Raw genomic sequence first — 57,671 nt, forward strand, 5'->3', positions numbered from 1 at the left:
GTAACAAGACTGTCAGTTCACGAGCTCCATGTGCTCCCATTACCAACGCCTGTTCAATATCTGCAGTTTTTGAAGGACCTGAAATGAAAACGCCGTAACCATACTCTCCTGTATCTATTTTCTGATAGGCCTCGTGCATGTTGTTTACCAGATTTTTCCGGTCAAGCAGAAGAATTAAAGCTTCAGAAATAAAATACACCGCACGCTGTTCCACATCCTGCTGCACCCATACAGCCCCATTCTCACACACTCCGATACGTCCGTCTACTACAGCCAGGTCTGTACCATCCAAATCGGCAGAAGCAGCCACATCATCAGGATGAAAAGTGGCACAAGTAATATTCTTCAGATTGGAAGCGATGCGTTTGGCATCCGGATACAATTTACGAACCAACTCGTTGACATCTTCTCCCTCATTGACCGTCACCACACGTCCGCCGACCTCTGCCACAACCTTACAGAATTGTGCTACCGGATCAGCGTACGTAATTGCCCCTTGTTCCAATGCAGACAGATCCGGCTTTTCATAACGTACTCGCGTATTACGACGTATGTTCTGCAATATATCTTCTCTACGACTCATAGCTTCCCTATTTTACTTTACCCTTTTTCCACATTTCATTAAAACTTTCCTTGGCAAACTGTGGCATTTCATGTTCTTTTCCCCAGTCATTCAATCCATTGTACACCAATGAACGAGGGAAAGAATTCACCCACGATGCCCGTGCCAGAGCCAAATTAAATAAAGACGGATGTTCCATCAGCACTTTCATTCCACCCGACATCAAACGCTTGGACGAGCTGGCTACTCCCAAGCCATCCAGTTTCTGTCTCCAACGATAAATCTGGTCTGCCAAATCTACTTTCGCCGGACACACATTCTGACAAGAGTAACACAAAGAGCACGCCGACACATTATCATAATAGTGCAAAGGCGCTTTCAGCATTCCCAGGTTAATGCCAATCGGACCTGGAATAAAATAGGTATAAGAATATCCGCCAGAACGACGATACACCGGACACGTATTCATACAAGCTCCACAACGCAGACAGTTCAGCGTCTTCACATGCTCCTGATCAGCCAGAATATTACTACGTCCGTTATCTACAATAATGATATGCAGTTCACCTCCTTTGCGGGGTTTGCGATAATGTGAAGTATAGGTAGTGATGGGTTGTCCGGTACCAGAACGTGCCAGCAAGCGGGTAAATACACCCAGTGCTTCACGGTCGGGCACAATCTTTTCCAACCCGAAAGCAGCAATCTGCAATTTAGGTTGCGAGGTACCCATATCTGCATTACCTTCATTGGTACACACCACAAACTCACCCGTAGAAGCCACGGCAAAATTAGCACCTGTCATGGCTGCTTCTGCTTCAATAAACTTATGACGCAGATTCTTACGCGCCGCATGGGTCAAATAAGTCTGGTCATTGTTGCCCGGCTCCGTACCCATCTCTTTCACAAACAGTTCACCGATTTCTTCCTTCTTGATATGGATGGCTGGCACCACGATGTGACTAGGTTTCTTATGCATCAGCTGAAGAATTCTTTCTCCCAAATCACTTTCCACCACGTCAATTCCTTTCTGAATCAGATATTCATTCAGTCCGCATTCTTCGGCCAGCATCGATTTACTCTTGATAAAGCGATGCACATTGTGTCCGTGCAGAATATTATAGATTATAGAACAATACTCATCGGCATCTTTCGCCCAATACACATGGGCTCCGTTTGCCTGTGCGTTCTTTTCGAACTCCTGCAAAAGCAAATCCAGGTGACTGTTGCTGTACATCTTGATGGCAGAAGCCATGTCGCGCAACTGTTCCCATTCCGGTACCTCCCGGCTAATCTTATCCCGTTTGGCACGCATCATCCACAAGGTCTGGTCATGCCATCCCGCCAGTTTCTTATTTTCCTGAAACTTCTCGGCGGCTTTTGAATGTTTCGTACTCATAGTCCTGTAGCTAAAACTTCTACAATATGAATGGTTTTGATAGGCAACTTCTCTCTGGCAATTATCCCGTTCTGATGCATCAGACAGGAGCCATCGGCACCTACGATATATTCTGCACCCGTATCCATGTGACGTTTCACCTTATCACGTCCCATCTGTCCGGATACGGCGTGTTCTTCTACTGCAAACATACCTCCAAATCCACAACACTCATCCGGTCTTTCCGGCTCTACCACTTCGATGTCTTTCACTAAGGAAAGCAAATCACGAAGCTTATTATAATATGGGATATTCAATTCGCTCGGTGAAGAAAGGTGCATCAGGCGCACTCCATGACAACTGTTCTGGATACTGACCTTGTGAGGGAAAGAAGCCTGCAAGGAAGTGGGTTTCACCACGTCATGAATAAATTCGCAGATATCATAAATTTTGCCTTCGCTGGCACAACGATGAGGTTCCTTGGCTAATAGCTGTCCATAATGATCACGCACAAATACCACACAGCTGGCCGACGGGCCTACAATGTAATCATACTGTTCAAAAAGACGGTCAAAACGTTTGGCCAATTCTACTGACTCTTCTTCAAATCCTGCATTCGCCATCGGTTGTCCGCAGCAAGTCTGGTCCAGCGGATAATCTACATCCACCCCCAGGCTTTTCAGCAACTTAAAAGAAGCCACTCCCACCTGCGGATAAACGGCATTGATATAACAGGGAATAAATAATCCTACTTTCATATATTTAAAATCTGTTATTCGTCTTCTTTCGAGCAAAAGTAAAAGGTTTTCTCCGGAAATGAAAACTTTATTTCAGATTTTGAAAACAATTTAAACCACCATAACAAAATGTAAAAAATGCGTGCGCCCCGCGAATCACTTCGCAGGGCGCACCCAACTAATAACTAACTTCTTTTACTTTTGTGGTTTACGTAATTTCTATATGACTAACACTGCAAAGATAGGTGTTAAAGGCTGTACCCGCAATACCTAAATGTAGGTATTTTAGAATTAATCCAAATAACAACCTTTCTAAAGATTCATTTTCACTTCACTCAACTCTACCAACTTATTTACGATGGCATAAATGGTCAGTCCGGCAGCCGAGTGAATCTGTAATTTTCGCGTAATGTTCCGGCGATGCGTAATGACCGTATGCACGGAAATATAGAGTTTTTCGGCAATTTCCTTATTGGTCATTCCTCTCACCACACAACCTACGATTTCTTTTTCCCGCTGGCTCAATGAGTCCTGATCGCTTTCTTCCTCATCCGCTACGTTCATCAGCAACGAAATTTTATGCGACAAAGAATCCACGTCGTCAAATAAATTGACCGAGTCATCGTAGCCTTTGAGCTGGTTGGCATCCACCATCGTATAAATCAGCGATACGAATTTCATGGCAGCTTCCGGATATTCCTGCTTGAAAGCAGCCACATCGAACCATCCTCCAAACTGAGGGTTGATAATCAAAATTTGTGGAGTATGTGCCTCCATACAATGCTTCAGGCCCTCTTCTGAAGAAACCTCTATTACCTGTACCGGCAAATCAGGCAGACGCCTCAACACAGACACGAGTCCGCTGCGAATAATCATCGACGTATCTGCCACAGCAATGTATATTGTTTCCTGCGGTTTCATTTTATCTCCTTTTCCAACTCCATGATTGCGGGCACGAAAATAAAATCTTCCACCCGGTTGTGCGAAGCCAAATCCTCCTCACAACTAAATATATCGAACAAGGTAGCATTCAACAGCTGGTTATCCCCGCCCGACGGATAATATTTGATAATGATATTTTTCAGTTCGGTCAACTTGGCATTGATCTGGTCATGGTGACGGGCGAAAACTCCGATACTGTAATCTTTCAGCCGTTCTCCCTTCAGCAAATGTTCCACATAAGTAAATACCTTTTCATTCTCATATTCCATGTGCTTGCGTACCTCGTGCACGTACGCATCGAAGAACTTCACAATCAGAAAAGCCACTTCATTCTCCGATGAACAGTCGATTGCCTCTATCAGCTTCCGGCGGATAGAAGGCAACTGGAAATCCAGGAAATAGGAATGAGCCTTTTTAAGGTATTCCATCAATGCAGGAATGGAAAGCCCCTGCAAATGGTCGTGAATATGATTGCTCTCCTCGCCCAGGAAATTGACCACTATCAGGAATGTATTGCAATCCACCTGATTCATGTCGCACACTTCCTGCACGGACTTGTCACCAAACCCTAATGAGATACCAAAACGGCTCATCACCTGCAGAAGAGCATAATTCTCACAAATCAAGTCGCCCATCTTATCGGTGGGTTTATACATTCGCGTAGTATTGTTACACATAAATATCGTATTCATAAATTCACATTGCAAAATAAGAGAATCCTTTCAACACCCGCAATCACCATTTGTAGGTATATTGTCTGAAACATATCTGTCAGGCAAAGATAAGGCAGGCACCGCATTTCTACCAGCCGAAAATACACAAAAATCCCTAAAGAAAAGAGAGAAAACGAGCCATCATATCCAGAAAAAAAATACCTTTGTTACATAAACTTTAAAATTATCATATTATGTATACCATACAGACCAACGCTTCCGGCACACGCAGCATGGAAATTTCTGAAAAGCATCTGGAAACTATCGAAAAATATTCGCTCTTCCAACAGCTTATTGACAGCAACGGAATTGTGGACGAAACCGTACTTGACAAACTGAAACTGAACATTCGTTCGCTCATTGCGTCCATGGAAGAAAACAGCAAGGACTTGCTCGATTTGTGCATTGACGTGATTTATCACAACAACATGAAAGCGTTCGGCTTACACCAGCTCATCCTTCTTTATATCAAATGGGAAAGAGAAAAAGAAGAGAAAGAGGAACAAGAAGAAACTGAAGAAAACCACAATTAAAGAAACGCCTTGAAAGAATACAAGCTGACCGACTGGTTGCCTACTACGAAGAAAGAGGCTGAACTGAGGGGATGGAACGAACTTGACGTCATCATCTTCAGTGGAGATGCGTACGTGGACCATCCATCTTTCGGTGCTGCCGTCATCGGACGAATGCTCGAAGCCAAAGGACTGAAAGTAGCCATCATCCCCCAGCCCAACTGGCGCGATGACCTGCGCGACTTCAAGAAACTGGGAAGACCAAGATTGTTCTTCGGCGTATCTGCCGGATGTATGGACAGCATGGTCAACAAATACACTGCCAACCGACGGCTGAGAAGCGAAGATGCCTATACACCCGATGGACGCCATGACATGCGCCCTGAGTATCCCAGCATTGTCTATACGCAGATTCTGAAAAAACTGTACCCTGACGTACCAGTGATTTTAGGCGGTATCGAAGCCTCTCTTCGACGCCTGACGCACTATGACTATTGGGAAGAGAAATTACGTCCTTCCATCTTAGTAGAATCAGGAGCCGACCTGCTTATTTACGGAATGGGAGAAAAACCCATTACGGAACTGAGCGAGCGCTTGCTTGAAGTAGAAGGAGAAGTTCATGCTGGAGACTTGCCACACGACATTCCACAAACAGCCTACCTGATTTCACAGAAAGAGGTAGCTGCTCTGCCGGAAAACCCGAACGGCCAAGGCAACCTGACACTCTATTCGCATGAAGAATGCCTGAAGGATAAGAAAAAGCAGGCACAGAACTTCCGACACATCGAGGAAGAATCCAACCGCTATGCGGCAGCTCGCATCCTTCAGCAGGTAGGAAAGCAGACGGTGGTTACCAACCCGCCTTATCCTCCCATGACGCAAGGAGAGCTGGACATGTCGTTCGACCTTCCTTACACCCGTCTTCCGCATCCTAAATACAAAAACAAGCGGATTCCGGCCTATGAAATGATCAAGTTCTCTGTCAACATCCACCGGGGATGCTTTGGCGGATGTGCTTTCTGTACCATCTCGGCCCATCAGGGAAAGTTCATTGTCAGCCGAAGCAAGGAAAGTATTCTCAAGGAAGTAAAAGCCATCGCTGAAATGCCCGACTTCAAAGGGTATCTAAGCGATTTGGGAGGTCCCTCGGCCAACATGTACCAAATGGGTGGAAAAGATACGGCTCTTTGCCGTCGCTGCAAACGTCCGTCGTGCATCCATCCTAAAGTCTGCCCGAATCTGAACACTGACCACCAGCCGTTATTAGAGATATACCATGCAGTAGACAGTTTGCCAGGCATCAAGAAAAGCTTTATCGGTAGTGGAGTGCGTTACGACCTGCTTCTGCATCAGAGTAAAGATGCAAAGACCAACCAGAGTACCAAGGAATATACTCGTGAACTGATTACACGTCACGTAAGCGGACGACTGAAAGTAGCTCCGGAACATACCAGTGACAAAGTGCTATACCTGATGCGCAAGCCACCGTTCGAGCAGTTCTACGAGTTCAAGCGTATCTTTGACAAAATCAACAAAGAAGCGGGATTAAGGCAACAGATCATCCCCTACTTCATCAGCAGTCACCCTGGCTGTACGGAAGAGGACATGGCCGAACTGGCGGTCATCACCAAGAAACTGGACTTCCACCTGGAGCAGGTACAGGACTTTACGCCTACCCCCATGACCGTCTCTACGGAAGCATGGTACACAGGCGTACATCCCTACACACTGGAACCTGTATTCTCGGCCAAGACCCCTCGTGAAAAACTGGCTCAACGTATGTTCTTCTTCTGGTATAAACCAGAGGAACGGAAGGCCATTATCAACGAATTACGGAAAATCGGTCGAAACGACCTTATCAACAAGCTATACGGGAAATCATGATTTTTCACAGCAAAATTCGTCCGTGTCAAGCATGACGCGGACGAATTTTACGTACTACAGCCGACAGACTTTTCTGAATTGTCCGAGTCAACACAATCAAGGTAACAGCCACCAAGATGAGGAATATTCCCCAGCCTTCCTGCATGGTAAACTCTTCCCCAAAAATCAAGGCACCGATACATACAGCCGTCACCGGTTCCATGGCTCCTAATACCGAAGTCATTGTTCCACCAATATTCTGTACGGCCAATACCAAGGTAATATTGGAAATAACAGTAGGCACCACCGCCAGCAAGAACAGATTACCGATTGAAACTGCATCCGGTACCGACTGTATTCCTTGATTGGTCAATGCCTTTATGGCAAACAGCACCGTACTTACGATAAATACGTAAAAAGCTAATTTCCGCCCGCTCATATCACGCAATCTTGATTTATTGACTGCCACAATGTATCCGGCATAACATACAGCCGAAAGCAGAACAATAACCACTCCCGTCGCATCGGCCGACAGCTCATCTCCTTTCAACGAAAGTTCAGATACACCATATATTGCCAGCAGAATAGCTACCCACGTTACCCAGGAAGCTTTCTCACGGAACAAGACCAACATCAGCAAAGTCACAAACACGGGATAGGTAAAATGAAGCGTCGTGGCTACCCCGGCTCCCATAAACCCATATCCCCAGAACAGGAACATAGCTGAGCCTGTGTACAGCAGTCCCAGCAAAAGAAACATCGGAATATCACGGCTCTCTATACGGAATGATTCTTTCTTTATTTTCATCATGGCCCCCAATGCAAAGGTGGCAAAGAGAAAACGATAAAAAAGAATCGAATCAAACATCATCCCTTTCTGCATCAAAGGCAGCGTGAACAAGGGTATCAAACCAAATGTTACCGAAGTGGCAATCCCATAGAAAAAACCTTTCAAACTATTCATATTTTCTGATTTTACGATAAAAACGCCGCAAAGGTACACAATTTGGCCGACATTCCTAAAAAGAAAAGAAGCGGCAGATACCTCATTATCGGGTTTCTGTCGCTTCCTCCATATAAAATCACTTGAACTTTTATCGTTCTCCTATCGGCTTATAGTCCACTTCCTCCAGCACATTCTTATATGCCGGACGGATAATGCGACGACCTTCGAAGTTCAGTTCCTCAATACGGTGTGCCGTCCATCCCACAATACGGGCCATGGCAAACAGCGGCGTATAGATTTCATGCGGCAAACCCATCAGTTCGTAGATAAAGCCTGAATAGAAATCCACATTCGAGCAAACCTGCTTCTTGGTTCCTTTCACTTTCTTGAAGCATTCAATGGCACGCTGTTCCAGGAGTTCAAGGAAAGCAAATTCTTTCTCACATCCCTTTTCTGCCACCAGTTCACCAGCCAGTTCCTTCAGCAATACGGCACGCGGATCGGAAATCGTGTACACCGCATGACCGATACCGTAAATCAATCCACTGCCATCGTAGGCTTCCTTGTTCAGCATGCGGGTCAGATAAGTATCGATTTCGTCTACATTCGTCCAGTCAGAAATCACCTCTTTCAAGTGATGGAACATCTTGACCACCTGAATGTTGGCACCTCCGTGCAGAGGACCTTTCAACGAACCGATTCCGGCTGCAATGCTGGAATACGTATCCGTGCGAGTAGAGCTGGTGACACGTACGGTAAATGTTGAGTTATTACCACCTCCATGCTCTGCCTGAAGCACCAGCAGCAAGTCGAGCATACGCGCTTCCAGTGGAGTGTATTCTTTCTTAATCATGTAAAGGAAGTTTTCGGCCAGCGACAGATTCTCGTGCGGATGGCGAATGTGCAGCGAACGTCCGTGTATACTGTGACGATAGATGCTATACGCATACGCAATGATGGTCGGGAACTTTGAAATCAGTTCGATGGACTGACGCATCAGGTTGTCGCGTGAAATATCATCCGGATTCGGGTCGAACGTGTACATTTCGAGCACACTACGTGCCAGGATGTTCATGATGTTCTGCCCTTCCAAGTCGATAATGTTCATGGTCGTCTTCTTGTCCAGCGGCATATTGTCATTGATGAGCTCCTTGAACGAAGCCAGTTGTTCGCTGTCAGGAAGTTCACCCGACAACAGCAGATAAGCCACTTCCTCAAAGCCGAAACGCTTCTCGCGCAGCAAGGCATGAGCAATGTCATCCAAATCGTATCCGCGATAGAATAACTTACCCGGAATAGCCTTCAATCCCTGGTCTGTGCGTTCATAACCTACCACATTACCAATCTTTGTCAGTCCCACGAGCACACCCGTACCATCTTCGTTACGCAGCCCCCGCTTTACATTGTATTTCGTGAACAGTTCATTGTCGATGCGGCATGCCTGCTTGGCACACTCGGAAAGTTTGTAAACTATATATTCTTTCTTCATAAACTTCTCTTTTTATCCATTAAAAACACTCCGACAAGAAAATCCTCCGACTATTACAGCAAAGAAATGATTTCCTGTCCAAATTCATTCGTGCCCAACGCGTGGCCATTCGGCATGAAACGCGCCAAATCATGAGTAGCCTTCCCTTTCGAGAAAGCTTTCTCCAAAGCATTCACAATCAGTTGGGCAGCTTCTTTCCAGCCCATGTACTCCAGCATCATGACAGAAGAAAGCAGCAAGGAACACGGATTCACCACATTCTTTCCGGCAATGTTCGGTGCCGTGCCGTGAGTCGCTTCAAAGATGGCATGTCCGCTCTTGTAATTGATGTTGGCTCCCGGTGCGATACCGATACCGCCCACCATGGCAGCCAGCTGGTCGGACACATAATCGCCGTTCAGGTTCAGCGTAGCAATGACCGAATATTCTTCCGGAATGAGCAGGGTATTTTGCAGGAAAGCATCTGCAATGCAATCCTTCACCACCACTTTTCCATCGTTGATGGCTTTGGCTACGGCAGCCTTGGCAGACTCTTCACCCAGCTCTTTCTTCAGGCGGTCATATTCGTTCATAGTGAAAGTCTGGTCCTTGAACTCGGTTTCGGCCACTTCGTATCCCCAGCGCTTGAAACCTCCTTCCGTAAACTTCATGATATTTCCCTTGTGTACCAGTGTCACTGACGGCAGGCCGTGTTGCAATGCGTATTCAATGGCTGCACGTACCAGTCGCTGGGTACCTTCCTTTGACACGGGTTTCACACCAAATGAAGAGGTTTCCGGGAAACGTACCTTGGTCACACCCATCTCATCACGAAGGAAAGCATAGAATTTCTGTGCTTCCGGTGTACCTTGTTCCCATTCGATACCCGCATAAATGTCTTCCGTATTTTCGCGGAAAATGTGCATGTTCACCTTGTGCGGCTCTTTCACCGGAGAAACGACTCCTTTGAACCAGCGTACCGGACGCAGGCAGACATACAAATCGAGCGTCTGACGCAATGCCACGTTCAGCGAACGGATACCACCGCCTACCGGAGTGGTCAACGGACCTTTAATACCTACCAGATATTCCTTAAATGCTTCCAGCGTAGCCTTCGGCAACCATTCACCAGTCTGCTCAAAAGCCTTTCCACCGGCCAGCACCTCTTTCCATTCAATACGGCGCTTACCTACGTAGGCCAGCTCTACCGCTGTATTGACAATTTTCTGACAAACCGGAGTGATTTCTGCTCCTACTCCATCCCCTTCAATAAAAGGAATCACTACGTGATCGGGAACCACCAGTTTCCCGTCCTGCATATACATCTTATTGCTCATTTCTCTCATTTTTTAAAGGTGTTCAAGGCTGAACCGGCCTTAAACCAGTTAATTTGCATTTCATTATAGGTATGAAGCACTTCGAAAGTTTCTGTCGTGCCGTCTTCGTGCGTCAACACGGCATGCAACGGTTTACCCGGAGCAAAGCGTTGCAATCCCAAGATAGAAATCCGGTCGTGCTCACGTACCTTGTCGTAATCGTTCTTGTCGACAAAAGTCAGTGCCAGCATACCCTGTTTCTTCAAGTTTGTTTCATGAATACGGGCAAAGCTCTTGGCCAGAATTACCCGTACGTTCAGGAAGCGCGGTTCCATGGCGGCATGTTCACGACTGGAACCCTCTCCGTAATTTTCTTCTGCCACTACGATAGAGCCCATGCCCTTTGCCTTGTACTGCTTGGCCACTGCTGAAACGGCTTCATATTCGCCAGTCAGCTGATTCCATACGCAGTTAGTCTTACCGTTGAATGCATTGACAGCACCCATCAGCATATTATCGGAAATATTTTCCAGGTGTCCGCGAAAGCGTAACCACGGTCCGGCCATAGAGATGTGGTCGGTAGTACATTTTCCCTGCGTCTTAATCAGCAGCGAAAGTTCCATGAAGTCTTCTCCGTTCCATGCAGCAAACGGTTCCAGTTTCTGCAAGCGCTGTGAGTCCGGCTGAATGGTCACTTCCACCTTTCCTCCGTCGGCCGAAGGAGCCACATAGCCATTGTCATCTACTGTAAATCCTTTCTGTGGCAGTGTTTCCCCTGTCGGCGGATCAAGTCTGACTTCTTCTCCCTTCTCATTTTTCAGGGTATCCGTCAGCGGATTAAAGCACAAGTCGCCTGCAATGGCAAACGCCACAGCCATTTCCGGTGAAGCAATGAACGCATGTGTGTTCGGATTGCCATCGGCACGCTTGGCAAAGTTACGGTTGAACGAAGTCACGATAGAATTGGCCCGAAGCGGATCGTCAGTCACACGCTTCCACTGTCCGATACAAGGACCGCAGGCATTGGTCATCACCACACCGCCGATACTCTTCAAGTCCTCAATCATGCCGTCGCGCTGAGCCGTGCAATATACCTGTTCCGAACCGGGATTGATAATCAGAGAAGCCTGCATCTTCAAACCTTTTGCCTTTACCTGACGGGCTACCGAAGCTGCACGACTCAAATCCTGATAAGAAGAGTTGGTACAAGAACCTATCAATCCCACTTCCATCTTCTGCGGGAACCCTTCCTTCTTCACACGGGCAGCAAATTCCGATACCGGACAAGCTGCATCGGGCGTAAACGGTCCGTTCACATACGGTTCCAGTGCAGAAAGGTCGATTTCAATCAAACGGTCGTAATATTTCTCCGGCTGCTGTGCCACTTCCGCATCTGCCCGCAAATCGGCCGCATTAGCCTCAGCCAGTTCGGCAATATCCTCACGCCCGGTAGCACAGAGGTAGCGCTTCATCTCCTCATCGTAAGGGAAAACAGAAGTCGTAGCTCCCACCTCAGCTCCCATGTTACAGATAGTAGCCTTGCCGGTAGCAGACAATGAGCGGGTTCCCTCTCCGAAATATTCAATAATGGCATTCGTTCCTCCCTTCACGGTGAGAATACCTGCCAGTTTCAAAATCACATCTTTTGGCGAAGCCCATCCGTTCAACGCACCGGTCAGCTTCACTCCAATTAGTTTCGGCATCTTCAATTCCCATTCCATACCGGTCATTACGTCCACTGCGTCGGCACCGCCCACGCCAATGGCAATCATACCCAATCCACCGGCATTCGGGGTGTGTGAGTCGGTTCCCACCATCATGCCACCCGGAAACGCATAGTTCTCAAGTACGACCTGATGAATGATACCTGCTCCCGGTTTCCAGAAGCCGATGCCGTACTTCGAAGCCACACTTTTCAGAAAATCGTATACCTCTTTATTAGTAGTGCAAGCAGAAGGCAAATCCTCTTCCACTCCTTTATATGCTTGAATCAAATGGTCACAATGTACGGTAGCAGGAACAGCTGAAACGGATTTTCCCGCATTCATAAACTGCAACAGCGCCATCTGGGCCGTCGCATCCTGCATGGCTACGCGGTCCGGACGGAAGTTAACATACTCTTTCCCCCGACGGAAAGCTGTCACCGTGTTTTCGTCGTATAAATGTGCATACAATATTTTTTCAGCCAAAGTCATGGCACGCCCCAGTTTCTTACGGGCCTTTTCTACTTTTTCTGCATACGACGCATAGAACGTCTTCTGCATTTCCATGTCGTAAATCATCTGAACAATCTTTTATAACTTCGTGCGCAAATATATTGAAAATATCTCACAATATCACACTTGTATTAAATAAAAAACAACAATCTGCCACAAAACCTCATCCCTTTATAACAGAGGGCTGGTTTTTACCGCATTCCGGAAAACTTTTTGACACGTCATTATCCTTAAATTGAAAATTACCTGCATATTCTTGCTATTTTTCTTGTTCGTTTTCTACGTTTTCCTACTGCAAACCCTATGTTTCCCGTCGCAAAAACGTAGGGTTCCCGAACGGAAAACATACGGTTCCGCGACGGGAAACATAAAAAAACCTTGAAAAGTTTCCGAATAAACTTACCGAACTTAGAAAAAAACAGAGCCATCACATAAAAGCCCAATTATCCGCCTTTTCTGCCAGTAGAATCTCCCGCATTTTATTCGTTTTCTTCGGGATTTTTTGTAAGTTTGGAGAAACTCTTATTCAACTGTATTATGGAAACATATCTATTCTGGCTGGTCCCGGCGGCATCGCTGCTGGCATTGGCACTTGCCGGATACTTCTACCGGCAAATGAAGCAGGAAAGCGAAGGTACCCCCACCATGGCACGCATTGCATCGTATGTCCGGAAAGGAGCCATGTCTTACCTGAAACAGCAATATAAAATAGTTACCCTTGTATTTATCGGACTGGCTGCCTTGTTTGCCATCATGGCCTATGGGTTCAACTTGCAAAATCCGTGGGTACCCGTAGCATTCCTCACAGGAGGCTTTTTCTCCGGTCTGTCAGGTTATTTAGGCATGAAAACCGCTACGTATGCCTCTGCACGTACGGCAAATGCCGCACGCAACTCTCTGAACAAAGGATTAAAGGTGGCATTTCGCAGTGGAGCGGTTATGGGACTTGTGGTCGTAGGACTGGGATTGTTTGATATTTCTTTCTGGTACCTGCTGTTGGATTTCTGCATTTCGGAAGATGCACTGAACCCCACTGCCAAGTTGTGTGTCATCACCACCACGATGCTGACTTTTGGAATGGGCGCCTCCACCCAGGCTTTGTTTGCCCGTGTAGGAGGAGGTATTTATACCAAGGCGGCCGATGTGGGAGCTGACCTGGTGGGAAAAGTAGAAGCGGGCATTCCGGAAGACGACCCACGCAACCCGGCTACGATTGCCGACAATGTAGGCGATAACGTAGGTGATGTGGCCGGAATGGGAGCCGACCTCTACGAATCCTACTGCGGTTCGATTCTGGCTACCGCTGCCCTGGGAGCAGCTGCCTATATCGGCACGGGAGATACCGCCATGCAGTTTAAAGCCGTCATCGCCCCGATGCTGATTGCAGCCGTAGGTATTATCTTGTCCATCATCGGCATTTTTGCCGTGCGCACCAAAGAAAATGCAGGAATGAGAGAATTGCTCAAGGCTTTGTCTACAGGCACCAACCTCAGTGCGGGATTGATTGTCATCGCCACCTTTAGCATTCTTTGGGTACTGCAAATTGATAACTGGCTGTATATTTCACTGGCTGTAGTCATCGGACTGATTGTAGGCATCGTCATCGGACAATCTACTGAATTCTACACTTCCCAATCCTACAAGCCCACTCAAAAACTGGCGGAAAGCGGAAAAACAGGTCCGGCAACCGTCATCATTTCGGGCATCGGATTAGGAATGGTATCCACTACGATTCCGGTCATTGCAGTTGTAGCCGGCATCATCCTGTCCTACTGGCTGGCCTCTGGTTTCGATTTCACCAACATCAGCATGGGACTTTATGGCATCGGTATCGCTGCCGTGGGTATGCTGTCCACTTTAGGCATCACATTAGCCACGGATGCCTACGGACCGATTGCCGACAATGCAGGTGGTAATGCGGAAATGAGTGGTTTGGGAGCAGAAGTCCGCAAACGCACAGATGCACTGGATTCACTGGGCAATACCACAGCCGCTACGGGTAAAGGTTTCGCCATCGGTTCTGCCGCCCTGACCGGACTGGCACTACTGGCTTCTTATATTGAAGAAATACGCATCGGCCTGGAACGTATCGGTACCACCGTACTGGAACTTCCCAACGGACTGGAAGTAATGATTCGGGAAGCCGGATTCACGGACTTCATGATGTTCTACGATGTCACGCTTATGAATCCCAAGGTACTTTCAGGAATGTTTATCGGTAGCATGATGGCCTTTCTGTTCTGCGGACTGACCATGAATGCTGTAGGAAGAGCAGCTGCCCACATGGTAGAGGAAGTACGCCGGCAGTTCCGTGAAATCAAAGGTATTCTGGAAGGAAAGACTGAACCTGACTACGCACGCTGTGTACAGATTTCCACTCTTGGTGCACAAAAAGAAATGGTATTCCCGTCACTGCTGGCCATCATCGCCCCCATTGTGACAGGTCTGCTGTTTGGTGTGCCGGGCGTCATCGGTCTGCTGATAGGAGGACTTTCCTCAGGTTTCATTTTAGCGATTTTCATGGCCAATTCCGGAGGTGCCTGGGACAATGCCAAGAAATACGTGGAAGAAGGAAACTTTGGCGGGAAAGGCAGTGAAGTACACCGGGCCACAGTCGTAGGCGATACGGTAGGTGACCCGTTTAAAGATACCTCCGGTCCCAGCCTGAACATCCTGATTAAACTGATGAGCATGGTAGCCATCGTCATGGCAGGTCTGACCGTTTCATGGAGCTTATTCTAACAATAAAAATTCCCCCGCCAACCTAAAACCGTGACGGGGGAATTTGCATATAGAATTTACAATTCTTCTTTTGCCAACACATGACAATGATGTGCCTCAAGCACTTTCAGACACTGTGACATGTCATTCGGCTTGATAACCACATGAGCCTGATCGGCTTGTGCAAACGCATACATATACTCAATGAAAATCTGCTCTTCGGCCAAGTATTCCAATACCACAGCCAACGAGCCGGGCACATTGGCACACGAAAGACAAACCACATCGGTCGACATCACGGCAAAATTCTTTTCACGCAATACTTCTACCGCCTTGTCCACATCAGACACAATCAGTCGCAGAATACCAAAATCTGCTGTTTCGGCCATACTAAAAGCGTGCATATTGATACCGTTTGCTCCCAAAGTATGCACTACATCATTGATTCTTCCGGTCTTGTTTTCCAAGAAAACAGACAATTGCTTAATTATCATAGTTCTTTTTGCTTTAGTTATACCAATACTCGTTTATCTATCACACGCTTGGACTTCCCTTCGCTGCGGGTAATGCTGTTCGGTTCTACCAATTTCACGTCGGCACTGATGGACAATACACTCTTCAAGCGGTCGGACAGTGTTTTCTTCAGTTTCAGCATGGAACCGATGTCATCACTGAAGAAATCACGACGCACTTCCACCTGTACTTCCAGGGTATCCAGATTGTTCTTGCGGTCTACCACCAGCATATATTGCGGTTCGAACTCTTTCATACCCAGAATAACACTTTCTACCTGGGACGGGAAGACATTGATACCACGGATAATCAGCATATCATCGCTTCGGCCCATAATCGGCGTCATACGCACACTGGTACGACCGCACGGACACGCATCGGCAATCAGCGAAGTCAGGTCCTTCGTACGGTAACGCAACAACGGCATGCCCTCTTTGGTCAATGTGGTAAATACCAGTTCTCCCTGTGTGCCGTATGGAAGAGATTCCAGGGTAACCGGATCGATAATTTCCGGATAGAAATGGTCTTCGTTGATGTGAGAGCCATATTGCTCCTGACATTCGTAAGATACACCCGGACCCATAATCTCACTTAACCCATAAATATTGTATCCTTTCAAGCCCAAACGGTTCTGTATTTCCTGACGCATGTTTTCGGTCCAAGGCTCAGCTCCGAACGCACCGATACGCAGTCCTAATTCCTCTTTCCGGATACCCATCTTTTCTACCACCTCTGCCAGATACAAGGCATACGAAGGGGTACAGGCAATACCCGTAATGTGTAAATCGCGAATCAAACGTACATGCTTTTCCGTATTTCCTGTAGAAGCCGGAATTACGGTAGCTCCTAAGTTCTCTACTCCATAATGTGCGCCCAATCCTCCGGTAAACAATCCATAGCCATAGCTTACGGAGAAAGTATCGTCACGGGTCACCCCGTATGCCGACAGACAGCGTGACATCACTTCCGACCAGATGGACAAGTCGCGACGTGTATAGCCCACAATCGTAGGATTACCCGTTGTACCGGAAGAAGCATGTACACGCACCACCTCTGAAGGAGGAGCCGCCATCAGTCCGTAAGGATAATTGTCACGTAAATCCTGTTTGGTAGTAAAAGGCAGTTTGGTAATATCGTCTATGCTCCGGATATCATCTGGAGTCAGGTCCATTTCCTGCATTTTATGACGATAGAAAGGTACATTATGGTACACATACTGCACCAGTTTGCATAAGCGTTTTCCTTGCAGCTCGCGCATCTGTTCACGCGGCATACATTCTTTGTTCGGATTCCAAATCATAAGCTGTGTTTTTCTTTATTTCAGTAGTAGTTTTGTGATTTCTTATTTCAGCGGATGGTCTTCCTGAAACGCTTTCATACGTTCCTCCAGCACCGGATAAAGTTCTTCACGCATGCGCGACGTACAGGCTCTCACTCCTTGCTGTTCACTTCCAGTGGTAGACAAGGAAATACTGCTCACGCCATACATCATCAATTCACGCAGCAATTCGCCTCCTGTCAGTCCGGGGTATCCCAAAGTGAAGAAGAAACCATCGCCCACCTGCTGAGTGACATCCTTATCATACACAATCGAGAAACCGTGGTCAGTAAAAATCTGCTTCATCCGGCGTGCCCGACGTTCATACTCGCGTACATCTTCTACGAAGTTGATTTCTCCTGAAATGGATTTCTCCAACATCTCGGCCATGGCATACTGAGTAGTAGCCGTACAACCGGAGGTAATCATGTACATGATAGAAGCGATGAAAGTCGGTCCGAATACGCCTGAATCTTCATAACGGGCTGCCAGGGCCGGATACTGCGTATCAAACAATTTATCGGACACGCAGGCTAAAGCTATACGCTGGCCGGCATAGCTGAAAATCTTGGACGCCGACAACATCAGAATATAATTATCGGTATAACGTGCAACCGTAGGTACAAAAGGTGGCTGGTAAGGACGGCCGAACGCATGACGGAAGTCCATGCAGAAATAAGCCTGGTCTTCCAGCACAATTACATCGTACTTCGTAGCCAGCTCTCCAATAATCTTCAATTCACTTTCTTCCAGACAAATCCATGCCGGATTATTAGGGTTAGAATATACTACAGCGGCAATATCTCCTTTTGACAGAAAACTTTCCAGTTTGGCACGCAGCGGTTCGCCACGGAAATCATGAATGTCGAACAACTCCCACTCAATGCCTAAAATGCGCAACTGAGATTTTTGTATCGGGAAACCTGGGTCGATAAACAAGACCTTGTTCTTTCCCGGAATTCGTTGGGTACAGGCGATAAAGGCACCGAAAGAAGCTGCCACAGAACCGGTAGTGGGCAGACATGCCCGCGGAGAAATATCAATATCGATAAAGGCTTTCACGAAACGTGAAGCAGCCTGTTTCAGTTCTACGACTCCGGCAGCTGCCGGATATTGCGAACCGACTCCTCTATCGAGAGCTTTCTTCTCTGCCTCAATACCTATTTTATTGGCCGGAAGACCGGGAGATCCCTGGTCCATCCGGATAAAAGGAATACCTGTCAGTTCTTCCAAGCGGGAAGCTACCAGCAACACATCCCCTATGGTTGCATTGGCCAAGTCGGCCACTTTCATTTCCTTCGCTACGGAATTTACCAGCTCTTCACTAAACACGCGACTCATAGGCTCTCAGAATTTCAACTGTTTGACATATTCATGACCTATATCGAAGGCACGATAGTTCATCTGCACCACTTCTTCGCCTTTTGACGCAAAAATACGGCCTACACTTTCGCGCAAGACTTCTGCATCCAGGATTTTCAGGAAAGGAGCGGCAGCCCCTAACAGAATGACATTGGCCGATTTGGGCATGTGATTTTCTTTCGCCAGATTTTCCACATCCAGCACGACTACATGAGGCTGTGACTTCAATTCCTGCATCAGCTTTTCTTCGTCCGGATAGTTCGGAATGTTTTTGAAAGGAGCAGCCGAAGTGATAATCCATCCGTCTTTTGACAGATACGGCAGGTAGCGCAAAGCTTCCATCGGCTCCAGTGAGATAATCATATCAGCCGTTCCCAAGGCAATCAGGTCGGAAGCAATCGGGGCATCCGACAGGCGAAGGTTAGACTGTACATCTCCTCCACGCTGGCTCATTCCGTGTACTTCGGCTTGTTTCAAGTTCAACCCTAAATGAAGAGCTGCTTCTCCGATAATCGTAGCGATGGACAAGATTCCCTGTCCGCCGACTCCTGAAAGTATAATATCTGTTTTCATTGTTTCTGTGCTTTTTGCTGTTTCAGTTTCCGGTTCAAAGTCTGCATACATTCCCTGCGCGGAATAATGACAGATACACCGTTGTATTCTATTTCCTCACGAATAACACGGGTAATTTCTTCCATGTTCTTAGGAAGCGGCACTACAACCCGCACATGTTCCGGTTCTACTCCCAAGCCCAGACAAATGGCTTCGAACTTATTGGTTCCGGCTGAATCCTGTCCTCCGGTCATGGCAGTAGTCAAATTATCAGAAATAACCACCGTGATATTGGACTTGTCATTCACGGCATCCAGCAGACCGGTCATTCCAGAGTGAGTAAATGTGGAGTCGCCAATCACTGCAATAGACGGGAACAAGCCTGCATCCGCAGCCCCCTTGGCCATGGTAATGGAAGCTCCCATATCCACGCAACTGCTCAACGTACGGAACGGAGGAAGTGCGCCCAGTGTATAGCAACCGATGTCACCGAAAATCTTGGCATCCGGATATTCGGCAGCTACTTTATTCAGTGCATCGTATACATCACGATGTCCGCACCCCTTACACAAAGCAGGAGGACGGGGAACTACATTCTGAGCGGCAGCATAAACCGGTTCGCAAGAAAGTCCCAAAGCCTGACGCACATTATCCGGCGTCAATTCTCCCGTACGGGGCAATTCACCACTTAAACGACCTTTCACCACATATTTAGAAGGAAGAATACCTTTCAGCTGTTCTTCAACAAAAGGCTGTCCGTCTTCTACTACCAGAATCTCTTTGCAAGAGTCGGCCAGACGGGTCAAGGTTTCCACCGGTAAAGGATACTGTGAAATCTTCAGCAAAGGATACGGACATCCATCCGGATAGGTTTCCATCACGTAGTTGTAGCCAATTCCACAAGCCACGATTCCTTTCTCAGCTATACCTTCTTGGCTTGCCAACCGATTAAATGCAGACTGTTCAGCCTCATCGCGTAACTTTTCCTGAGTAGCGATGGCTTCCACATACCGGCGGCGGGCATTACCGGGTAAAAGTACCCAATCAGAAGGAACCGACGCACGCCCCGTGCAAGTCACTTCCTTTCCTGATTCCTGCACTTCGACTGCCGCACGAGAGTGTGCCATGCGGGTAGTAATGCGCATCAGTACCGGCGTACGCATTTGTTCCGAAAGTTCGTATGCATACGACATCATGTCGTAAGCTTCCTGCTGGGAAGACGGTTCCAGCATCGGAATCAGGGCAAACTTGCCGTAAAAACGGGAATCCTGCTCATTCTGAGAAGAGTGCATGGACGGGTCATCAGCAGCCAGTACCACTACCCCTCCGTTCACGCCTGTAATGGCAGAATTGACAAACGCATCGGCACAGACGTTCATTCCCACGTGTTTCATGCAGACCAAGGCACGTTTCCCTACATAAGAAACACCCAAGGCAGCTTCCATAGCTGTTTTTTCATTGGTGCACCAGCTGCTGTGCAAACCACGTTCTTTTGCTATCGGAGAGTTTTGAATATATTCCGTAATTTCAGTAGAGGGAGTTCCCGGATAAGCATACACTCCCGAAATCCCCGCGTGAATGGCTCCCAGCGCAATGGCCTGGTCGCCCAACAATAAGCGTTTATTTTTCATATAATATAGAAATTAATTCAGTGTAAAAGAGTCGGCATCGTTCAATACCGGAAATTTTTTCCGGAACGACTGCAGTTCCTCCATATCAATCACAACTTCTGCAAAGCCTTCTTCCCCATCCGCACAAGCAGAAAGTGTTTTGCCATACGGGTCAATGCCCGCCGTTCCACCACTATATTCGCAATAAGGATCTTTTCCTACCCGGTTTACCCCGAGTACATAGCACTGGTTCTCGATGGCACGGGCACGCAACAAAGCTTTCCAGGCTTCCACTCTGGGCGAAGGCCAGCTGGCTACATAAATCGCCGCATCATAATCACCCCGGTTACGTGACCATACCGGGAAACGCAGGTCATAGCAGACCTCCAGCAGGAAACGAACGCCACGGAAGTTCACAACCACCCGTTCCTGTCCGGCTGTATAGTGTTTGTCTTCCCCTCCATACGTAAACAGATGCTTTTTATTGTACCACTGCACGTTTCCGTCAGGATGCACAAAGTAGAAGCGGTTATAGAACTTTCCATTTTCCTCGACTGAAACACTTCCGGCAATGGCACAATTACGTTCGGCAGCTTTTTGCTTCATCCACTGAAGGGTAGCACTATCAGATGATTCAGCAATACCTTCCGGCGAAGTACAAAATCCGGTGGAAAACATTTCCGGAAGAACAAACAAGTCTGTATCTTGTGCGTGGGCACTGATGAGTTTATCCATGTAAGCCACATTGGTTGCAGGATCGGCCCAACAAATATCTGTCTGTAGTAAAATAACTTTCATGCTTTTCATTCATTAGAAACGCCCAAAGGTAACAAATTAATCATAGAAACCAAAAATTAGCATCAAAATACTTCAAAGGCATACGTATTTGTATATTTTTGCAAACGCTTATACAAAAATACCTCGACACGTTGCTGTCAAGATCTCGACTCGAACGTGACGAGACATCCGCACGAACGTGTCAAGACCTCGTCACGTACGTGTCGAGGTAAAAACGTCAAGAACATGATGATAAAACCCCAGCCTGCTGTCTGTTTTTCATGAAATAGTCGTGGCTTTTTATCCTAAAAGAACCTTATAAATAGGGATTATTTGCAAAATGTTTTTTATTTTTGTGCCCAGAATGAGTTAATATACTAACAAATGAACGTATTAGAATTAAGCGAACAGGAAATAATCAGACGCAACAGCCTGAATGAGTTGAGAGCAATGGGGATTGAACCATACCCTGCTGCCGAGTATGTAACCAACGCTTTTTCGACTGACATAAAAGCCGAATTCAAAGATGATGCTGAACCTCGCAAAGTATCCGTTGCAGGACGTATCATGTCTCGTCGTGTAATGGGAAAAGCGTCTTTCATTGAATTACAGGATTCTAAAGGCCGTATACAAGTATATATAACCCGCGATGATATCTGTCCGGATGAAAACAAAGATTTATATAATGTAGTTTTCAAACGTTTGCTGGATTTAGGTGATTTTGTAGGAATCGAAGGTTTTGTATTCCGCACCCAGATGGGCGAAATCTCTATCCATGCACAAAAACTGACAGTATTGTCGAAATCAATTCGTCCGCTCCCGATTGTAAAATACAAAGACGGAGTAGCTTACGATAAGTTTGAAGACCCTGAACTCCGTTACCGTCAGCGCTATGTAGACCTGGTAGTAAACGACGGAGTAAAAGAAATCTTCCTGAAACGGAACAAGGTCTACAACTCTATGAGAGAGTATTTCAACTCCAAAGGATATATCGAAGTAGAAACTCCGATTCTTCAGTCAATTGCCGGAGGTGCTGCAGCACGTCCGTTTATCACTCACCACAATGCGTTGGATATTCCATTGTACATGCGTATTGCCAGTGAGTTGTACCTGAAGAGACTGATTGTGGGTGGTTTCGAAGGTGTGTATGAAATCGGTAAGAACTTCCGTAACGAAGGTATGGACCGCACACACAATCCGGAATTTACCTGTATGGAAATCTACGTAGCTTACAAGGATTACAACTGGATGATGAAGTTTACAGAAAACATGATTGAAAAAATCTGTCTGGATGTAAACGGTACTACAGAAGTACAGGTAGGCGACAACGTAATCAGCTTCAAAGCTCCGTTCAAACGTGTAACCATGCTGGATTCTATCAAGGAATTCACGGGCTATGACCTGACTGGTATGAACGAAGAGCAGATTCGTGAAGTTTGCAAGAAACTTAACATGGAAATTGATGACACCATGGGTAAGGGCAAGCTGATTGACGAAATCTTCGGCGAATTCTGCGAAGGCAACTACATTCAGCCGACTTTCATCACTGACTATCCTATCGAAATGTCTCCGCTGACAAAAAAACACCGCAGCAATCCGGATCTGACAGAACGTTTTGAGCTGATGGTGAACGGTAAAGAACTGTGTAATGCTTACTCTGAATTGAATGACCCGATTGACCAGCTGGAACGCTTCGAAGAGCAGATGAGACTGAGCGAAAAAGGAGACGATGAAGCGATGATTATCGACAAGGACTTCGTTCGCGCATTGGAATACGGTATGCCTCCTACTTCGGGTATGGGTATCGGTATGGACCGTCTGGTGATGCTGATGACTGGCCAAAGCACTATTCAGGAAGTGTTATTCTTCCCGCAGATGCGTCCAGAAAAAGTAATCCCGAAAGATGCACCTGCTAAATTCATGGAATTAGGAATCACAGAAGAGTGGGTTCCGGTAATTCAGAAAGCCGGATATAATCTTGTGACTGATATGAAGGAAGTGAATCCGCAGAAACTTCATCAGGACATTTGTGGCATCAACAAGAAATACAAACTGGAACTTGCCAACCCCACAGTAGACGAAGTTGCTGGCTGGATAGAAAAGATTAAATAAATGAATGAAAGTGTATGAAGGACAAAGAATATTCCTTGTCCTTCATATCTGTTTTTCATTAAATATAAGAGTATGAAATTACCCGGGAAAATAGCGATTATGGGGGGAGGCAGCTGGGCCACCGCTATAGCTAAAATCATTTTAACCCAGGCTGAATCCATAAACTGGTACATGCGCCGTGACGACCGAATTGAAGAATTCAAGCGTCTGGGTCACAATCCAGCCTATCTGACAAGTGTGCGTTTCGACATAAAATGCATCAACTTTTCATCAGACATCAACAAGGTAGTGAGAGAGTCAGACACACTGATTTTTGTCACCCCCTCACCGTATCTGAAAAGTCACCTCAAAAAGCTAAAAACCAAACTGAAGGATAAATTCATCGTTACTGCTATCAAGGGTATCGTACCCGACGAAAACCTTATCGTATCCGATTATTTCCACAAGATTTATGACGTTCCAGAAAACAACATAGCCGTACTGGCAGGTCCCTGTCATGCGGAAGAAGTGGCATTGGAACGGCTTTCTTACCTCACCGTAGGATGCAAAGACATTGAAAAAGCCAAGATGTTCGCACGGCAACTGGCCGGTCACTACATCAAGACTTCGGTCAATACGGACGTAGCCGGCATTGAATATGCTTCCGTACTGAAGAATGTATATGCCATTGCAGCCGGAATCTGCAGCGGTCTGAAATATGGAGACAATTTCCAGGCCGTACTGGTATCCAATGCCTTACAGGAAATGAACCGGTTCTTAGATACCGTACATCCCGTAAACCGTTGTACAAACGATTCTGCCTACCTGGGCGACCTCCTCGTGACTTCTTATTCCAATTTCAGCCGTAACCGCGTGTTCGGTACCATGATTGGTAAGGGATATTCCGTAAAAAGCGCACAGATTGAAATGGAAATGATTGCCGAAGGGTATTATGGCACCAAATGTATCAAGGAGCTGAACAAGCACCTGCATGTCAATATGCCCATTGTGGATGCCGTCTATAATATTCTTTACGAACGTATATCACCAATGATAGAAATCAAATTATTAACTGACTCATTTAGATAAAATCAGAAAACAGTTATGGAAAACATTAAACTGAACATTGAAAAGACTTTAGATTTTATATCTAAGGAAAAATTGGCTTCTTATGAACCAAAGGTAAAAGCTTGTATGGAAACGCTGGAAAAAGGCACAGGCTTAGGAAACGACTTCTTGGGTTGGTTGCATTTACCTTCTTCCATCACAAAGGAACACTTGAATGACCTGAAAGCTACTGCACAGACACTTCGCGAAAACTGCGACGTAGTAATCGTAGCTGGTATCGGAGGAAGTTATTTGGGCGCACGTGCGGTCATTGAAGCGATGTCAAACAGCTTTGCTTGGTTGCAGGAGAAAAAAGCCGGACAGCCTACAATTATTTTTGCCGGACACAACATCAGCGAAGACTACTTGTTCGAACTGACTGAATTCCTGAAAGACAAAAAATTTGGTGTAATCAACATATCTAAATCTGGAACAACTACAGAAACTGCTCTTGCTTTCCGTTTGCTGAAAAAGCAGTGCGAAGACCAAAGAGGTAAAGAAATGGCTCGCAAGGTTATCGTAGCTGTTACAGATGCAAAGAAAGGTGCAGCACGTACAACAGCCGACAAGGAAGGTTACAAATCATTTATCATTCCTGACAATGTAGGCGGACGTTTCTCTGTATTGACTCCGGTAGGCTTGCTTCCTATTGCAGTAGCTGGAATCGACATTGACCAGCTGGTTGCCGGTGCTTGCGAAATGGAAAAGGTTTGTGCCAACGAAAACATGTACGAAAACCCGGCTGCTTTGTATGCTGCTACTCGTAACGAACTGTATCAGAGCGGAAAGAAAATTGAAATCTTAGTAAACTTCCAGCCGAAACTTCACTACTTCATGGAATGGTGGAAACAGCTGTATGGTGAATCCGAAGGTAAAGACCTGAAAGGTATCTATCCGAGTTCTGTAGACTTCTCTACTGACCTGCACTCTATGGGACAGTGGATTCAGCAGGGGGAACGCAGCATCTTCGAAACAGTAGTTTCTGTAGAAACTCCAAGCCATGAACTTCACTTCCCGAGCGATGAAGAAAATCTGGATGGTCTGAACTTCCTGGCAGGCAAACGCATCGATGAAGTAAACAAGATGGCCGAACTCGGTACACAGCTTGCACACGTAGACGGTGGAGTTCCTAACCTGCGTGTAAGCGTTCCTTCACTGAACGAATACTACCTGGGACAGCTTATCTATTTCTTCGAAAAGGCTTGCGGAATCAGCGGATACCTGCTCGAAGTAAATCCGTTCAACCAGCCGGGTGTAGAAGCTTACAAGAAAAACATGTTTGCTCTTCTGAACAAGCCGGGATACGAAAAAGAATCTGAAGCAATCCAGGCTCGTCTGAAAAAATAAATAAACGAGAGTTTATCACTCCGTTTTTTGACTGACAGGCACGAATTACATGAAAAGCACTCTTTCTTCTACAAGGAAAGTGCATTCATGTAATGCGTGCCTGAATATTATAAACCATATCATCATGTTCCAACAAGAAATCAACCAATATCTTACCACCCATCATTATACACGCATTAATTTAAAGGCCGTATTGTTCGATATGGACGGAGTATTGTTCGACTCCATGAAGAACCATGCCACCGCTTGGCATGAGGCAATGAAGCAATACGGAATGAGCCTTAGCAAAGAGGAAGCCTACCTCCACGAAGGACGTACCGGTGCGGCAACCATCAACATCGTCAGTCAAAGAGAAAGAGGCTATGAGGCCGATGAAGAAGAAATCAAACGAATCTATCAGACAAAGAGTGATATATTCAATCAGTTGCCCAAAGCCGACCCTATGCCCGGTGCTTTCGAGGTGCTGAAGAAAATAAAAGAAGCCGGACTGACTCCAATGGTGGTTACCGGTTCCGGACAACTTTCCTTATTAGACAAACTGAACCATTATTTCCCAGGCATTTTCCAGCGGGAACTGATGGTGACTGCTTTCGATGTAAAATACGGAAAACCCAATCCCGAACCTTACCTGATGGCTTTGCAGAAAGCCGGCATACAAGCCAACGAAGCAGTAGTCATTGAAAATGCGCCGTTAGGGGTCAGAGCGGGAGTAGCTGCCGGAATCTTCACCATCGCATTGAACACCGGCCCGCTTCCAGACAACGTACTTCTGCAAGAAGGTGCCAACATCTTGTTTCCGTCCATGTCTGCGTTTAATGAGAATTGGGAAACTTGCCGCCAAAGTTTACAAGAAGTATCTCTATAAAGAAAAATCCACGGAAAACTAAAACTAACATTTCAGTTTCCCGTGGATTTTTTATGCCAAATAATTACTTATTCCAAAGCAAACAGCTTGCTTCTTGACAATAGAGAAGAGCCTATAACATTTGCCTTTTCTTTCAGTTCAGACAACACAATATCTGAGTCTTTATACATCAAGTTCAACGTATACTTACGAACTGCAGAAATAACCGGTGGCAACAAATACTCTCCCACCTTCGAGAATTCTCCTCCAATAATTACCTGTTCCGGATTGAACACATTAATCAGGTCACCAATATGGCGTCCCAGCTTTGCACCGATTTCTTCCACCAATTCAATCGCCAGCACATCTTCACGACGAACAGCAGAAATAATATCAGCCAATGTAATCTCATCGATTGTCTTTTCTTTCAACAATACAGAGTTCTCTCCCTGACGCAGACGCGCAATAAACTTACGATACAAAGCAGAGCAAGACACTTCCGTTTCAATACATCCTTTTTTACCGCAATAACAAATCTGCTGATTGTCATATCCGTAATTATGACCAAATTCTCCGGCAAAGCCAGACATACCAGAATACAACTTACCATCTATAATGATAGCAAGCCCCAGCCCCCAGTTTACATTCACATAAATCAGGTTCTTCGGACATTTTTCTGAACGCATGATGTATTCTCCGTAAGCCATTGCACGGCTATCGTTATCAATACATACATTAATACCCATTCTTTCTGTGAACATCTCAGCCAAAGGTTTGTCACCATAAGTCAGATGCGTGTAGCTGCAACCTGTTTCCGGATTTACTCTTCCGGTCATACCAATACAGATATTCAAAATCTTTGATTTATCACACGGAAGCTCATCGATAAACGTTTCTATCTCCTGACAGATACGCTCCAAACATTCCGGTGTATTTTCCAGCTTAAATGGTATTTCCATTTTGGTCTGAAGTTCTTCTCCCTTAAAGTTGATAGCCCCCAGACTTAATGACTGTACAGCCAGAGCGACTCCTATAAAATAGGCAGAATCCGCATTCAAGCCATACAAACTTGGATGGCGTCCTCCACTGGTTTCCAGTTTTCCACAATCGTTCACATATCCTTCCTTGCACATTTCATCTACAAATTTTGTCACGGTAGGAACACTTAGTCCCATCGACTTGGACAAATCTGTAATTGTAGTGCTACCCGCATAAATCAAGTGCGTAATGATACGTTGCTTCACCAATGCACTTTTAACGCCTTTCTGTATATTCGTCAATAGAGTCTGACCCATATTTGTTATTTTTTATAGAAACATTTACAAATGTAGAATTTTTCTTTAAAAACTCATACATAAAAAATCTATTTTTTTATTTGCCTTTCTGAATAAGCTTTGATATATTTGCATAGAGTAAGAATTTCTTATCAATTAAGGAACAAGTTAATTTAATTTCAATATTCAAAATTCTAACCACCATGAGATTAATCATTGAACCCGATTACAGTTCTCTGTCCAACTGGGCAGCAAACTATGTTGCAAAAAAAATCAACGCAGCTAATCCAACCAAAGAAAAACCGTTTGTATTAGGACTTCCCACAGGTTCATCTCCTCTGGGTATGTATAAAGCCCTGATTGAATTAAACAAAAAGGGAGTGGTATCATTCAAGAATGTAGTGACTTTCAATATGGACGAATACGTAGGTTTGCCGGAATCTCATCCTGAAAGCTACCATTCATTTATGTTCAACAATTTCTTCAATCATATTGACATCTGCAAGGAAAACATTCACATCCTGAACGGTAATGCAGCCGATCTGGAAGCTGAATGCGCCAACTATGAAAAAGAAATTGAAAAGTTCGGCGGTATCGACCTGTTCTTAGGAGGTATTGGTCCTGACGGTCATATTGCTTTCAACGAACCGGGATCTTCACTGACTTCACGCACACGTGTGAAAACACTGACTACAGATACCATCATCGCTAACTCACGTTTCTTTGACAATGACGTAAATAAAGTGCCTAAGACTGCCTTGACTGTAGGAGTCGGAACTGTACTTTCTGCAAAAGAAGTGTTGATTATCTGTAACGGTCATAACAAAGCACGTGCTCTACAGCACGCAGTAGAAGGCGGCATCACACAGATGTGGACCATCAGCGCATTGCAGATGCACCAGCACGGTATCATCGTATGTGACGAAGCTGCTACCGATGAATTGAAAGTCGGCACCTACAAATACTTCAAGGATATTGAAAAGAACAACCTTTAATTCATTGACTCATGAGAACCAATCTTAGCTCTCAAATTTCACTGAACCGCGTTTCCCCACGCTACTATCGTCCGGGAAACGCCGTAGAACGTTCTGTCCTTACACGACTGGAAAAAATCCCTACCAATATCTTTGAAACAATTGAAGAAGGTGTAGAACAAATTGCCAATGAAATCGTAGCTAAAATACAGGACAGACAACGTGAAGGAAAATTCTGTACAATCGCCATAGGTACAGGAGCTTCCCTCCGTCCACTGTTCACAGAACTGATTCGTAAACATAAAGACGAAGGAGTAAGCTTCCGTAATGTAGTCTTCTTCAACCTCTATGAATATTATCCGTTGGTTGAAGGTGCAGGAAGTAGCTTCAACCATTTAAACAAACTTTTCCTTTCACAGATAGACATTGACCACCAAAACATCTTTACGATGGATGGTAGCATTCCTCAGGAAGCTATCATTGAACACTGCCGCTTGTACGAACAGCGCATACAGACTTTTGGAGGTCTTGATATGGTCATTATGGGTATCGGCCGTGAAGGAAACATCGGTATGAATGAGCCGGGCTCACATGCCAGCTCTACCACCCGTCTGATTTTGGTTGATGCCACTTCCCGTTCTGAAGCCGCACGTAATATCGGTGTAGACAATCTTCCTCCCTGCTCCATCACCATGGGTATCAACACCATTATGGGAGCAAGAAAGATTTACATGCTGGCTTGGGGAGAAGACAAAGCAGACATCATCCGAAGCGCGATAGAAGATAAAGTAAGTGACACATTACCTGCATCTTACCTGCAACTTCATACAAATACTACCGTTTGTGTAGACCTGGCAGGAGCAGCCCATCTGACCCGTATCCAGCGTCCATGGCTAGTAACCAGCTGTGAATGGAACGACAAACTGGTGAGAAGTGCTATCGTATGGTTATGTACTACCCTGAACAAACCTATCCTGAAACTGACCAACAAGGATTACAACGAAAACGGCTTGAGCGAACTACTGGCTCTTTACGGCTCTGCCTACAATGCCAACATCAAGGTATTCAACGACCTGCAGCACACCATTACCGGATGGCCGGGCGGAAAACCGAATGCCGACGATACATACCGTCCGGAACGTGCCAAACCGTTCCCGAAACGTGTAGTCGTATTCTCTCCACATCCGGATGACGATGTAATCTCCATGGGAGGTACACTGCGCCGTCTCGTACAGCAGGGACATGAAGTACACGTAGCTTACGAAACTTCTGGAAACATTGCCGTAGGCGATGAAGAAGTAGTACGCTTCATGCATTTCATCAACGGCTTTAACCAGCTGTTCGAAAACAGTGAAGATAAAGTAATCTGCGACAAATACGCTGAAATCAAGCAGTTCTTCTCTACTAAGAAAGAAGGCGACATGGATACACGCGATATTCTGACCATCAAAGGTCTGATTCGCCGTGGTGAAGCTCGTACCGCTTGTACGTTCAACCATATTCCGCTCAGCCGTTGCCACTTCCTTGACCTTCCGTTCTATGAGACCGGAAAGATTGAAAAGAATCCTATCAGCGAAGCCGATGTAGAAATTGTGCTGAACCTGCTCCGCGAAGTAAAACCTCATCAGATTTACGTAGCCGGTGACTTGGCCGACCCGCACGGTACCCACCGTGTATGTACGGACGCTGTCTTTGCCGCTATTGATGAAGAGAAGAATGCCGGTGCAGAATGGCTGAACGACTGCCGCATCTGGATGTATCGTGGTGCATGGGCTGAATGGGAAATCGAAAACATCGAAATGGCCGTACCCCTGAGTCCGGAAGAACTTCGTGCAAAACGTAATTCTATCCTGAAACATCAGTCTCAGATGGAAAGCGCACCGTTCCTGGGCAATGACGAACGTCTGTTCTGGCAAAGAAGTGAAGACCGCAACCGTGGAACCGCTTCACTTTACGACCAGTTAGGTCTGGCTTGCTATGAAGCTATGGAAGCATTTGTAGAATATAAACCTATCTAAGTGCATATTACATTTTAAGCAAAAAGACACAGAAACGTAGAAGTCCATCTTCAGAGAAGAACTTCTCGTTTCCGTGTCTTTTTTATTTCTGTTTTTACCAAATCTTTATTACCTACATGAAAAAACTACTTATACCCGCATTTGCATTTTGGCTCAGTTGCCTCTTCCCGTCGTGCACCTCGACTTCTCCCAACCATTTTCTGAAAGAAGCCGATTACCGCAACAAGGTGGAAGCTGATTTCGGACAGAAAAAAGAGATTCTCAATCGGGGAAATCTTTTTGATATCTTCAATGAGGACATGTCACTGGAGGAACGGGAAGCCATGATGTTCCTGTATGCCTACATGACTCCAGGCGATATTTCCGACTATTCCGGAGAGTTTTACCTGAAAAATGTACGCCTGGCACTTCAGAACCGCAAAGAGACTTCATGGGGAGCCGGAATTCCTGACATGATATTCCGCCACTTTGTACTCCCAGTCAGAGTGAACAACGAAAACCTGGACAATGCACGCGAAGTGTTCCGTCAGGAACTGATGCCGCGTGTGGAAAAACTATCCATGTACGATGCCGTGCTGGAAGTAAACCACTGGTGTCATGAAAAAGTAATCTATACCCCGACCGACATCCGTACAAGTGCCCCGATGGCTACTGTCAAGACGGCTTACGGACGCTGCGGTGAAGAATCTACCTTCCTGGTAGCTGCTCTCCGCGCCGTAGGTATCCCTGCCCGTCAGGTGTACACTCCGCGCTGGGCGCATACCGACGACAACCATGCCTGGGTAGAAGCCTGGGTGGACGGCAAATGGTACTTCCTCGGTGCCTGCGAACCGGAACCCGTACTCAATTTAGGATGGTTCAACGCTCCTGCCAGCAGAGGTATGCTGATGCACACCAAAGTATTCGGTGCATACGACGGACCGGAAGAAGTGATGAAAACCACTGCCAACTATACGGAAATCAACATCATCGACAACTACGGACAGAGTGCACCCGTCACTGTTACGGTAGTAGATGCTCAGGGTAAAGCTGTAGAAGGCGCTCACGTAGAGTTCAAGATTTACAATTACGCTGAATTCTTCACCGTAGCCAACAAAACAACCGATGCACAAGGAAAAGCATCGCTTTCTGCCGGATTGGGCGACATGGTAGTCTACGCTTCGGCAAATGACCACTTCGGCTTGCAGAAAGTTTCTTTCGGAAAAGATAAAGAAGTCACATTGACGCTTTCTCACCGCCCGGGAGATGTATTTACCGATACCTTGCACATTGTGCCACCGGCAGAAAAGGCCAATTTCCCGGAAGTGACCGATGCACAGCGTAAGGAAAATACCCTGCGTATGGCTCAGGAAGATTCTATCCGCAACGCCTACGTAGCCAGCTTCCCTACCGAAGAAAAGGCCAAGGCTTTTGCAGAAGGACTGAAACTGGATGTGAACCAGACAAGCACATACATTCTGAAATCCAGAGGAAACCATGCGGACATCATGCAGTTCCTGTCGAATGCAGCAGAAAAGGGACAGGGTACCCGTGCATTGGAATTACTCAGCACACTGGCTGATAAAGACCTGCGCGATACACCTTGCAGCATTCTGGAAGACCATTTGTATGCTACCGATGCAAAAGCTGACGTGAAAGAAGTGCTTGCACCGCGCATTGCCACTGAAATGCTGACTCCTTATCGTACTTACCTGCAGAAAGCCTTGTCTGCCGAACTGGCCGCACAAATCAAAGCTGACCCACAGGTGCTCGTGAAATGGTGTAAGGACAGCCTGTCTATCCGCAACGACCTGAGTACGATATTCACTATTACTTCACCCGAAGGCGTATGGCGCAGCCGTGTGACTGACTCACAGTCCAGAGACATCTTCTTCGTAGCTGCTGCCCGTAGCTTAGGTATCCCCGCCTGGAAGGATGAAGTAAACGGTAACATCTGCTACCGCCTCAACGGAAAACCGGTATTGGTGGACTTTGAAAGTTCAGAAGGTGGAAGTCTGTCGGAAGGTGTATTGAAAGCTACTTACCAGGCTATTCCTCGACTGGACAATCCGAAATATTACACTCACTTCACCCTGTCGAAGTATGACAACGGCACATTCCAGTTGCAGAACCATCCGGAAGATGCCAGCTGGGCTTCTCTGCTGAAAAACGGAAGCAGCATGTCGACCGATTATTATATGATGGTAACGGGTAGCCGTATGGCCAACGGAGGTGTATTGAGCCAGGTTTCATTCTTCTCTGTCGACAAAGGAAAGACCACGGTAACTCCTCTCTGCATGCGCAACAATACGGAAGAAGTACGTGTTATCGGCAGCTTCAATTCCGAAGCACTCTACACCCGTCCGGGCACAGACGAACAAGTATCTGTACTCAACACCACAGGAAGAGGATATTACATTGTCGGCGTATTGGGCGTAGGCCAGGAACCGACCAACCATGCCCTGAAAGACATCGAAGTAAAGAAAGCGGAATTTGAGAAATGGGGACGTACGATTGTACTGCTCTTCACTGACGAAGCAGCCTATAAGAAATTCGACCGCAAGGAATTCCCCAACCTTCCGTCGAACGTAGTGTTCGGTATAGACAAAGACGGAAGCATTCTGAAAATGATTGCTGAAAATATGAAGCTGGGCAGCAAACCCACCCTGCCGGTGATTATCCTGGGCGATACGTTCAACCGTGTAGTCTTCGAATCACATGGATACACCATCGGCATGGGCGAGCAACTGCTCCATGTTATCCACGGACTGTAAGCGCCTCAATGGTGCGACGCACCTTTTCGGGAGTCGTAACCGGATGAGCATATTCATCCATATCCGTACCTCCCATCGACAAAGCCGGATTGCGAAGAAGCATCCGGCTTTCTTTTTGTTCGCGCGCCGAAAAATGGAACTCACCGGCTCCCGTCACACGAGCCAGTTCCGCAATGTTATGTTCGTTCACTCCGCAGCCCGGCATAATGATAATGCGGTCGCCCGCCTGCTTCACCAGTTCAGCCAGCAAGGGTGCCCCTTCCATGGCCGTAGGCATCTGGCCGGAAGTCAGCACACGGTTCACCCCCATGCCTATCAGTTCTTCAAGTGCCTCACGGGGTGACTTGACATAATCAAATGCACGGTGGAAAGTCACCGAAAGTCCTTTAGAAGCTTCCATCAGACGCTGCATGGCCGGCTTGTCCAGCTCGCCTTCCGGTGTAAGGCAACCGAACACCACTCCATCGGCTCCCGCCTGACGGGCAGCCCGAATATCTTCTTCCATAATCTCCAGTTCAGAAGGTGTGTACAGAAAATCTCCTCCACGCGGACGGATAATGACATGCAAACGGATGTCAATCAACTTACGGGCCACCTTAATCTCACCCAACGACGGAGTGGTTCCACCTTCCGGCATGCCGGCACACAATTCTACCCGATGAGCACCTCCCTGCTGGGCAGCCACGCAACTCTCTGCAGAGTTCGCACAAATTTCAAACATGTAGTTTTTCATCTCTCAGTCAACTTTTAACAGTGATTTTTTTCACCTTCTGAAAACGCCTTTACATTCACCGGAAAACGCTTTGACGTTTTAATCAAAACGCAAGTGCGTTTTACTTGAAACACAAGTACGTTTTGTGTCAAACACAAAGGCGTTTTAGCACAAACACAAAACACGTTTCTCCGAAAGTACAGACCCCGTTTTCTGAAGGTAGGTAACTATAAACAAAAAAGCTTATTAAACCGTTCTTTTTCAGTCTAATAAGCTTTATGTACGCCCGTGGGGAGTCGAACCCCAATCGAAGGAACCGGAATCCTTTATTCTATCCATTGAACTACGGGCGCAAATATCAATAAGCACACTTTCCAACGTCCTTTTTGAAAAAGGATATTTCGAAAGCGTGACAAAAATACAATTATTCAGTCTTTTCTCCTAATTTTTTCCTGAAAAAATAGAGAACGAAAACTAAAATAGTTGTACCCTTACACGCCTATACAATCACACGCATCAGAACTGGAAGTAGATAAACGGCTGAATATCGCTGCTTTTCACCTGAATGACCAGATAAATCAATGCAATCATTATCAGTGCCTGCGCTATGAGCGGCATACGCACCATGCCCCGGCTACACGCATTCTGCCAGCTGTCGGGACAGAAATGAAGCAAGAAGCCTACTCCCATCAGTGCAAATACCTTCCAATAGCCCGTCAGGAGCTGCTCCAGCAATTCCGGATGGAAGGCTGTAAATATCTGGCGAATCATAGTCACCGAAGCTTCGAACGTGGAATTCCGGAAGAATATCCAGCAGAAGCACACAAAATGGAAGGTCAGCACCACGGCAAAGAATTTGCGTACTCTCCGGCTGCGGTATTGCTTGGGCCGGCCCAACAGGTTGCGGAAGAACTTATGCAAGGCCAGTGCCACTCCATGCAATCCGCCCCACACCACAAAGTTCCACGAAGCACCGTGCCACAAACCACCTAACAGCATGGTCAGTATCAGGTTGATGTAGGTACGGATTTTTCCTTTCCGGTTACCCCCCAGGGAGATATAAAGATAGTCGCGCAACCAGGACGACAGGGAAATGTGCCAGCGGTGCCAGAAGTCGGTCACACTGTCCGACTTATAAGGGGAGTCGAAGTTGAGCGGAAAACGGAATCCCAGCAACAAGGCAATACCGATGGCCATGTCACTGTAGCCCGAAAAGTCACAGTATATCTGCAAGGCATATCCGTAGACGCCAAACAGGTTTTCCAACCCGGAATACAACCCCGGATTATCGAAAATACGTTCTACAAAGTTCACACTGATATAGTCTGAAATCACCGCTTTCTTGAACAAGCCGCTTACAATGAAGAAGATGCCTTGCCCGAACATTTCAGATGACACAAACAAGGGCTGACGGATTTGCGGGATAAAGTCACGTGCACGCACGATGGGCCCTGCCACCAACTGTGGAAAGAACGACACATAGAACACGTAATCCAGCAAGTTAGTCAACGGTTTCAGGTCACGACGATACACGTCGATGGTATAACTCAGCGACTGGAAGGTAAAGAAGGAAATTCCCACCGGAAGGAATATGTCCAGCGGTTCGAACTGCCCGTGCCACAACGGAGCCAGCATCTCATAAAAGAAATTGGTGTACTTGAAATAACAAAGCAATCCGAGATTGATGCACAAACTGCATACTACCAACAGTTTCCGTTTCCAAGGCTGTACGGTCAGCCACATCCTGCGAGCCAGCAAGAAGTCGGACACCGTGACAATGCCTAACAGAAAGAAATAAAACCCGCTGCTCTTATAATAGAAATAATAAGAAAACAAGGTAACAAACAGCAGACGCGCCGTAGTCTTTTTCTGCAAAATCAGGTAAATCAGGCTGAATCCGAAAAAAAGCAGCAAGAAGAAGCCACTGCTGAAAATCATCGGTTGCGACGCATCGTACGTCAGCACATCCTTAAATCTGTCCCAGTCAATTCCAAGTTCCGTCCAGTTGAGTTTCCACATAATTGTTGTATGATTTGATAATCGCTTCGTGTAATAATAATCCCTGCAAAATATATCCGTCCTGTGTAAAATGAATCTTGTCACGCTGGAAATAGTTTCCGTTACTCCAGTTCAGACAAGCATAACGTTCACCTCCTACCACGTGATACATATCCCATACAGCGAGTTCCCGTGAAGCCGCATAATCCAGTTCTGTCTTTACCACTAATTTCGTGCGAGGATTGATTACTCTTGCACCCCGTCGGCCATTGCGGACATAGGCTCCGGGAGGAGTAGTCAGCAGATATACCGCCTGCGGACATCCTTTCTTCAGTTCTCCCAACAGATTGTCCATCTGCGCCAGATGCTCCGCCGAAGAATAACGGCGACCATGTGCTTCATTGGTACCGAACGAAAGAATAACCAAATCCGGATTCAGTTCGATAATCTGACGAATGTTCTCAGGGGTAGCAAAAGAAGCACAAGTCGCTCCGTTTACTCCTACGATGTGATATACAATCCCTGCGGCTCCCGTTTCCTGCGCCAGTCCCGAAGTACGGTAACTCACCTGCATATCGAGCACAGCTTCCCGTCCGAAATCGTCTTCCAGCTGACGCCGTACAATATAAGGATACACATGCCCCCGCACATGAGAATCGCCGATGTGCACGATACGTAACGGTCGGTCGAGCACGGAAAGTTTCTGCCAGAAAGGCTCCAGTTCATGCGTTGGGTCTATAATCGTATTTTCAGTTGCTCTCTTAAAGCTGGCTGGCATCGGATTGCTGACTTCCACAAAACGCATCAGCTGCTGCATGGCCTCGCTGTCGGACACATGTCCGGAATGACGGTCAGGACGCGATTTCTCCGGCAAAGCATCCTGCGCTAAAAGCGGCAATGCCCCCAAAAGGAACCCGAAGAGTATCCCCCAAAAACGTATCTCACTCCATTTCATAAGCTTTTCGTTTTTCGTACTGTTCCTTGCCGTACATCAAGGTCTCAAACAGAAGTCCGGCAATGTGCTTTCCTCCCCTGAAATTGATGTGAGTATAATCATAATTGGCCATCTGAGGCTTGTGGTTCACCATCTCTACCATACTACCTTCGCCTCCCATGGCTTCGAACATATTCCAGAATGCCACCCCCGTTTCTGCCGCAAGTGCCTGCTGGTAACGAATCAGACGCTTCACACCCGGCATGGTACGCAATTCGCCGTTTTCATCCTTGTTTTCTCTATCTCCCACACCGACAATCAGGACAGAAGCCTCTGGAAAGGCAGTTTTCAAACGCTCCACTATAGGTTTCATCGCATCCTTGTAATAGGTATAGTTCATTACCTTGTCTGAAGCTACATTCAGCCCGTACTGCAACACAATCAAATCGTATGTACGCAAACGGTTGTACTGGCGAAGTATCGACATCGGAATATTACCCAACTGCTGTCCGCTACTTCCGCGGGTACTGAAGTTATCGACTACCACACCTTGACGCGGATCCATCGTCACGGCATAGAACAAAGCCGTAGAATCCAGTTGTTCCACTTTCCAGCGCACAGAGCCGATACGTCCGTTCACAGACACAGCTTGTAATTCATCTTTTCCATCTACAGAGAATGGCTGTGCCTCTCCCCCATTGACGGATGCAGTCAGCCGTAACGAATCGGAAGTCAGAAAATAGCAGGTAGACACTTCGCAGGTGTCAATATGGGACAAGAAACGTTTCTCACCTTTCAGGCTGACATAAGCTCCCGAAGAAGGAATAAAATAATGATTGGAAATGTCCTGACGAGAACGGTCGAAATAGGTGGAATCCGTAATGGAGTGACTGCCCCATCCACCAAACGAATGATGTACCGTAGGGCGGAAACCAGCTATTTTCGTTGTGATGGGCACATAACCCACCCCGCATCCGCCAAAGCGTTTCTGCAACATTTCACGCAAATCACCGGTCAAGATGTCGGCCTCAATAAATGAATCTCCGAAATAGGCAATGCGTACCGGGCGGCCTAAAGAAGAAACCTTTCCCAAAGTTTCATAGAAATACTTCATTCCACGCCCTGCAGAATCAGCATATTCTTCAATGCAGACCATTCCACTCTTGCAGGTATCCACAAAAGCGGGCTTTACGGGAGGCGGCAACACCAAGGTATCAGAATCCATAGGTTCTACTACTTCCTTCTTTATACGAATGTCTGAAAGCAAATCAACCCTTCTCAAAGGTTCGCCACGAAAAGAAACAGACGGCAAAAAATGCATGGCAAACAGACCTGCCACCACCAAAAGGGTGAACAGAAAAGTGTATAACAATTTATTCTTCATGAACTTTCCTCTAAAACCGGGTGCAAAGATAGTGAAAGGTGGGAGCAATACCAAGCCAAAAGCTTGCTTTTAAGTACAGATATTGCCGGACCGTATCCTATGTTCAAGGAATCAAAGATAGAGGAATTTTAATATCCGATATGCTTTTCTCGAATATTCTTCAAAAAATCATCGACCATGCGGTAACCTTTTTCTGTGGTAATCCCCCGCATGTGTAAGATAGTGATTTCGCTATAGATTTCGGCCAGCGGATAATGGTCTGTAATGTCTGAATAAATCAACAAGTCCATCTGCATAGCCATGGCCTGATTTATAATCTGAAAATTAATATCGCTACGAAAAATACCTTGCTCTACCCCCTTTTGAAAATAGGCCAGCGCATCAGCATCTCCCCTGCGACGGTCATCGTGTATATACTCCAACACCTTGGAATATCTGCGCAAGTCACGAAAAAACAAAGGGTTTACCGTACATAACTCATTGAACTTACGCTCATAAAATGTAAGGATTACTTCCAGCACATTGTTCGCGCTGGAAGCAATCTCTTGCATATACTCATTCATACAACGACGATAGAAACGGAAAACTTCCAGCAGAAGTTCTTCTTTATCTCCAAACAACTCATAAAGTGTACGCTTGGATATAGAAAGTGAACTTGCTATATCGTCCATGTGCACAGCCTTAATCCCCAAAGTCATAAAAGACTTGGAAGCTGTTTCCACCACGCGCAACTTTAACTCTTCACGGTCGTTTTCCTTTCTTCGCCCTGCCATTATCTATATCAATGAATAATTCCTAATTTTGAAGTTTCCACAAACTGGATAATGTTTTCAATTTCCGGTCCGTTAGGAATCTGTTCACGAATACGTCCCAATGCATCATGCAAAGAAGTATTGGCCTTATAAAGGATACGATATGCTTGTGCAATGTGTTTGATAATGGTTTCAGAAAAACCGGTATACTCCAGCACCTTTGTATTGATGCTATAGAATGCAATCGGTTCATGGGCTGCTACAATATATGGAGGAATGTCCTTGATGAAACGGCATCCACCCTGCACTACTGAGAAACTTCCCAGGCGTGTATTTCCCTGCATCAGCACATTGGAAGTAAGGATGGCATTGTCATAGATAATACAGTTGCCTGAAACCTGTGAACCGTTACCGATAATGCAACGGTTACCCACTTCCACATCATGAGAAAGACGGGCCCCACTCATGATGAAGTTGCCATTACCCACTTTCGTAGCATGTGAAGTATGTGTACCGCGAATAATCACGGCATTTTCACGAATCACATTGTTATTGCCGATAATAGCCAGTGTTTCTTCACCTGTAAAGGCAAAATCCTGGGGAACTGCTGCCACAACAGCTCCCTGATAAACTGTATTTCCATTTCCCATACGTGTGCCGCTCATCAGACTGGCATAGGGCATAATCACGTTATCATCGCCTATCTCTACATTCTTGTCGATATAGGCAAATGGATGAACCGTCACGTTCTTACCCAATTTGGCTGACGGATCTACATAAGCTAAAGGACTTATCATAGTTTTCTCATTTTAAGGTTAATCAATTTCTTCCTCCTCCCAACGCACTGTACAAGTTGATGACAGCTTGCATACGCTGGAAATTATCAGCTACCTCTGACAGCTGTGCGCTCAACAGATTCTGCTGTGCAGTCAGGATTTCCAGATAAGTGGCACCTCCACTTTGGAACAAGGCTTTGGTATAAGTCACCGCCTTATCCAACTGTTCTACCTGTCCACGGTCTTCCACCAGTTTCTTATTCTGTGTATCGAACAGATACAAAGCATCGCTCACTTCCTTACCAGCTTCCAGGATAGTCTGCTGATAATTCATCTGAGCAATCTTTTCTTCTGCTTTTGAAACCTTCAGGTTAGCAATCAGCTTACCGTTATTGAAAATAGGCTGAGCCAATGAAGCCAAAGCCTGCAACATAAATTCACCCGGATTAGCCACTGTAACACCTGAGCCGTTTGTCCATCCAGCCAGACCTGTAATGTTCAAGCCCGGATAGAATGCTGCACGTGCGGAATTAGTTGTATAATAAGCCGCAGCAAGCGTCATTTCAGCCATCTTCACGTCCGGACGGTTTTCCAGCAACTGCATCGGTACGCCCGCAGCCAGTTCTTCCGGCATAACCTGTTCGTCCAATGTACTGCGTTCGATGGTCTGAGGAGCCTTAGCCAAAAGCACAGCTAATGAATTTTCTGTTTCACGCACCTGACGTTTCAAATCCATCAATGAAGCCTCTACCTGATGGCTGGCAGCACGCATCTGTGCTACAGCAGCTTCGGTTGTCATACCGGCAATTTTCATGGCTTCCATTACTCGTACGTTTTCTTTATAGATAGCAGCCGTTTCAGTCGTAATTTCTACCTGACGGTCGAGCATCAGCAAAGAATAGTACACGTTAGCTATACCACAAATAATTTGTGAACGTACAGCCTGTTCTGCATACTGGCTCTGTTCGTAGGCAACTTTCTGACCACGTTTGGTATTCAGAATCTTTCCGAACAAGTCAATTTCCCAGCTGGCAGACACTGGAAGCTGGTATGCCTTTACATAGTTTCCACCTCCCATGCTGGTTGTAGATCCTTGTGGAGCCAGATTAATAGAAGGCAAATAAGATAATTTAGCTGCAGTCAGCATCACTTTCGCTTCCTGTACACGGAGCGCAGCAGCCTGCATATCTACATTATTAGCCAATCCTTCCTCAATCAAGGCCTGCAGTTTGGCATCACGGAAAATTTCTTTCCAAGGCAAATTTCCCATATTAGCCGTATCGGCAGCCAGTGTATCGGTTGCCGAAGCCGGGTCACGATAGACGCCTGAGGCATCTATCGTTTCCGGACGGTCATAAGCTTTGTAAATGTGGCAACTGCTCATCATGGCAGCCAGACACATCATTCCTATTATCTGTTTTTTCATTATCAATCTTATTTATGCGTATTAGGAGAATACTGTTCAATTTCGGATGCAACCTCACTTTCATCCAAGCTATCCCATTCCATCGGTTTGATTTTCTCCTGCAACCACTGGAATACTACGAACAACACCGGTACGATGAAGATTTGCAGAATCATACCAATCAACATACCACCAATTGTAGAAGCTCCCAACGTACGGTTACCGTGAGCACCTACCCCCATGGCAAGCATCAACGGAATCAAACCGACAATCATAGCCAAAGAGGTCATCAAAATAGGACGCAAACGAGCTGCAGCTCCTAATACTGCGGCCCATGAAATACTCATACCCTGCTTACGACGATCGAGCGCAAACTCTACAATCAAGATAGCATTCTTAGCCAAAAGACCCATCAACATAATCAAGGCAATCTGCATATAAATGTCATTAGACATGGATCCTAAAATCATTTTCAAGGCAGGTATACGTCCCAATGCCGCAAATCCGTTCACAAACAAGAAACTACCCAACAAACCGAACGGAATAGAAAGCAACACAGACAATGGTAGGATATAACTTTCATACTGTGCACTCAGCAACAGGTATACGAAGACGAAGCAGAGAATAAAGATAATACCGGTAGAACTTCCGCTAGTTTGTGCCTCCTCACGAGCCATACCTCCCAACTCATATCCGAATCCGGTTGGCAGGTTCTCTTTAGCAACTTCTGCAATAGCCTGCAAGGCCTGTCCTGAAGTATATCCTGAACCCGGAGCTACCATTACCTTGATAGAAGTGTACAAGTTGAAACGGCTGATCACATCAGGGCCGTATACCTTCTTCATTGATACGAACTGGGTAATCGGTGCCATTTCTCCGTTGCTACCACGCACTTTAATACTATTCAGAGATTCCAAGTTCTTAGTTGCATCCGGTTCAGCCTGAATCATTACACGGTACATCTTACCGAAACGGTTGAAGTTAGAGGCATACAAACCTCCGTAATATCCTTGCATGGTTACCAGAATGTCACTCGGGCTAATACCAGCCTTTTTACATGCTGCCGCATCAATATCCAACTGATACTGAGGGAAAGTCGGGTTGAAAGTTGTCTGTGCACGGCTGATTTCCGGACGCTGCTCCAATGCGGCAGTATAATTATTGACAACTTCAAAGAAGTGGTTCAAGTCACCACCTGTCTTATCCTGCATGTTCAACTCAATATCACTTGACATTGAATAACCCGGAATCATCGGGGGTGCAAAAAACAATACCTGTGCATCTTTGATAATTTTCTGGGCACGCATGAACAAGGTAGCCACCACCATATCCGAATTTTGCATGGTAGAACGTTCTTCCCAGTCTTTCAACTTAATAATGACAGAACCGTAAGACGGACCCTGACCACCGATAAATCCGAAATCAGAAATCACCGTACGTGATTCAACTGCCGGGTCTGCAGCCACCAGGCTGTCAACTTTGGCCAACACTTCCATAGCACGTTCCTGAGAAGTACCAGGAGGCAGTGTCACTGCTCCCATGATTGTACCTGTATCTTCATTAGGCACCATACCTGTCGGAGTAATCTTCATAAAAAATACCAACAGTACAATAGAAGCGGCCACCAGACCAAATGATAACCATTTTTTATGAATGAAGAATACCACGCGTTTTTTATAACTCTTCAGCAATGAATCATACGCCGTATTGAATGAAGTATGGAAACGGTCTATCAAAGACATTTTCTTCTTGTCACCATGTTCACCAGTGTGAGGTTTCAAGAAAATAGCACACAATGCCGGAGAAAGTGTCAATGCGTTCAATGCCGAGAATCCGATAGCAATAGCCATGGTCAAACCAAACTGACGGTAGAATGTACCAGCCGTACCTCCCATAAAACTTACAGGAACGAACACTGACATCATGACCAAAGTAATAGACACGATAGCTCCTCCCAATTCACTCATGGCATCAATGGAAGCCTCACGAGATGATTTGTAGCCCTGATCCAGTTTTGCATGTACACCTTCCACCACCACAATGGCATCGTCGACCACAATTGCAATGGCAAGCACCATGGCCGAAAGTGTCAACAAGTTCACACTAAATCCAATCAGTTTCAAAACGAAGAAGGTAGCAATCAAAGCCACCGGAATGGCAATAGCCGGAATCAATGTAGAACGGAAATCCTGCAAGAACACATATACTACGATAAACACCAGAATAAAGGCCTCTATCAACGTCTTGATAACCTCATGAATAGAAGCGAACAAGAAGTCGTTGGCATTCTGTGCAACATTGATTTTCAAACCAGCAGGCAATGTTTCCTGAGCCTTTTCCAAAGTAGCCTCCAAATCAGAGATAGTCTGTGTTGCATTTGTTCCAGCCATCTGATACACAATACAAGTAACAGATTTATGCCCGTTAACCCTGTTATTGAAGGTATAAGCCAAACGGCCCAGTTCAACGTTTGCAATTTCGCCCAGTCGAAGAACCTGACCATTAGGCAAAGCCTTTATTACGATATTTTCAAACTCCTCAATCTGCTGCAAACGTCCTTTATAGCGAATGGTGTACTGATAAGTCTGATTTCCTCTTTCACCAAACTGCCCCGGAGCAGCTTCAATATTCTGTTCTGCCAATGCATTCGACACATCAGTCGGATTCAGTTTGTACTGAGCCATAATATCCGGCTTTAACCAGATACGCATTGAATAGTCCTGCCCCATCACGTTCGCATCACCCACACCTTTCACACGCTTAATTTCAGGAATCAAGTTAATGTTAGCGTAGTTTTCCAAGAATTCAATGTTGTATTTATCTTCTGCGTCATAAATAGAGAAAATCAACAACATAGAGTTCTGGCGCTTCTGAGTAGTTACACCCACCTTAGTTACTTCGGCCGGCAACAGACCTTGTGCCATAGATACACGGTTCTGCACGTTGACTGCTGCCATATCCGGGTCGGTACCCTGATTAAAATATACACTGATTTCGGCGGAACCATTATTTGAAGCACTGGACTGAATATACATCATGTTTTCCACACCATTAATCTGGTCCTCCAACGGTGCAATTACGGAGTTCAACACAGTTTGTGCGTTAGCTCCAGTATAAGTAGCGCGCACTGATACAGTAGGTGGCGCAATGTCCGGATATTGTGTAACAGGTAAGGTAACCAAACCAATCACACCCAGAATTACCATCAATACAGAAATTACGGTTGACAGTACCGGACGGTTAATAAATTTATCTAGTTTCATTCTTTAAATACCATTTATAATTATAGTTCTGAGAGATTTTCATCAAACGCATTCCCCCAGCACCATAAGAATCATTTTTTATTATTTAAAAGCTGTTTGAATGTTACCATCCCGCTGGTCTTGTAACGCCTTCTGGAATTTAGCTTCTTTTTCAGCCTGTGTAATCGGAGTAATCTTTTGTCCGTCTTTCAATGTCTGAACACCTTCTACAACAATCTTATCCCCTGGCTTCAGTCCACCTGTCACGATGTAATGCTTACCATCATTCAAGTTAGAGACTTGTACTTCTGTATGCTTGATAGTATTGTCAGACTGTAATACATACACAAACTTCTTGTCCTGAATTTCCTGAGTAGCAGTTTGAGGAATCAAGATAATATCACTCATAGTGTACGGGAATACCACGTTGGCCATACCTCCACTACGAAGGATATTCTGCTTGTTCGGGAAAATTGCACGCATACTTACAGAACCAGTAGTCTGGTCGATTACACCACTCACGGCATCAATCTTACCTTCTTCTGAATACATTGTTCCATCAGACAACTGCAACTTGACAGCAGGCATTTTTTCTAGCTGTTCCTTCAATGTGCCACCAGCTTTAGTCAAAGCCAGCAACTGTTTTTCAGTCATTGAGAAATATACGTACATATCTCCAATCTGAGAAACTGTTGTCAAAGGTTCTGCTACAGAAGGACCAACCAATGCACCAACACGATACGGGAAAGTACCAATTACTCCGTCTGAAGGACTAGTTACTGTACAGAAACCTAAATTCTGTTTTGCAGCGGCATAAGCAGCTTCAGCCTGAGCCAGGCTTGCTTTAGCTGAAAGCAAATTGTTCACAGCTGTCTGGTATTCAAAATCACTGATAATTTTCTGCTCATGCAACATCTTCTTGTTTGCTTCAGTTGAAGTAACAGTTTCCAGGTTAGCTTTTGCTGAAGCAACGCTTGCTTTAGCCTGATCGTATGCAGCCTTATACTGTGTAGGATCAATCTGGAACAAAGCCTGTCCCTTGCGAACTGTAGCACCTTCGTCTACACACAACTTCACGATAAATCCTGATACTTGCGGACGAATTTCAATATCCTGCAAACCTTTAATTGTAGCGGGATACTGGGTTGTCTGATTGCTAGAAGCAGCTGCAAGTGTTTCAACCGCAAATTCATCATCACCTATTTTCATACCCCCCTGACCGCCTCCACATGCAGTCAGCACCGAAAGAGTCAATGCATAGAATGCCACTCGGCTAGAAGAAAAACTTCTGTTTCTTTTTGTGCTCATACTTATATTCATATATAAAATTTGGTTTTATCTCTTCTCTCTATTAAAGTTTTCCACTGAAAACTTTACACCCTTCTCTAGTTTTTTATCGTGCAAATATAGAAAAAAAATCAAGGTCCGGAAAGTGGCTTTAACTAAGAATAACCATAATGCCTTAATATCATTACATATAGCCAATATTATCAGACCAATCGACAAAAACTATCGACAAAAAAGTTTTATTATCGAAAAAATAAGTCTAATTCATTTTATAGTTTTTTTCAGAAAAAAACAGTCCATTTGTTATTTTATTCCTACATTTGCGCGATACATTATTCTTTGGAACAACTAAAAAACGAAGAAATATGACAAAAATAACGAAAGAAGCAGCCTTGCTCTATCACTCACAAGGCAAACCGGGGAAAATAGAAGTAGTCCCCACCAAACCTTATCAAACTCAACGTGATTTATCACTGGCGTATTCACCAGGAGTAGCAGAGCCATGTCTGGAAATCCAGAAGAATCCGGATACGGCATACGACTATACCGACAAAGGTAACTTAGTAGCCGTTATCTCTAACGGAACTGCTGTACTGGGTTTAGGAGACATAGGTGCCATGAGTGGAAAACCCGTAATGGAAGGAAAGGGACTGCTGTTTAAAATTTATGCCGGAATCGACGTATTCGATATTGAAGTAAATGAAAAAGACCCGGATAAATTTATCGAAGCGGTAAAAGCCATTGCTCCTACCTTCGGAGGTATCAACCTAGAAGACATCAAAGCTCCTGAGTGCTTCAAAATAGAACAGAGACTGAAGGAGGAACTGGACATCCCGGTAATGCATGACGACCAGCACGGTACAGCCATCATCTCCAGTGCCGGATTACTGAATGCACTGGAAGTAGCCGGAAAGAAAATTGAAGAGGTAAAAATCGTAGTCAACGGTGCCGGTGCATCTGCCGTATCTTGTACTAAATTATATGTAGCCCTCGGTGCTCGCTTGGAAAACATTGTCATGCTCGACAGTAAAGGAGTGATTTCTAAAGAGCGTACAGACCTGAACGAGCAGAAAAAATTCTTTGCTACTGACCGTACTGACATCCATACACTGGCAGAAGCCATCAAGGGAGCCGATGTATTCCTTGGTCTTTCCAGAGGTAATGTGCTGAGCCAAGATATGGTACGCAGCATGGCTTCTCATCCTATCGTATTTGCTCTGGCCAATCCGACTCCAGAAATTTCATACGAAGATGCCATGGCTTCCCGCCCGGACGTATTGATGTCAACCGGACGTTCTGACTATCCGAACCAGATAAACAATGTGATTGGATTCCCCTATATCTTCCGCGGTGCACTTGACACTCGAGCCACTGCCATCAACGAAGAGATGAAGCTGGCCGCCGTACATGCCATTGCCGACCTGGCAAAGAAACCTGTACCCGACGTAGTGAACGAAGCTTATCATGTGAACAACCTGACCTTCGGACCTGAATACTTCATCCCGAAACCGGTTGACCCACGCTTGATTACCGAAGTATCTATGGCCGTAGCTAAAGCCGCCATGGAATCAGGTGTAGCCCGTAAACAGATTACCGACTGGGATGAATACAAGAATCACCTGAGAGAACTGATGGGACAGGAAAACAAGCTGACCCGCCAGTTGTATGAAACCGCCCGCCGCAATCCACAGCGCGTGGTATTTGCTGAAGGTATTCATCCGAACATGCTGAAAGCAGCAGTAGAAGCCAAGGCTGAAGGCATCTGCCATCCGATTCTTTTAGGTAACGAAGAGCGCATTGAAAAATTGGCCAAAGAACTTGACCTGAGTCTGGAAGGCATTGAAATCGTCAACCTGCGCCACGACCGCGAATCAGAACGCCGTGAACGCTATGCACGCATCCTCTGCGAAAAACGTGCCCGCGAAGGAGCCAACTTCCAGGAGGCAAACGATGAGATGTTCGAACGCAACTACTTCGGTATGATGATGGTAGAAACCGGAGAAGCAGATGCTTTTGTAACCGGATTGTACACCAAATATTCCAACACAATCAAGGTGGCTAAGGAAGTTATCGGTATCCAGCCTGGATACAAGCATTTCGGTACCATGCATATTCTGAATTCCAAGAAAGGAACTTATTTCATTGCCGATACATTGATTAACCGTCATCCGGACACCGATACCTTGATAGACATTGCCAAACTGTCGGCCAAGGCTGTACGTTTCTTCAACCAAGAACCGGTAATGGCTATGCTGTCTTATTCAAACTTCGGTTCCGACGCAGAAGGAAGTCCGGCGAAGGTACACGAAGCCATCAACCAGCTTCATCAGGAATATCCGGATTTGGCTATTGACGGTGAAATGCAAGTGAAATTCGCCTTGAATAATGCCCTTCGTGATGAGAAATATCCATTCACACGCTTAAAAGGAAAAGAAGTAAACACTTTGGTATTCCCTAACCTGAGTTCAGCCAATGCTACCTATCAACTCATTCAGAACATGAGTGAGACCGAAGTGATCGGCCCGATTCAGATGGGATTGAACAAACCAATTCACTTCACCGACATTGAAAGTTCTGTACGCGATATTGTCAATATCACAGCTATCGCCTGCATTGATGCCATTGTCGACAAGAAGAAGAAAGCACAATAAACATTACTGATTTATTTCACCTTACACGGAGGAGCAGCCGCAAGCCAAAACATTCACCCTTGCCACCGTTCCTCCGTGTATTATTTTTCTATAAACCATGAGAAAACCACTCAATCATACACAATGCGTCGTACTTACTTTATGCTGGGCTGCACTTTGCTTTTTAGTACTCACCTCTACTCCCAAAATTGACGGTCCGCTTGTCATTATGATTCTTATATCAGGAGCTTTGGTGTTTATCCCTGTAATTAAATCACTTAAAAGCAGAAACAAATAAACACAAATAAATAGATAAAAAGGGATTTTTGACGCATTTTTCTTACTTTTCTTGATTTATTGTTGCATAAATAAATTTTTATCTATATTTTTGGCACATCAAACAAAAAGAAACATATTACTGTGATTTTTCAAAACCAATAAATAAGACAGATAATCTTTTTTAATTATGAATGCAGCTAAAGTTCTGGAAGATCTGAAAAGAAGATTCCCCAATGAACCTGAGTATCATCAGGCAGTAGAAGAAGTGTTAGGAACTATCGAAGAGGAATACAACAAACACCCTGAATTCGACAAAGTAAACTTGATTGAACGTCTGTGTATTCCTGATCGCGTATACCAGTTCCGCGTCACTTGGATGGACGACAAAGGTAACATCCAGACCAACATGGGTTACCGTGTACAACATAACAACGCTATCGGCCCGTACAAAGGCGGTATCCGTTTCCACAGCTCTGTAAACCTGGGAATTTTGAAGTTCCTGGCATTCGAACAGACCTTCAAGAACTCACTGACTACTCTTCCGATGGGTGGTGGTAAAGGTGGATCTGACTTCTCTCCACGCGGTAAGTCAAACGCAGAAGTAATGCGTTTCTGCCAGGCATTCATGCTGGAATTGTGGCGCCACATCGGTCCTGAAACTGACGTTCCTGCCGGTGATATAGGTGTAGGCGGCCGTGAAGTAGGTTATATGTTCGGTATGTACAAAAAACTGACTCGCGAATTCAGTGGTGTATTGACTGGTAAAGGCCGTGAATTTGGTGGTTCACTTATCCGTCCGGAAGCTACAGGTTACGGTAACATCTATTTCTTGCTGGAAATGCTGAAAACTCGTAACATCGACATCAAGGGTAAGACTTGTCTGGTATCTGGTTCAGGAAACGTAGCACAGTATACTGTAGAAAAACTAATCCAGTTGGGTGCTAAAGTAGTTACCATGTCCGACTCTGATGGTTACATCTATGACCCGGACGGTATCGACCGTGAGAAACTGGATTACATCATGGAATTGAAGAACCTCTACCGCGGACGTATCCGTGAATATGCAGAAAAATACGGTTGCAAATACGTAGCAGGTGCTCGTCCTTGGAATGAAAAAGCAGACATCGCTCTTCCTTCTGCTACACAGAATGAAATCAACGGTGATGATGCGAAAGCACTGGTAGCAAACGGCGTATTTGCTGTATCAGAAGGAGCCAACATGCCTTCTACTCCAGAAGCAATCCACGTATTCCAGGATGCGAAGATTCTTTACGCTCCGGGTAAAGCTGCCAATGCAGGTGGTGTATCTGTATCAGGTCTGGAAATGACTCAAAACTCTATCAAGCTGAGCTGGAGCCAGGAAGAAGTAGACGAAAAATTGAAGAGCATCATGAAGAACATCCACGAAGCTTGCGTAAAATACGGAACAGAACCCGATGGTTATATCAACTATGTGAAGGGTGCTAACGTAGCCGGATTCATGAAAGTAGCTAACGCTATGATGGCTCAGGGAATTGTATAAAACTTTATTCTAAATTTATAAATCCGGGTGGAACTTGAACTTTCAAGTTTCACCCGTTTTTGTTTTTAAAGAATGACTCCCAATAAGAAGTACCTTTATCCAACAGTACCAAATCCATAATTTTTATCTTCAAATCTTCATTATAAACCCATTTCATATAAGTAAACAATGCTCCACTTGAAGCATCCTGTTCATACACAATTTTAGCCTTATACATCCAATCACCTAAATTCCCGTCATTGTTATCCACCAAGTAAATCGTACTCACCTCTCCCTTCTCATCAAACTCAGCTCCCCAAAGATTTATGGCATGCCCGCCTCCTTGAATAAAAATATCCAATCCGACGGCCATTCCCTGCTTCCTTGCCAATTTGATGGCGTTATTAAACTCCTCCTTCGTCATATACCCATTGCCATACTGCTTCACTAGTGAATTCCGACCGAACACGTCAAAAAAGAAGCCCGCATTTTCCTGTTCCGGCACATCCTGAGGATACATCACCCGATTGCAGATTCCCGATAAGAACCAGTTTACACCCGATACGATATACCCCGACTGATTACCAAAACGGTTCTTGAATCCTTGATAAATCTCACTATGCTTTGAATCTGGATAAGCCGAAGGAATCGAGAAATCCGGGTTCAGACGACGTTTGTATTCCAGATAACGTTCCACATAACTACGGTTCGCATTCAGCCACCAGTGCATCAGGTTCGAAGAAGAAGCCTCCCAGCACGTTCTTCCATCTCCCGTAGGGCTGGTATCCTTAGCATCCAGTTTGTTGCAATCAAACCACCCGCAATTCTGCCTCCAGGGCATACGATACGCCGGAGCCTCATACTCCCACTGGTCAGACAGCTGTACACCATCTAGCCACCAGACTGGTTCTTCGGGTACCACTTCCTCCGATTTCAATTGCAAGTTCACAGTCACCTGCTTCCCGCTTTCCAGTGTATTTCCGATACTTTCCGGTGCGTTATACACCAGTTCCCTATTTCCTGCTACGATTTTTATCCAGCCCTCTGTCCGAAAACGTCCCAACTCTCCTGGAACAACCAAAGCGGCAAAACTACCTTCTTCTTCCATTGGAAACGCTTGTATCCAGCCCGTCTCGTCCGCAGCCTGCACCGCATTTCCTGCCAAAGCAAATCTACCCGATAAATATCCATGAACATACACTTGCATCTGCTGTCGTTCCTCGTCCGACAGAGTCTCCATATTTTTTATATTCACCATAACCCGACTCATGGCATGGCGAAAGTCCAAATTCACGGGCGAATATCACTGCCCTTCCGCATCGGCCACCAATAAATCAGAAAATAAAAAATCCTTCTCTGCCGACTGATTCCTACTTACCCGATGCACATACCAGCAGGTACCCTCCCACAATTCTACTTGAGTAGCAGAAGGCCAAACCGCATAAAAATGAGGAGTTCCCTTCCAATCTTTCCAATATAAGGAAGAAGTCCATCGATTCCCTTCGCAATATAACAATTTGTTATCCTGAAGTTTATCCGGTTGAAACTCATACACTCGCAAAGCCACCTCGTCTCCTGCCTGAAAGTCTCCACTTCCATTTTTCTGCATCGCCACACGTGACTGTCCTGCCACAGAGACTCTAAAATCTATATTTTCCAAAGAAGACTGGTCGAAATTCTCATCCGAAGAACAAGCTACAGTACGTAACCATTCTATTTTCCGCCACGACAATTTTATCGGCTGTTTTTCAGCCGATAAAATAAAAATATCCGTAAGAAAATATTTTTGTTTTAACATTCCGATTGATAAAAACATGGCAGAAGGGCTTTTTTGTCGCAGTCCTTACCATGAAGAATACATTCAAACAAGTGCTTCAGGTAATCCTGAGGATCTATGTCATTAAGCTTGCAGCTTTCTATCAGAGAAAAGATGAATGCCGAGTTTCCTGCTGCATCCTCACTGCCTATGTTCATACAGTTCTTGAGCAGCAGCTTTACAGGTTTCATCCTTTGCTCACAGAGGTTGTTCGATATTTCCGCAGAACCGTCCTTGAGGATATTTTTCAGGGATTTCCACTGGTTTATCGTATAGTTCACAGCCTTTCTCATCAGTTCGTTTGCCATGAGCTTAGTATCCTGCATCATCATGACCACCTTATGATGGATACGTTCAAGAATAGGTCTCGTAAGCTTAAGTCTTTTTTCCTTAATCTGCTCACCGCTGAGTTTCATTGTGCGGAACAAGTCTTCATTTCTGAACATATCACCGATAGGGTCTATTATATCCATCGCAGTTCTGTCTGATGGCAAGGCATCGACCCACAGCCTCCTGCAGTGTGTCCAGCATCCTATATGAAGCACCTTTGAGTCTTCTCCGTCGAACATCCTGTAAACCGTATATCCGTCTGTAGATACAGATCCCATAAAATGTTCAAGGAAGGTCTTTGCTACATCAGAGGCTCTGCTGCCGTTATTGTAATGATAGTAAACCAACTTGACATGCTTTGCAAAAAAAGCCCATAAATACTTTCTCCTGTAAGCCTTGCCTTCCGGTGTTTCAACTCCGACAAGCTCGGTCGTCTCGTCAACCATAAGGTATTTTGCCTGTTGTACAAACTCCTTGAAGACATCTTCCATAAACTCCCTAAGCCTGGAGATTCCGTTATGGATATAGCCGTTCAGCGTGGTATTGCTTATGTGGATGCCTTCTCTTGCAAGCAGTCTTATCTGTCTGTTCTCAGGCATACTGAAGTCATATTTCAGACAAAGCAGACGGGCAAGCAAATCAGGGGAAAAGATTCCTCCAAGGTTTTTCAAGGGATGCTCCATCGTGTTAGTGAAAGTGCCGTCTGCAAGCTTTACCCTTGCCACCTTGTACACATGCTCCACGTTATGAGCACGCACATGTTCTATAAACCTGTATTCCCACACATCAGCCATTCCGTTACGCTTCATAAGCCTTGCACCATCCGGGAGTTGGTAATAGTCTTCTATTTCATGAACAATTACCTTATCCACCTTCAGCCTGGTCTTTGCTGCACGGGGAGCAGTTTCCTTTTTCCTTGAAGGCCTGCAGTTCTGTGCAGATACGTTACCGGAAGAGGTATTGCTGCCGGTACCGTTATCATCGGTCTTATTATCATCATCACCTTTCTTGCCAGAACCGTCGTACTCGGACTTCTCCATTGCAGACTTGTCAATATTACGGTTGTTCAGCAGCCTTCTTTGCTCTGAGGTACGGCCGAAACGGTGTTTCCTGCCGTCCTCAAGCTGAAGCCTGAGATTGGATATCTCATTTGCCAGCATCATGTTCACCTCGTCTTTTGCCTCAAGCTGCTTTCTCATAAGTTCCATTTCTTTCCTGTAATGTTCAACCGTACTCGATTGCTTTTCGAGGGATTCTTTGAGGTCATTGATTGTATCAACCAGAGCCTTGGAGTTCTCTTTGTTTGATTCTTCAATAGCCTTAAGCCTCGCAATCAGTTCGTTTACCTGTTTGCGAAGCCCTGCCTTTTCCTCATTCGCCAGACCCAGCTGGCAGCAAAGTAACTCGTATGCCCTTTCATCAATCATGATATAAAGGTACGAAAAATCAGGCAGTTACGCAAACTTTTTATCGTTTATTTTGTATCATTTGGTTGATAATCAATGTATTAATATTAATCTTTCGGACTGACGTACATCTTGTCAACTACTATGCTTTCCGTAAGATAGGCCATGTCCGACCATTGTATCCGGTAGCATTTGGAAACTTCATCAAACACAGGTTTCTTGAACTTTCCCATGACAGGACGTTTCTCGTAAAGCACATAAAAACCGCGTTCGTAATGAAGTATCTTAACGACCTTCCGGTTCCTGGACATGAACATATATACATTGGATGCATCGCTCGGGTCAAGTGACATCTCTTCCCTTATACTCTCACACAGACGGAAGATTCCTTTCCGCAAATCCACATTACCGTTAAACAGGTAATAGTTCAGGTTAGCACTCAGTCCAAGCATATCATCCTATCATTTTATTAAGCAACAGGCTCAAGTCAAGAACTGTGGTGTTTCTCAGGAACAGTGTGGCACCTGATGTCAATTGCAGTTTTACCCACTTAATCGGAGATTCACCTTCAGGTTGTTTCACCTCCAACTTTACGGTTGGACTGTTGCAAGGCTTGCCGGTTATCCGGACTTTGGCAACCTTGGGTTGCTCAACCTGAACTGTCTTGCCTAACTTTTCGCTCCATAGCTGATGACGCTGCCAGTTCATGAACTTGTCGTAATTTACTCCATAATCCGCACAGAACTCACGAAGATCCTTGGTCTCACTGCATAACTGATAGAGGTCATATACCTCCTGGTAGTTTACTTTTTCTTTTGCCATAATCATTGTTGTTTAAGGGTTACGGCGCAAAGGTAGGTTTAGGGAACATGCGTGTCAAGGCGGAAAATAGAATGGTTACCTACAGTACATAATAAAACAGTGAATAGAAGTAGATTGCGTATAATAAAATTCATGGTAAACAAGTTTATCTTTATCTATTACTAACAAATAGAATGATAGACTTGTTTATTTTCCATCCTTTAAAGAACCTTATTCATCATAAAAAGCAACAGATTAATCAATATCAACTTGATTACAACTATAAAGAACAACATACCAATTAAGTATTCCATACAAAAGGATACGACAATCTTATTAATAATTGCTTGCAGGCAAAATGTGTATTATAAAAATAGCCCGTCATTGAAATGATTTTTATCAATGACGGGCAACTCACTAAATTTTTATTTTCAAAATAGATTCTTTTCAAATAAGATTACTCATAATCATATTCCAATGTTATATCATCCAGCCACATTTTACTACTTGTACTACCCTGGAAATAATCACCATAATAGCTGGCAGAAGCAACTATAATAATTCGAGTAGGCACTCTATCGGTGGCTTTATAATCAAGATCTATTTCAAAAGGAATGAGTCCTTCACCTTTTGTACTCTCCTTTAAGACTAACTCTCCATATGCAATCACATTTTTCGCATTCTTATTAAAAAGTTCCTCAGTTTTTGTTTTGATAATACAAGCCCATATACTGCCATCATCATCATCTTTTTCATCATTATACACAACTCCGCTACCATCAGTCAAGGCAATATAAACAGTACCTATATCATTCTGTCCATTAGGAATCTTATCTCCACCATTATCTACAACACCACTATTATACTTTATGTAACCTTTCAATTTGGTAGGTCTTTCAGAAAATGGACGTCCCCAGCCTAACACTCCATCGGTTCCGTCAGTCTTAAGATATTTCCCGGCAAAAAGATTTCCGGCAGCGAATTTACCAATAATTCCCAATCCAACAAACTGAGAAGATAACAAAAGAGACTGGTTCCCACTATTCTTTAAATTAGGGTCAACAGTTGTAACATTCTTATTCATAGTTGAAGACCCCTCATTACCTGAATCCCACCACATTTCCTGTCCTTCACCAAACAAATACAATGGACTTGTGCCAGAGGTATATTCAAAACTATTATTTTCTGGTTGAGTCTCTGAACCGGTAGTGAAGCTCATTTCTTCTCCATATTCCTCACCTGAATAAGCACGACATACATACGTTGTATTTGCTTGCAAATGGATAATACGAGCCGTAAAGTTACCTCCGTCATGAGTCAATTCTGACGCATCGACTCGTGTCCAGTCTGTATCTCCTTCTTTCTTGTATTCACAACCGTTGTCTGCCCCATCATGGCCAAATCCATGTACCCAAGCTACATTCGTCCAGGCATCCACACTATTTACTCCTACTGTTATATCTGAAAGATTGACATACAAAGTCCATTCTTCATCTATAAAATCACTAAATTGCACCTGCACCTTCGATGTAGCAAAGGCTCCCTTTTTCTCCCATTGAAGCGTAGGTACTCCCTCCACTCCATTTTGTGTTGCACCCTCCGGTCCAAGTTTCAAGTCTGTCACTTCAATATTTCTTAAACCTTGTTCTCTAGGAATATTGACAGAAGCTTCATGAGTTTCAGGATAAAACTTAGCCTGCCCTACCTGTCCAGTCACAGTGAATGCACGTGCTATCGTCTGATTTGCCTGTATTGTCCATACATAGTCCTGATACAAAGACAAAGTCACCGATAAAGGCTTTGTCAAATCCACAATCGAATCCGGACCGATAGTTGCCGTACCTCCCTCCGTCATTTCCAACGTCTGTACCTTCACCTGATGAGGATTCACAGTCTCTTCAAGTTCCAGTGTCACTTTCCGTTCCTCATTCGAAATCACAGCACTCCCCACCTGACCTTCTACGGTCATTCCCGTAATATAAAGCTTCACGGTGGGATAAGGCAAATCATTCTGAATACAAGCTGCCAGCAAACAAACGGACAGACAAAGCATCAGTCTTCTCATTCTATCTATTGTCATCATTGTCTTCATCAGATACACACCGTTAAACCAATATTAATATTAAACAAGTTGATTTTAAAATTTGCTCCACTGTTCGTACGCTTTCCGGTTTCACCCGAACTTTTTTTCTGTTTTTCCCAGTTATAAGTAAAGCCAGCCACTCCAAAAGAGACTTCAGCCCCCACATTAGGCATGATGAAAATAGCAATACCCGGATTAATACCTACCTTCAACTGATTGATGGACGTATCCGTATATTTTAGCGTTTCATCAGCCCCTCGTGAAAAACGAGTAGATCCCGTACTATATCCCAAGGTCGTTTCATTAAAAAGTCCGAACAAGCCCTTGGGGTCCAGACCGATATAAGAACGATGGAACAAGCTGAAAGAATAAGAATCGTCCGTGTATTTAATATCTTTCAAGGCAATATCCAGGTCTTCTATGT

Annotated in this window: 45 protein-coding genes and 1 tRNA gene (1 of these 46 running past the window's edge); 13 read left to right on the plus strand and 33 right to left on the minus strand. The window is 45.3% G+C overall.

What is annotated here, in order from left to right; genetic code table 11:
- The 5 genes from WKT20_RS02915 to WKT20_RS02935 all read right to left on the minus strand — a co-directional run.
- Positions 1-583 (minus strand): LutC/YkgG family protein (locus WKT20_RS02915; RefSeq protein WP_340416808.1); only part of this gene is annotated, 583 nt, incomplete at its 3' end.
- A 7-nt stretch (positions 584-590) separates the two neighbouring features.
- Positions 591-1,958 (minus strand): lactate utilization protein B, encoded by a 1,368-nt coding sequence (locus WKT20_RS02920; RefSeq protein WP_117702223.1) that lies wholly within the window; start codon positions 1,956-1,958, stop codon positions 591-593.
- A complete protein-coding gene (locus WKT20_RS02925) occupies positions 1,955-2,695 on the minus strand; it encodes a (Fe-S)-binding protein (protein ID WP_278614039.1) in 741 nt (246 codons plus the stop codon). Before WKT20_RS02925 ends, WKT20_RS02920 begins: the two co-directional genes overlap by 4 nt.
- A 291-nt stretch (positions 2,696-2,986) precedes the next feature.
- Positions 2,987-3,595, minus strand: coding sequence for a response regulator transcription factor (locus tag WKT20_RS02930; protein WP_117702224.1), 609 nt, complete (start codon positions 3,593-3,595; stop codon positions 2,987-2,989).
- Positions 3,592-4,293 (minus strand): hemerythrin domain-containing protein, encoded by a 702-nt coding sequence (locus WKT20_RS02935; RefSeq protein ID WP_259330638.1) that lies wholly within the window; start codon positions 4,291-4,293, stop codon positions 3,592-3,594. The genes WKT20_RS02930 and WKT20_RS02935 overlap by 4 nt, the downstream gene beginning before the upstream one ends.
- A gap of 230 nt (positions 4,294-4,523) precedes the next feature.
- Here WKT20_RS02935 and WKT20_RS02940 point away from each other — a divergent pair, with 230 nt between their 5' ends.
- Together WKT20_RS02940 and WKT20_RS02945 are read left to right on the plus strand one after the other, a co-directional pair.
- Positions 4,524-4,862 carry a hypothetical protein gene (locus WKT20_RS02940; protein WP_007561228.1) on the plus strand — a complete coding sequence of 113 codons (339 nt, stop codon included), beginning with the start codon at positions 4,524-4,526 and terminating at the stop codon, positions 4,860-4,862.
- A 9-nt stretch (positions 4,863-4,871) separates the two neighbouring features.
- A complete protein-coding gene (locus WKT20_RS02945) occupies positions 4,872-6,725 on the plus strand; it encodes a YgiQ family radical SAM protein (RefSeq protein WP_340416809.1) in 1,854 nt (617 codons plus the stop codon).
- A 25-nt stretch (positions 6,726-6,750) separates the two neighbouring features.
- Here WKT20_RS02945 and WKT20_RS02950 read toward each other — a convergent pair whose 3' ends face one another.
- The 4 genes from WKT20_RS02950 to WKT20_RS02965 all read right to left on the minus strand — a co-directional run bounded on the left by WKT20_RS02950 (position 6,751) and on the right by WKT20_RS02965 (position 12,716).
- Positions 6,751-7,668, minus strand: coding sequence for a DMT family transporter (locus WKT20_RS02950; protein ID WP_117702226.1), 918 nt, complete (start codon positions 7,666-7,668; stop codon positions 6,751-6,753).
- 130 nt (positions 7,669-7,798) lie between these two features.
- On the minus strand, positions 7,799-9,139 hold the full coding sequence (locus WKT20_RS02955) for a citrate/2-methylcitrate synthase (protein WP_007561217.1): 1,341 nt from the start codon (positions 9,137-9,139) through the stop codon (positions 7,799-7,801).
- A 53-nt stretch (positions 9,140-9,192) separates the two neighbouring features.
- A complete protein-coding gene (gene icd, locus WKT20_RS02960) occupies positions 9,193-10,464 on the minus strand; it encodes an NADP-dependent isocitrate dehydrogenase (RefSeq protein ID WP_181976327.1) in 1,272 nt (423 codons plus the stop codon).
- A complete protein-coding gene (locus tag WKT20_RS02965; protein WP_340416810.1) occupies positions 10,461-12,716 on the minus strand; it encodes an aconitate hydratase in 2,256 nt (751 codons plus the stop codon). The genes icd and WKT20_RS02965 overlap by 4 nt, the downstream gene beginning before the upstream one ends.
- A gap of 471 nt (positions 12,717-13,187) precedes the next feature.
- Here WKT20_RS02965 and WKT20_RS02970 point away from each other — a divergent pair, with 471 nt between their 5' ends.
- A complete protein-coding gene (locus WKT20_RS02970) occupies positions 13,188-15,392 on the plus strand; it encodes a sodium-translocating pyrophosphatase (protein WP_118242683.1) in 2,205 nt (734 codons plus the stop codon).
- 56 nt (positions 15,393-15,448) lie between these two features.
- Here the strand turns inward: WKT20_RS02970 and WKT20_RS02975 are convergent, their stop codons facing one another.
- The 6 genes from WKT20_RS02975 to WKT20_RS03000 are packed head-to-tail and all read right to left on the minus strand — an operon-like array spanning position 15,449 to position 21,524.
- Positions 15,449-15,865: an amino acid-binding protein gene (locus WKT20_RS02975; RefSeq protein ID WP_117670703.1), complete on the minus strand. Its 417-nt coding sequence runs from the start codon at positions 15,863-15,865 to the stop codon at positions 15,449-15,451.
- A 17-nt stretch (positions 15,866-15,882) separates the two neighbouring features.
- Positions 15,883-17,184: a phenylacetate--CoA ligase family protein gene (locus tag WKT20_RS02980; RefSeq protein ID WP_117702229.1), complete on the minus strand. Its 1,302-nt coding sequence runs from the start codon at positions 17,182-17,184 to the stop codon at positions 15,883-15,885.
- Between the two features lie 42 nt (positions 17,185-17,226).
- The gene (locus WKT20_RS02985) at positions 17,227-18,543 is read right to left on the minus strand and encodes an aminotransferase class I/II-fold pyridoxal phosphate-dependent enzyme (protein WP_117702230.1); all 1,317 of its coding nucleotides are present in this window, start codon (positions 18,541-18,543) and stop codon (positions 17,227-17,229) included.
- 6 nt (positions 18,544-18,549) lie between these two features.
- The gene (locus WKT20_RS02990) at positions 18,550-19,137 is read right to left on the minus strand and encodes an indolepyruvate oxidoreductase subunit beta (RefSeq protein WP_117670697.1); all 588 of its coding nucleotides are present in this window, start codon (positions 19,135-19,137) and stop codon (positions 18,550-18,552) included.
- Positions 19,134-20,747, minus strand: a complete 1,614-nt coding sequence (locus tag WKT20_RS02995) for a thiamine pyrophosphate-dependent enzyme (RefSeq protein WP_117702231.1) — start codon at positions 20,745-20,747, stop codon at positions 19,134-19,136. The genes WKT20_RS02990 and WKT20_RS02995 overlap by 4 nt, the downstream gene beginning before the upstream one ends.
- Positions 20,748-20,759: 12 nt before the next feature.
- Positions 20,760-21,524, minus strand: a complete 765-nt coding sequence (locus WKT20_RS03000; protein WP_118163845.1) for an amidohydrolase — start codon at positions 21,522-21,524, stop codon at positions 20,760-20,762.
- 363 nt (positions 21,525-21,887) lie between these two features.
- Between WKT20_RS03000 and lysS the strand changes: the two genes are divergently transcribed.
- The 4 genes from lysS to WKT20_RS03020 all read left to right on the plus strand — a co-directional run bounded on the left by lysS (position 21,888) and on the right by WKT20_RS03020 (position 26,913).
- Positions 21,888-23,615 carry a lysine--tRNA ligase gene (lysS, locus tag WKT20_RS03005; protein WP_118163778.1) on the plus strand — a complete coding sequence of 576 codons (1,728 nt, stop codon included), beginning with the start codon at positions 21,888-21,890 and terminating at the stop codon, positions 23,613-23,615.
- A 72-nt stretch (positions 23,616-23,687) separates the two neighbouring features.
- Complete coding sequence (locus WKT20_RS03010) at positions 23,688-24,683, plus strand: NAD(P)H-dependent glycerol-3-phosphate dehydrogenase (protein ID WP_117702233.1); 996 nt, start codon at positions 23,688-23,690, stop codon at positions 24,681-24,683.
- A gap of 15 nt (positions 24,684-24,698) precedes the next feature.
- The gene (locus WKT20_RS03015; protein WP_117702234.1) at positions 24,699-26,048 is read left to right on the plus strand and encodes a glucose-6-phosphate isomerase; all 1,350 of its coding nucleotides are present in this window, start codon (positions 24,699-24,701) and stop codon (positions 26,046-26,048) included.
- Positions 26,049-26,172: 124 nt separating this feature from the next.
- Complete coding sequence (locus WKT20_RS03020) at positions 26,173-26,913, plus strand: HAD-IA family hydrolase (protein WP_117702259.1); 741 nt, start codon at positions 26,173-26,175, stop codon at positions 26,911-26,913.
- Positions 26,914-26,981: 68 nt separating this feature from the next.
- Here the strand turns inward: WKT20_RS03020 and WKT20_RS03025 are convergent, their stop codons facing one another.
- On the minus strand, positions 26,982-28,187 hold the full coding sequence (locus WKT20_RS03025) for an ROK family transcriptional regulator (RefSeq protein ID WP_117702235.1): 1,206 nt from the start codon (positions 28,185-28,187) through the stop codon (positions 26,982-26,984).
- A 182-nt stretch (positions 28,188-28,369) separates the two neighbouring features.
- On the opposite strand from WKT20_RS03025, the gene nagB reads away from it, so the two are divergent.
- From nagB to WKT20_RS03040, 3 genes are all read left to right on the plus strand, one after another.
- A complete protein-coding gene (gene nagB, locus WKT20_RS03030) occupies positions 28,370-29,161 on the plus strand; it encodes a glucosamine-6-phosphate deaminase (RefSeq protein ID WP_007561183.1) in 792 nt (263 codons plus the stop codon).
- 11 nt (positions 29,162-29,172) lie between these two features.
- Positions 29,173-31,158 (plus strand): glucosamine-6-phosphate deaminase, encoded by a 1,986-nt coding sequence (locus WKT20_RS03035; protein ID WP_117702236.1) that lies wholly within the window; start codon positions 29,173-29,175, stop codon positions 31,156-31,158.
- Between the two features lie 116 nt (positions 31,159-31,274).
- Positions 31,275-33,911 carry a transglutaminase domain-containing protein gene (locus tag WKT20_RS03040; RefSeq protein WP_117702237.1) on the plus strand — a complete coding sequence of 879 codons (2,637 nt, stop codon included), beginning with the start codon at positions 31,275-31,277 and terminating at the stop codon, positions 33,909-33,911.
- On the opposite strand, the gene WKT20_RS03045 is transcribed toward WKT20_RS03040, so the two are convergent.
- From WKT20_RS03045 to WKT20_RS03090, 10 genes are all read right to left on the minus strand, one after another.
- A complete protein-coding gene (locus WKT20_RS03045) occupies positions 33,895-34,644 on the minus strand; it encodes a copper homeostasis protein CutC (protein WP_117670681.1) in 750 nt (249 codons plus the stop codon). The two genes, WKT20_RS03040 and WKT20_RS03045, sit on opposite strands and share 17 nt — an antisense overlap.
- Positions 34,645-34,904: 260 nt before the next feature.
- A tRNA-Arg gene (locus WKT20_RS03050) sits at positions 34,905-34,976 on the minus strand.
- Between the two features lie 163 nt (positions 34,977-35,139).
- The gene (locus tag WKT20_RS03055) at positions 35,140-36,642 is read right to left on the minus strand and encodes an MBOAT family O-acyltransferase (protein WP_340416811.1); all 1,503 of its coding nucleotides are present in this window, start codon (positions 36,640-36,642) and stop codon (positions 35,140-35,142) included.
- Positions 36,608-37,576 carry a GDSL-type esterase/lipase family protein gene (locus WKT20_RS03060; RefSeq protein WP_340416812.1) on the minus strand — a complete coding sequence of 323 codons (969 nt, stop codon included), beginning with the start codon at positions 37,574-37,576 and terminating at the stop codon, positions 36,608-36,610. Before WKT20_RS03060 ends, WKT20_RS03055 begins: the two co-directional genes overlap by 35 nt.
- Complete coding sequence (locus tag WKT20_RS03065) at positions 37,563-38,939, minus strand: hypothetical protein (protein ID WP_117702241.1); 1,377 nt, start codon at positions 38,937-38,939, stop codon at positions 37,563-37,565. Before WKT20_RS03065 ends, WKT20_RS03060 begins: the two co-directional genes overlap by 14 nt.
- A 128-nt stretch (positions 38,940-39,067) precedes the next feature.
- Positions 39,068-39,712, minus strand: coding sequence for a TetR/AcrR family transcriptional regulator (locus tag WKT20_RS03070; RefSeq protein WP_117702242.1), 645 nt, complete (start codon positions 39,710-39,712; stop codon positions 39,068-39,070).
- An 8-nt stretch (positions 39,713-39,720) separates the two neighbouring features.
- Complete coding sequence (lpxA, locus tag WKT20_RS03075) at positions 39,721-40,488, minus strand: acyl-ACP--UDP-N-acetylglucosamine O-acyltransferase (protein WP_117702243.1); 768 nt, start codon at positions 40,486-40,488, stop codon at positions 39,721-39,723.
- 22 nt (positions 40,489-40,510) lie between these two features.
- Positions 40,511-41,893 carry an efflux transporter outer membrane subunit gene (locus WKT20_RS03080; protein WP_118441224.1) on the minus strand — a complete coding sequence of 461 codons (1,383 nt, stop codon included), beginning with the start codon at positions 41,891-41,893 and terminating at the stop codon, positions 40,511-40,513.
- Positions 41,894-41,901: 8 nt separating this feature from the next.
- A complete protein-coding gene (locus tag WKT20_RS03085; protein WP_340416813.1) occupies positions 41,902-45,135 on the minus strand; it encodes an efflux RND transporter permease subunit in 3,234 nt (1,077 codons plus the stop codon).
- An 81-nt stretch (positions 45,136-45,216) separates the two neighbouring features.
- Positions 45,217-46,422, minus strand: a complete 1,206-nt coding sequence (locus WKT20_RS03090; RefSeq protein ID WP_182423964.1) for an efflux RND transporter periplasmic adaptor subunit — start codon at positions 46,420-46,422, stop codon at positions 45,217-45,219.
- A gap of 344 nt (positions 46,423-46,766) precedes the next feature.
- Between WKT20_RS03090 and WKT20_RS03095 the strand changes: the two genes are divergently transcribed.
- The 3 genes from WKT20_RS03095 to WKT20_RS03105 all read left to right on the plus strand — a co-directional run bounded on the left by WKT20_RS03095 (position 46,767) and on the right by WKT20_RS03105 (position 50,832).
- Entirely contained in the window at positions 46,767-49,052 is a 2,286-nt protein-coding gene (locus WKT20_RS03095) for an NADP-dependent malic enzyme (RefSeq protein WP_340416814.1), read from the plus strand.
- Positions 49,053-49,149: 97 nt separating this feature from the next.
- Positions 49,150-49,329 carry a hypothetical protein gene (locus tag WKT20_RS03100; protein ID WP_081458118.1) on the plus strand — a complete coding sequence of 60 codons (180 nt, stop codon included), beginning with the start codon at positions 49,150-49,152 and terminating at the stop codon, positions 49,327-49,329.
- A gap of 168 nt (positions 49,330-49,497) precedes the next feature.
- Complete coding sequence (locus tag WKT20_RS03105) at positions 49,498-50,832, plus strand: NADP-specific glutamate dehydrogenase (RefSeq protein ID WP_117702246.1); 1,335 nt, start codon at positions 49,498-49,500, stop codon at positions 50,830-50,832.
- A gap of 49 nt (positions 50,833-50,881) precedes the next feature.
- Here the strand turns inward: WKT20_RS03105 and WKT20_RS03110 are convergent, their stop codons facing one another.
- The 7 genes from WKT20_RS03110 to WKT20_RS03140 all read right to left on the minus strand — a co-directional run.
- Positions 50,882-52,105 (minus strand): IdeS/Mac family cysteine endopeptidase, encoded by a 1,224-nt coding sequence (locus WKT20_RS03110; RefSeq protein ID WP_147331476.1) that lies wholly within the window; start codon positions 52,103-52,105, stop codon positions 50,882-50,884.
- Between the two features lie 9 nt (positions 52,106-52,114).
- Complete coding sequence (locus WKT20_RS03115; RefSeq protein WP_340416815.1) at positions 52,115-52,609, minus strand: hypothetical protein; 495 nt, start codon at positions 52,607-52,609, stop codon at positions 52,115-52,117.
- Complete coding sequence (gene tnpC / locus WKT20_RS03120; RefSeq protein WP_278453935.1) at positions 52,603-54,384, minus strand: IS66 family transposase; 1,782 nt, start codon at positions 54,382-54,384, stop codon at positions 52,603-52,605. The genes WKT20_RS03115 and tnpC overlap by 7 nt, the downstream gene beginning before the upstream one ends.
- 86 nt (positions 54,385-54,470) lie before the next feature.
- Positions 54,471-54,815 (minus strand): IS66 family insertion sequence element accessory protein TnpB, encoded by a 345-nt coding sequence (tnpB, locus tag WKT20_RS03125; RefSeq protein WP_009131421.1) that lies wholly within the window; start codon positions 54,813-54,815, stop codon positions 54,471-54,473.
- Between the two features lies 1 nt (position 54,816).
- Entirely contained in the window at positions 54,817-55,185 is a 369-nt protein-coding gene (locus WKT20_RS03130; protein WP_009131422.1) for a hypothetical protein, read from the minus strand.
- A gap of 436 nt (positions 55,186-55,621) precedes the next feature.
- Positions 55,622-57,229, minus strand: a complete 1,608-nt coding sequence (locus WKT20_RS03135; protein WP_340416816.1) for a PCMD domain-containing protein — start codon at positions 57,227-57,229, stop codon at positions 55,622-55,624.
- A gap of 26 nt (positions 57,230-57,255) precedes the next feature.
- Positions 57,256-57,671 carry the end of a hypothetical protein gene (locus WKT20_RS03140; protein WP_340416817.1) on the minus strand. Its footprint extends 460 nt past the window's final position, so only the last 416 of its 876 coding nucleotides appear in the window; its start codon lies off the right edge, out of view — the gene reads right to left on this strand; its stop codon occupies positions 57,256-57,258.

Source organism: Phocaeicola sp. ICN-14070 (assembly GCF_037892625.1).
Lineage (GTDB): Bacteria > Bacteroidota > Bacteroidia > Bacteroidales > Bacteroidaceae > Phocaeicola > Phocaeicola plebeius.

What these genes read in the sequence shown, in the direction of transcription:
- WKT20_RS02920 (WP_117702223.1), bottom strand. Translation starts at nt 1,958, where the DNA reads ATGAGTACGAAACATTCAAAAGCCGCCGAGAAGTTTCAGGAAAATAAG.
- WKT20_RS02925 (WP_278614039.1), bottom strand. Translation starts at nt 2,695, where the DNA reads ATGAAAGTAGGATTATTTATTCCCTGTTATATCAATGCCGTTTATCCG.
- WKT20_RS02930 (WP_117702224.1), bottom strand. Translation starts at nt 3,595, where the DNA reads ATGAAACCGCAGGAAACAATATACATTGCTGTGGCAGATACGTCGATG.
- WKT20_RS02935 (WP_259330638.1), bottom strand. Translation starts at nt 4,293, where the DNA reads ATGTGTAACAATACTACGCGAATGTATAAACCCACCGATAAGATGGGC.
- WKT20_RS02940 (WP_007561228.1), top strand. Translation starts at nt 4,524, where the DNA reads ATGTATACCATACAGACCAACGCTTCCGGCACACGCAGCATGGAAATT.
- WKT20_RS02950 (WP_117702226.1), bottom strand. Translation starts at nt 7,668, where the DNA reads ATGAATAGTTTGAAAGGTTTTTTCTATGGGATTGCCACTTCGGTAACA.
- WKT20_RS02955 (WP_007561217.1), bottom strand. Translation starts at nt 9,139, where the DNA reads ATGAAGAAAGAATATATAGTTTACAAACTTTCCGAGTGTGCCAAGCAG.
- icd (WP_181976327.1), bottom strand. Translation starts at nt 10,464, where the DNA reads ATGAGAGAAATGAGCAATAAGATGTATATGCAGGACGGGAAACTGGTG.
- WKT20_RS02965 (WP_340416810.1), bottom strand. Translation starts at nt 12,716, where the DNA reads ATGATTTACGACATGGAAATGCAGAAGACGTTCTATGCGTCGTATGCA.
- WKT20_RS02970 (WP_118242683.1), top strand. Translation starts at nt 13,188, where the DNA reads ATGGAAACATATCTATTCTGGCTGGTCCCGGCGGCATCGCTGCTGGCA.
- WKT20_RS02975 (WP_117670703.1), bottom strand. Translation starts at nt 15,865, where the DNA reads ATGATAATTAAGCAATTGTCTGTTTTCTTGGAAAACAAGACCGGAAGA.
- WKT20_RS02980 (WP_117702229.1), bottom strand. Translation starts at nt 17,184, where the DNA reads ATGATTTGGAATCCGAACAAAGAATGTATGCCGCGTGAACAGATGCGC.
- WKT20_RS02985 (WP_117702230.1), bottom strand. Translation starts at nt 18,543, where the DNA reads ATGAGTCGCGTGTTTAGTGAAGAGCTGGTAAATTCCGTAGCGAAGGAA.
- WKT20_RS02990 (WP_117670697.1), bottom strand. Translation starts at nt 19,137, where the DNA reads ATGAAAACAGATATTATACTTTCAGGAGTCGGCGGACAGGGAATCTTG.
- WKT20_RS02995 (WP_117702231.1), bottom strand. Translation starts at nt 20,747, where the DNA reads ATGAAAAATAAACGCTTATTGTTGGGCGACCAGGCCATTGCGCTGGGA.
- WKT20_RS03000 (WP_118163845.1), bottom strand. Translation starts at nt 21,524, where the DNA reads ATGAAAGTTATTTTACTACAGACAGATATTTGTTGGGCCGATCCTGCA.
- lysS (WP_118163778.1), top strand. Translation starts at nt 21,888, where the DNA reads ATGAACGTATTAGAATTAAGCGAACAGGAAATAATCAGACGCAACAGC.
- WKT20_RS03010 (WP_117702233.1), top strand. Translation starts at nt 23,688, where the DNA reads ATGAAATTACCCGGGAAAATAGCGATTATGGGGGGAGGCAGCTGGGCC.
- WKT20_RS03015 (WP_117702234.1), top strand. Translation starts at nt 24,699, where the DNA reads ATGGAAAACATTAAACTGAACATTGAAAAGACTTTAGATTTTATATCT.
- WKT20_RS03020 (WP_117702259.1), top strand. Translation starts at nt 26,173, where the DNA reads ATGTTCCAACAAGAAATCAACCAATATCTTACCACCCATCATTATACA.
- WKT20_RS03025 (WP_117702235.1), bottom strand. Translation starts at nt 28,187, where the DNA reads ATGGGTCAGACTCTATTGACGAATATACAGAAAGGCGTTAAAAGTGCA.
- nagB (WP_007561183.1), top strand. Translation starts at nt 28,370, where the DNA reads ATGAGATTAATCATTGAACCCGATTACAGTTCTCTGTCCAACTGGGCA.
- WKT20_RS03035 (WP_117702236.1), top strand. Translation starts at nt 29,173, where the DNA reads ATGAGAACCAATCTTAGCTCTCAAATTTCACTGAACCGCGTTTCCCCA.
- WKT20_RS03040 (WP_117702237.1), top strand. Translation starts at nt 31,275, where the DNA reads ATGAAAAAACTACTTATACCCGCATTTGCATTTTGGCTCAGTTGCCTC.
- WKT20_RS03045 (WP_117670681.1), bottom strand. Translation starts at nt 34,644, where the DNA reads ATGAAAAACTACATGTTTGAAATTTGTGCGAACTCTGCAGAGAGTTGC.
- WKT20_RS03055 (WP_340416811.1), bottom strand. Translation starts at nt 36,642, where the DNA reads ATGTGGAAACTCAACTGGACGGAACTTGGAATTGACTGGGACAGATTT.
- WKT20_RS03060 (WP_340416812.1), bottom strand. Translation starts at nt 37,576, where the DNA reads ATGAAATGGAGTGAGATACGTTTTTGGGGGATACTCTTCGGGTTCCTT.
- WKT20_RS03065 (WP_117702241.1), bottom strand. Translation starts at nt 38,939, where the DNA reads ATGAAGAATAAATTGTTATACACTTTTCTGTTCACCCTTTTGGTGGTG.
- WKT20_RS03070 (WP_117702242.1), bottom strand. Translation starts at nt 39,712, where the DNA reads ATGGCAGGGCGAAGAAAGGAAAACGACCGTGAAGAGTTAAAGTTGCGC.
- lpxA (WP_117702243.1), bottom strand. Translation starts at nt 40,488, where the DNA reads ATGATAAGTCCTTTAGCTTATGTAGATCCGTCAGCCAAATTGGGTAAG.
- WKT20_RS03080 (WP_118441224.1), bottom strand. Translation starts at nt 41,893, where the DNA reads ATGAAAAAACAGATAATAGGAATGATGTGTCTGGCTGCCATGATGAGC.
- WKT20_RS03085 (WP_340416813.1), bottom strand. Translation starts at nt 45,135, where the DNA reads ATGAAACTAGATAAATTTATTAACCGTCCGGTACTGTCAACCGTAATT.
- WKT20_RS03090 (WP_182423964.1), bottom strand. Translation starts at nt 46,422, where the DNA reads ATGAGCACAAAAAGAAACAGAAGTTTTTCTTCTAGCCGAGTGGCATTC.
- WKT20_RS03095 (WP_340416814.1), top strand. Translation starts at nt 46,767, where the DNA reads ATGACAAAAATAACGAAAGAAGCAGCCTTGCTCTATCACTCACAAGGC.
- WKT20_RS03100 (WP_081458118.1), top strand. Translation starts at nt 49,150, where the DNA reads ATGAGAAAACCACTCAATCATACACAATGCGTCGTACTTACTTTATGC.
- WKT20_RS03105 (WP_117702246.1), top strand. Translation starts at nt 49,498, where the DNA reads ATGAATGCAGCTAAAGTTCTGGAAGATCTGAAAAGAAGATTCCCCAAT.
- WKT20_RS03115 (WP_340416815.1), bottom strand. Translation starts at nt 52,609, where the DNA reads ATGTTAAAACAAAAATATTTTCTTACGGATATTTTTATTTTATCGGCT.
- tnpC (WP_278453935.1), bottom strand. Translation starts at nt 54,384, where the DNA reads ATGATTGATGAAAGGGCATACGAGTTACTTTGCTGCCAGCTGGGTCTG.
- tnpB (WP_009131421.1), bottom strand. Translation starts at nt 54,815, where the DNA reads ATGCTTGGACTGAGTGCTAACCTGAACTATTACCTGTTTAACGGTAAT.
- WKT20_RS03130 (WP_009131422.1), bottom strand. Translation starts at nt 55,185, where the DNA reads ATGGCAAAAGAAAAAGTAAACTACCAGGAGGTATATGACCTCTATCAG.
- WKT20_RS03135 (WP_340416816.1), bottom strand. Translation starts at nt 57,229, where the DNA reads ATGAGAAGACTGATGCTTTGTCTGTCCGTTTGTTTGCTGGCAGCTTGT.